Below are 55,216 nucleotides of genomic sequence, written 5' to 3'. Positions count from 1 at the left end.
TCTTCGATCCGGCCCGGGTCGTCGCCTTCCCGTCGCTGTCGCTGGCCAGCGGCGCGATCCGCGGCTGGGACCGGCGCAACGGCTACTACTTCGCGCTGATCGAGAGCCTGGCCAGGCATTACGGCTTCGACGTCGACACCCCGTTCGAGGAACTGCCGCAGCCGGTGCGCGAGGCGATCCTGCGGGGCTCGGGCGAGGACGAGATCCGGTTCACCTACACGCTGGAGTCCGGCGCCTCGGCCGGCCGCAAGGTCACCAAGAAGCACCCGTTCGAGGGGGTGCTGCCGAACATGGAGCGCCGCTACCGCGAGACCGACTCGGCGATGGTGCGCGAGGAACTGGCCCGCTACCGCAGCCTGCAGCCGTGCCCCGAGTGCCAGGGCACGCGGCTGCGCAGCGAAGCGCGCCACGTCAAGGTGGGCGAAGGCGAGCAGGCCCGGGCGATCTTCGAGATCAGCCATGCCACGCTGCGCGAGAGCCTGGATTACTTTTCGCACCTGAAGCTGCACGGCGCCAAGGGCGAGATTGCCGACAAGGTGGTGCGCGAGATCGGCTTGCGGCTGAAGTTCCTCAACGACGTCGGCCTGAACTACCTCAGCCTGGACCGCAGCGCCGAGACGCTCTCCGGCGGCGAGGCGCAGCGCATCCGGCTGGCCTCGCAGATCGGCTCGGGCCTGACCGGCGTGATGTACGTGCTCGACGAGCCCAGCATCGGCCTGCACCAGCGCGACAACGACCGGCTGATCGAGACCCTCAAGCACCTGCGCGACATCGGCAACAGCGTCCTGGTGGTCGAGCACGACGAGGACATGATCCGCGCCGCCGACCATGTGATCGACCTCGGCCCCGGCGCCGGCATCCACGGCGGGCAGGTGATGGCGCAAGGCAGCTACCAGGAAGTGCAGGCCACGCCCGGCTCCCTGACCGGCCAGTACCTGTCCGGCGCCAGGTCGATCGCGGTGCCGCCGCGCCGCACCCCCTGGCTGCCGGCGGTGGCGGCGCCGGCGCGCGAGGCCCGGCCGGCCCCGCGCTTTCCGCCCAGCCCGGCGGCGAGCCGCCGCGCCGAGCGCGAGGCAGCGCATCGGGCGACGCAGGGCCCGCTGCAGGAAATCCGCGTGGTCGGCGCCACCGGCAACAACCTCAAGCGCGTGACCGTCGCGTTCCCGGTGGGGCTGCTGACCTGCGTCACCGGCGTCTCCGGGTCGGGCAAGTCCACGCTGGTCAACGACACCCTGTATGCGGCGGTGGCGCGCACCTTGTACCGGGCGCACGAGGAGCCGGCGCCGCACGAGGCGATCGAGGGCATCGAGTATTTCGACAAGGTGATCAACGTCGACCAGTCGCCGATCGGCCGCACGCCGCGCAGCAACCCGGCCACCTATACCGGGCTGTTCACGCCGATCCGCGAGCTGATGGCCGACACCACGACGGCCAAGGAGCGCGGCTACGGCCCCGGCCGCTTCAGCTTCAACGTGGCCGGCGGCCGCTGCGAGGCCTGCCAGGGCGACGGCGTGGTCAAGGTGGAGATGCATTTCCTGCCCGACGTCTACGTGCCCTGCGACGTCTGCCACGGCCAGCGCTACAACCGCGAAACCCTGGAAGTGCAGTGGAAGGGCCGCAACATCGCGCAGATCCTGGACATGACGGTGGAGGACGCGCACCTGTTCCTGAAGCCGGTGCCGGCCATTGCCCGCAAGCTGCAGACGCTGCTCGACGTGGGCCTGTCGTACGTCAAGCTGGGCCAGGCGGCGACGACGCTGTCGGGCGGCGAGGCGCAGCGCGTCAAGCTGGCGCTGGAGCTGTCCAAGCGCGACACCGGCCGCACGCTGTACATCCTGGACGAGCCCACCACCGGCCTGCACTTCGCCGACATCGACCTGCTGCTGAAGGTGCTGCACCAGTTGCGCGACGCCGGCAACACCATCGTCGTGATCGAACACAACCTCGACGTGATCAAGACCGCCGACTGGGTGATCGACATGGGGCCGGAAGGCGGCGCCGGCGGCGGCGAGCTGGTCGGCGTCGGCACGCCGGAAGCCATCGCCGCCAATGCCGCCAGCCACACCGGCCGCTACCTGAAACGCCTGCTCTGAGCGCAACGCGAGCGTGCCGTAACGCGGCGCTGCGGACACTTGCGTTCGGCAACCATGGTCGAGCTTCCCCGGCACGCCACCATCGGGCGATGCCGGACAACCTGCTGAGCCACACCAACGAACTGCGTCCCGAGGCCGCTGCTGCCGCCGGCGGCGTCCCTCATCCGCCGCGGGCATCGCAGCCGCTGGCGCGCCGGCTGGCGCGCGCCGGGCTCGCCGCGGCCGATGCCATCTGCGCGGCCCTGACGCCGGGCTGGGTCCGCGACACGCCGGGCTTGGTGGTGCTGGCGCTGCATTCGCTGTGCCGCAGCCGCGCCGAACTGCACGACCCCGCGCTGGCGCCCAACCAGAACGTCTGCGTCGAAGATTTCCGGGCGCTGGTCGAGGCGATGCTGGAGTGCGGCTATGTGGCCGTGACGCCCGAGCAGGTGGCGGCGGGGCTGGCCCCCGGCGGCAAGTACGTGCTGTTCACCTTCGACGACGGCTACTTCAACAACACGCTGGCGCTCGACGTGCTCGAGTCCTGCCGCGTGCCCGCGGCCTTCTTCATTTCGTCCAACCACGTGCTCGAAGGGCGCGGCTTCTGGTGGGATGTCGTCCACCGCGAACTGGCAGCAGCCGGGCTCTCGACCTCGGCGCGCAATGCGCAGGTGCGGCGGTTCAAGGCCTTGCTGCCCGGCCAGATCGAGCGGGTGCTGCGCGCCCGTCACGGCCCGGCGGCGCTGCGCCCGCGCGGCGACGGCGACCGCCCGTTCGCGCCGGCCGAGCTGGCGGACTTCGCGCGCAACCGCTGGGTGCACCTGGGCAACCACACGGCCGACCACGGCATCCTCACCCGCTGCACGCCCGACGAGGCGCGCCGGCAGATCGAGCAGTGCCAGGCGGCGCTGCGGTCGATCACCGGCACGGCGCCGGTGGCGATCGCCTATCCCAACGGCAACCACTCGCCGGCCGTGGCGGCGGCCGCGCGCGCGGCCGGTCTGCGCATCGGGCTGACGGTGCAGCCCGCCCGCAATCCGCTGGCGGCGGCCGACGACCAGCGGCTGATGCGGCTGGGCCGCTTCTACTTCCACGGCCGCCCGGACGTCGATCTCGAGTTCCGCGGCTACCGCGGCGGCTTCGTGCCCAGCCGGCTGGTGCACCGCATGCTGCAAGCCGCCTGACGACGCCGGCCGCCGGGCAGCGCGGTGCGGCGGCCGCAGGCGTATGCTGTCCAGGCGCGCCGTCCGGCGCCGCCCAGGAGTTCGTTCATGCGCCATGTCCCGCTCGGCCGCACCGGCCTGTTCGTTTCGCAGCTGTGCCTCGGCACGATGACGTTCGGCGGCAGCAGCGGCATGTGGGCCCAGATCGGCCAGCTGCAGCAGGCCGAGGCCGAGCGGCTGGTGGGCCAGGCGCTGGACGCCGGCATCAACTTCATCGACACCGCCGACATCTATGCCGAAGGGCGGTCCGAGCAGATCACCGGCCAGGCGCTGCGCAACCTGAAGGTGCCGCGCGAGCAGGTCGTGCTCGCCACCAAGGTCTTCGGCGAGACCGGCCCCGGCGCCAACATGCGCGGCAACTCGCGCGGCCACATCATGGACGGCGTGAAGGCCAGCCTGCGGCGGCTGCAGGTCGACCACATCGACCTGTACCAGATCCACGGCTTCGACCCGGCGACGCCGATCGAGGAGACCGTTCGGGCGCTCGACCAGCTGGTGCGGCAGGGGCACGTGCGCTACGTCGGCGTGTCCAACTGGGCCGCCTGGCAGATCATGAAGGCGCTCGGCATCTCCGAGCGGCTGGGCCTGGCGCGCTTCGAGTCGCTGCAGGCCTACTACACGGTGGCCGGGCGCGACCTGGAGCGCGAGCTGGTGCCGCTGCTGCGCAGCGAAGGGCTGGGCCTCATGGTGTGGAGCCCGCTGGCCGGCGGGCTGCTGAGCGGCAAGTACGACCGGCAGCAGCAGGCCGAGGCCGGCAGCCGCCGGATCGCCTTCGATTTTCCGCCGGTGGACAAGGACCGCGCCTGGGACTGCGTCGATGCGATGCGCGGCATCGCCCACGCGCACGGCGTCTCGGTGGCGCAGGTGGCGCTCGCGTGGCTGCTGCAGCAGCCGGCGGTGACGACGGTGATCGTCGGCGCGAAGCGGCAGGAGCAGCTCGCCGACAACATCGCCGCGACGCAGGTGCGGCTGGCGCCCGAGGAGCTGGCGCAGCTCGACGCGGTCAGCCGCCTGCCTTCGGAATACCCGGCCTGGATGCTCGAACGCCAGGGCGGGCACCGCCAGCAGCAGCTGGCCGACGCGCAACGGCCGTAGGGAGCCAACCAGGAGCCGCGGCGAACGCCATGCCGCGGCCCGAACGTCAGATGGAGGTGTCCATGTCCCACCTGGCAGCCGCCGGGACCCGGCGCCACGGCTTGGCCCGGTCCGGCCGCCCGCTGCTCGCCGCCTTGGCGATCGGCTCGGTCGCTGCGTTGTCCGCCTGCGACCAGTTCGACGACACGGCCGTGGCGAGCCGTTGCGTGGCGTCGGCGATGAAGTCGGCCGAGCCCTTCGGCAACGACCAGGAGCGGCGCGAGACCGAAGCGCAATTGCGCCGCTTCTGCCTGGTCGCCGCCCGCGGCCGATCGGCAAGCGCCGAGTAGATCGGGTCGCGCGCGGCTGGCGTGTCCGGCGCTTGCCTCCGCCTCAGGGGCGCGCCGCCGCCAGCAGGTCGCGCGTCTTCACGGCCTCGCGCCGCGCCGCGTCGGCAAAGTCGTCGCCGCCGGACGCATAGAGGATCGCGCGCGAGGAGTTGACGACGATCGGCGCATCCGCGCGCCAGCCCGCCTTCACGGTCGCGGCCGCGTCGCCGCCTTGCGCGCCGACGCCGGGAATCAGCAGCGGCACCGTCGGCGCGACCTGGCGCACGCGCTCGATTTCCGCCGGATAGGTCGCGCCGACCACCAGGCCGAGCTGGCCGTTGACGTTCCACGGCCCCTGCGCCAGCCTGGCCACGTGCTCGTACAGCAGCGGCTGGCCGTCCACGGACGCCAGCCGCTGGTTCTGCAGGTCGTCGCCGCCGGGATTGGAGGTGCGGCACAACAGGAACGCGCCCTTGCCCTCGTATTGCAGGTACGGCTGCACCGAGTCGAAGCCCATGAACGGCGACAGGGTGACGGCGTCGGCCCCATAGCGCTCGAACGCCTCGCGCGCGTACTGCTCCGCGGTCGAGCCGATGTCGCCGCGCTTGGCATCCAGGATCACCGGCACGTGCGGCGCCGCGCGGCGCATGTGGTGGATCAGGTGCTCCAGCTGGAGCTCGGCGCGATGGGCCGCGAAATACGCGATCTGCGGCTTGAACGCGATCGCCAGATCGGCGGTCGCATCGACGATCGCCGCGCAGAAGTCGTAGATGCGGCTGGCGTCGCCCTTGAGCGCGGCCGGGAAGCGCGCCGGATCCGGGTCCAGGCCGACGCACAGCATGGAGCCGTTGCGCTGCTGCGCGTCCTGGAGCATGTCGATGAAGGTCATGCGCCAAATTGTAGTGAGGGGGGGTGGCGAGCGATGGCGGACAATCGCGCTGCCATGCAGCGTCTCAGCCGACAACAGCTCGTCACCCTCGTCCTCCTCACCCTCACGTGGGGCCTGAACTGGCCGGTGATGAAGCTGGGCGTCAGCAACTTCCCGGCCCTGAGCTTTCGCGCCGTGACGGTGCTGGCCGGCCTGCCGGTGCTGGCCGCGGTGCTGCTGGCGCTGAAGGTGCCGTTCCGCGTGCCGCGCCGGTCGTGGGGCGAGCTGTTCTGGCTGGCGCTGACCAACATGGTGGTGTGGAACGTCTGCATGATCCTGGCGCTGCGCTCGCTCTCCAGCGGCCGCGCGGCGATCCTGGCCTACACCATGCCGATCTTCTCCGCGGTGTTCGGCGCGCTGCTGTTCCACACCAGGCTGGCCGCGCGCGGCTGGCTGGGCGTCGGGGCGGCGGCCGTGGGCGTGGCCTTGCTGCTCTGGCACGAGTTCACCGTGCTGGCCGGCCGCCCCTGGGGCGTCGCGCTGGCGCTGTTCTCGGCCGCCGTCTGGGCGCTGGGCACGCAGCTGCTGCGGCGCAGCCGCATCGAGGTGCCGACGCTGACGCTGTCGTTCTGGATGACGGCGCTGTCGGGCGTCGTCGCCACCGTGCTCGCCGTCGCTTTCGAGCGCCAGCAATGGCAGCTGCCGGGGCCGGCCGCTTGGGGCGCCATTGCCTACAACGCGATCCTGATCTTCGGCTTCTCGCAGGCGGCCTGGCTGTCGCTGGCGCGCAACCTGCCGCCGGTGGCGTCCACGCTCAGCGTGATGTTCATCCCGGTGCTGGGCGTGTTCGTCGGCGCGCTGTGGCTCGGCGAGGTGCTGCACTGGCAGGACTGGGCCGCCGTGCTGCTGATGGTGGTGGCGATCGCGTCGGTGCTGTGGCCGGGCCGGCCGGCGCCGGCCGCTGCCTAGCCCCCGGCGGCGCCGGCCAGGACCACCGTCAGGCTGCGGATGCCCTGGGCGCCGCGCACCAGCACCCCTTCGATGTCCGCCGTCGCCGACGGGCCCGTGAGCAGGGTGCCGTAGCGGACCTCGCGCCACCAGGGCTGCCGGTAGGCGGTCGCCAGGTCGGCCAGGATGGCGGCCGGATCGAGCAGCACCACCAGATGCTGCGACAGGAAGCCCAGCGCGTTGACCCCGAATTCCCGTTCGCTGAGCGCGACCGAGCCGGTTTCCGCCACCCCGAACGCGGCGCGCACCACGCCGACGTCGACGTCGCTCAGCTCGCGCGGGTCCTGCACCGAGGCGACGTCGCGGCTGCCGCGAACCTGCGGCGTGGCCGAACAGACGTTCGCGGCCCCCGGAAACAGGCTCGCCACGACCTCATCCAGCGACTGACCGCCGGCCGGGACCGCCAGCCGTCCGCCCATCGCCGCCAGCGCGTCGCCGAACGCGACCGGCAGGTCGACCGGCGGCCGCTCGAAGCGCGGCACCGCCGGCAGCGCGGCCGCCGGCGGCTGGCGCCGCCGGACGTTGGCCAGGATGAATTCGCGCGAGCTCATGGCGGACCGCCGCGGTGCTTCAGGTACCACTCGCGAAAGGTGAGCGGCGGCGTGGCCGGCAGTTCGCGCTGCTTGCCCCAGGCGTTGAACGGGTTGTAGATCATGAAGCGCGGCAGGTGGTCGAGTCCGGCCGCGGCGGCGCGCACCGCGGCGCGGTACAGGCGCGGGCTGCCGAGGATGCGCCCGGCGACCCGCATCGCCTCCTTCTTGGCCAGCGGCAGCTGGCGCCGCTCGGCGATCACCTGGCGCCAGCGGAAGATCTGCTCGTGGATGTTGATCTTCACGGGACAGACGTTGCTGCAGCTGCCGTTCATGGTGGACGCGTACGGCAGCGCGCTGTACTTGCGCAGGTTGAAGGTCGGGTCGACGATGACCCCGATCGGGCCCGAGTAGGTGGCGCCGTAGCTGAGCCCGCCGCTGCGCCGGTAGACCGGGCAGGTGTTCATGCAGGCGCCGCAGCGGATGCACTTGAGCGAGGTCCAGAAGTCGGCCATGCCGAGCCGCTCGGAGCGGCCGTTGTCGACCAGCACCACGTGCAGTTCCGTGCCGGGGCGCGGCGCGCGGAAGTGCGACGTGATCTGGGTGATCGGCGAGCCGAGCGCGCTGCGCGACAGCATGCGGATGAAGACGCCCAGGTGCTCCACGCTGGGAATCAGCTTCTCGATGCCGATCGACGCGATGTGCAGGCGCGGGACGTTGGCGCTGAGGTCGGCGTTGCCTTCGTTGGTGCACACCACGAACGAGCCGGTCTCGGCGATGGCGAAGTTGGCGCCGGTCATGCCGGCCACGTTGTCCTTCAGGTAGTACGGCCGCGTGTGCTGGCGCTGGCCCTCGGCCAGGTAGAACACGTCGCTGTTGGCCGGATCCGTGCCGATGGTGCGGCCGAACACTTCGGCCACGTCGCCGCGCAGCTTGTGCACGGCGGGCATGACGATGTGGCTGGGCGGCTCGTCGTCGAGCTGCTGGATCCGCTCGCCCAGGTCGGTCTCGACCACCTCGATCCCGCGGCGGGCGAGGAACGGCCGCAGCTCGCATTCGTCGGTGAGCATCGACTTGCTCTTGACCAGCGTGGTGATGCCGCGCAGGCCCAGCAGCTGATGCACGATCTGGTTGTGCTCGGCCGCGTCGCGCGCCCAGTGCACGGCGACGCCGTTGGCCGCGGCGTTGCGCTCGAACTGCTCCAGGTACTGCGACAGGTGCGTCAGCGTGTGCTCCTTGATCGCCGACGCGAGCGAGCGCAGCTGTTCCCACTCCGCGATCGCCTGGCACTGGGCGTCGCGCTTGCGGCGGATCTCCCACAGCCGCCGGTCGTGGAACTCGACATGCGGCGGCGAGGCGATGAAGGCCGACGAGGCCTGCGCATGGTCGATGCGGGGGCCGCTGGCGCCCGGCAGCGTCATTCGCGCGCTCCGTTGAGCACCTGGGCGATGTGCATGAACCTGATGCCCAGCCCCAGCCGCTGTGCGCAGCCCTGCTGGTGCATCAGGCACGACATGTCGGGCGAGACGATGTAGCGGGCGCCGGCCGCTGCGTGGTCGCGCACCTTGTCCTGGCCCATGCGCGCGGAAACCGGCTCCTCGAACACCGAGAAGGTGCCGCCGAAGCCGCAGCACTCGTCGACGCGCTGCGGCTGCACGAACTCGATGCCCTTCACCGCCGAGAGCAGCGCCCGCGGCTTGTTGAAGGCCGGACCGGCGATCTCCGAGGTGCTGGCCTGGTTCAGGCCGCGCAGCGTGGAGCAGCCGATGTGCAGGCCCACCTTGTGCGGGAACTCGGCCCACGGAAATTCGCGCACCTGCAGCACGTCGTGCAGGAACTCCACCAGCTCGTAGGTGTTGCGGCGCACCGCCCGCACCGCCGGCGTCTGCTCGATCGCGGTCAGGTGCTCGCGCACGTGGTGGCAGCAGCTGCCCGACGGCGTGACGATGTGCTCGTAGGGCGCGAAGTTCCTGGCGAACAGCGCCTCCGCCGCCAGCGCGTCGTCCTGGCAGCCGGCGTTGGCCATCGGCTGGCCGCAGCAGGTCTGCTCCAGCGGGTACACGACCTCGCAGCCGACGCGCTCCAGCAGCTCCAGGGTCGCGATTCCCACCGCCGGGAAGAACGCGTCCACATAGCAGGGTATGAAGAGCGCGACCTTCATGCGGCGCGGGCGTTCAGATCGACTCGGGCACCATCTCGATCGCGCCGCACGGGCATTCGGAGGCGCACACGCCGCAGCCCTTGCAGTAGTCGAGGTTGAACCGGAACCGGTTGCCGGGGCCCAGCTTGATCACGGCGTTGTCGGGGCACACGCCGTAGCAGTTGTCGCACTCGAAGCAGTTGCCGCACGACAGGCAGCGGCGCGCCTCGAACAGCGCGTTCTCCTCGGTCAGGCTGCCCTGCACCTCGTCGAAGCTGCTCGACCGGCGGCCGGCGTCGAGCTGCGGCCGCATGGTCTTGGGCGCATCGCTGTAGTACCAGGGGTTCAGCCGCTCGAAGGTGGCCAGCGGATGCTTGGGCGCCGGCTCCAGCGCGACGTCGCGCAGCCAGGCGTCGATCTGGCGCGCCGCCTTCTTGCCGTGGCCGACGGCCACGGTGACGTTGCGGTCCGCGGGCACCATGTCGCCGCCGGCGAACAGGCCGGGATAGCCGGTCATCATCGTCTTCGGGTCGACCTGCACCACGCCGTCCTTGACCTGCAGCCCGGGCACGCCCTCGAGCAGCGAGAGGTCGACGTCCTGGCCGAGCGCCAGCACCAGCGAATCGGCCTCCAGCGTCTCGAACTCGCCGGTCGGCTGCGGGTTGCCCTTGTCGTCGAGCTTCATTTTCTCGATCGTGAGCGCGCCCTCGCCGGCCTGCTTGATGGTGGAGAGCCACTTGACCATCACGCCCTCGGCCAGCGCTTCCTCGCACTCGAAGTCGTGCGCCGGCATCTTCTCGCGGTTGCGGCGGTAGACGATCACGGCCTCGGTCGCGCCCAGCCGCTTGGCGGTGCGCGCGACGTCGAACGCCGTGTTGCCGCCGCCGTAGACCACCACCCGGCGGCCCAGCATCGGCTTGTCCTCGCCTTCCATCGAGCGCAGCACCGCGACCGCGTCGAGGATGCGCGACGAATCCTTGGCCGGAATGAAGGCGCGCTTGGCGATGTGGGCGCCCACGGCCAGGAAGGCGGCATCGAACCTGCCGGCCTTCATCTCGTCCTCGATGCGGGCCACCTTCGCGTTCAGTTCGACCTGCACGCCCATGGCGACGATGCGCTGCATCTCGGCGTCGAGCACGTCGCGCGGCAACCGGTATTTCGGGATGCCGAAGCGCATCATGCCGCCCATCAGCGGGCCGGCCTCCTTGACGGTGACGCGGTGGCCCAGGCGCCGCAGGTGGTAGGCGGCCGACATGCCGGAGGGGCCGGCGCCGACGATCAGCACGTGCTTGCCCGATTCCTGCGCCGGCGGCTCGAACGCCCAGCCGCGCTTGAGCGCCTCGTCGCCCAGGAAGTGCTCCACCGAGTTGATGCCGACGGCCTGGTCGAGCTTGCCGCGGTTGCAGGCGCCTTCGCAGGTGTGGTAGCAGACGCGCCCCATGATCGCCGGGAACGGGTTCTCGCGCGTCAGGTGCCGCCAGGCTTGTTCGTAGTCGCCGCTTTCGGCGTGGAACAGCCAGCCCTGGATGTCCTCGCCGGCCGGGCACTGGGCGTTGCAGGGCGGCAGCCGGTCGACGTAGACCGGCCGTTCGGTGCGCCACGAGCCGGTCTTGTTGGCCAGGGACGAACCGACGTCGAGCGTGATGGCAAAAGGTTTCTGCATGGTCATTCCGCGGCCTCGTCGAGCAGGCCGAACCGGCGGATGTTGCGGTCGGCGTCGGCCTGGATCCGCGCGAGCATCTCGGGATGGCCGGGCGTGCCGAACAGGTGCGCAAACCGCTTCTGGGGCTTCAGGTACTCCTCCACCGGCACCCGGCGGCGGATCTTGGTGACCGCGGTGACTTCGCCGCGCTCGGCTTCGAACACCGGGAAGATGCCGGTCTCGCGCGCCAGCCGCGCCAGCTTGACGGAGCCGTTGCTGGCCGAGCCCCAGCCCAGCGGGCAGGGCACCAGCACGTGCAGGTAGCGGGCGCCGCGGATGGCCATCGCCCTGGTCACCTTGTCCTCCAGGTCGTGCAGGTCGGCCACGGTGGCGGTGGCGACATAGGGGATCTCGTGCGCCATCGCGATCAGCGGCACGTTCTTGCCCTGGCCGAAGTTCGCGCCGGGCTGCTCGCCGACGGCCATGGTGGTCGCGGTGCGCGCCCCCGGCGGGGTCGCCGAGCTGCGCTGCACGCCGGTGTTCATGTACGCCTCGTTGTCGTAGCAGATGTACAGCACGTCGTCGTTGCGCTCGAACATGCCCGACAGGCAGCCGAAGCCGATGTCGGTGGTGCCGCCGTCGCCGCCCTGGGCGATGACGCGGACGTTGTTCCTGCCCTTGACCTTGAGCGCCGCGGCGATGCCGGTGCCGACGGCGGCCGCGTTGCCGAACAGCGAATGGATCCACGGCAGTTGCCACGAGGTTTCCGGATAGGGCGTCGAGAACACCTCGAGGCAGCCGGTGGCGTTCGCGGCGATGAGCTGGTTGTCGGTCGCGCGCATCGCGGCGTCGACCGCATAGCGCGCGCCCAGCGCCTCGCCGCAGCCCTGGCAGGCGCGGTGGCCGGAGTTCAGCGAGTTGCTGCGTTCCAGCGAAGCCTGCACCGTGCGCTGCTCCGGCGCCAGCAGCCGGTTGCCGACGGTGAAGGTGCCGGTCTGGTAGAACTTGATCGGGGCGTTCATCACATCACCTTCGAGGCCACGGTGCCGACGTCGCGCAGCAGGTTTTCGGCGATCGGCCCGCTGCGCCGGGTGGCGGCTTCGCGTTCGAGCTGCCGGTTGACGATGCGCCAGTCGAGGTCCATGAACGTGAGCGGCGGCAGCGTGCCGTCCGCCGCCTCCTTGAAGGTGCGCGCCAGCGAGGCCTTGGTGATCGCGCGGCCGCCGAGGCCGGCGATCACGGTGAAGCACTGGGTCGGCAGGCCGGCCAGCGCCATGCGCACGTCGGTGGAGACCACCCCGCCGAGCCCGACCGAGAAGCTCTTTTCCAGCACCACCACCCGCTTGGCCTCGTGCAGGAAGGAGCGCACCGCGATCAGCGGGAACGGCCGGAACGACTGGATGCCCAGCACTCCGATCTTGATGCCCGCGTCGCGCAGTTCGTCGACCGTGTCCTTGATCGTGCCCAGCACCGAGCCGAGCGCCACCACGATGGTCTCGGCGTCGTTGCAGCGGTAGCAGCGGGCCAGTCCGCCGGCGTTGCGGCCGAAGCGGGCCTCGAACTCGTCAGCGATCTGCGGAATGCGCTCCAGCGCCATCGTCTGCTTGGCGTGGGCGAGGTAGCGCACTTCCATGAACGCCTCGGGCCCGACCATCGCGCCCATCGACACCGGGTCGGCCGGGTCGAGCACCTGGCGCGGCTCGTAGGGCGGCAGGAAGGCGTCGACGTCGGCCTGGCTGGGCAGGTTGACCCGCTCGTAGGCGTGGGTCAGGATGAAGCCGTCCATGCACACCATCACCGGCATCGAGAGCTCCTCGGCCAGCTTGAACGCCTGGATGTGCAGGTCCAGCGCCTCCTGGTTGCTCTCGGCGAACAGCTGGATCCAGCCGCAATCGCGCTGGCTCATCGAGTCGCTGTGGTCGTTCCAGATGTTGATCGGCGCGCCGATCGCGCGGTTGGCCACCGTCATCACGATCGGCAGCCCGAGCCCCGACGCGTTGTAGACCGCTTCCACCATGTACAGCAGCCCCTGGCTCGCGGTCGCCGTGTAGGTGCGGGCGCCGGCGGCGCTGGAGCCGATCGCCACGCTCATCGCGGCGAACTCGCTCTCCACGTTGATGAATTCGCACGGCTGCAGCGAGCCGTCCTTCACCAGTTCGCCGAGCCCCTCGACGATGTGGGTCTGCGGCGAGATCGGATAGGCGCAGATCACCTCGGGCCGGGCCAGTGCCACGGCTTCGGCGACCGCCTGGGAGCCTTCAATTTGCTTGAGCATGGGTGTTCAATTGCTCCAGTTCGCGCCGCACGGCGGCACCGGCCTCGGTCGCCGCGGCCACGTTGGCCTCGGCGATGCGGGTGGGAAACTTGCGCCGGATCGCGTGCGCCACCGCCTCCAGCGTGACCAGCCCCGACAGCGCGGCGAAGCCGCCGAGCAGCACGGCGTTGGGCAGCGGCCGGCCGAGGTGCTTCAGCGCGATCTCGGTCGCCGGCACGGTCAGCAGCCGCTCGCGCCGGAACCGCTGCGCGATCTCGCCCAAGCCCAGCTCGTCGAAGCTGCGCTTGCTGTTGATCAGCACGTAGCCGTCGGGCCTGAGGCCCTGGAACACGTCGACCTGGTACAGCAGCGTGGGGTCCTGCACGATCAGCACGTCGGGCTCGAGGATCGGCTCGCGCAGCCGGATCTCGCGGTCGTCGATCCGGCAGAACGCCACCACCGGCGCCCCGGTGCGCTCGGAACCGAAGCTCGGGAACGCCTGGGCGTGCCGCCCCTGCTCGAACGCGGCGATCGAGAGCATTTCAGCCGCGGTGACCACCCCCTGGCCGCCCCGTCCGTGAATGCGAATTTGCAGCATGTGAAATCACTTCCCACAATCTTGTATGGGCGATTCTTTGTGTTTCGCCGCCCGGCCCATTGACGTGGGTCAAGCGCGATTCACCACCGGCCCGCGGCCCCTGGCGGGGCGCTGCCGCGGCCGACTGCCCGGCTCGGCGCGGGGCGCGAATCGCCCAGCATCGCCCTCGGGAATGGGCGGCGCGGGGAAGCCCCCGCGAGCGCCAAGCGCCCCGGCCCCAGTGGTTGGGCCGGCGCTCCCGCTGCGCGTCGCTCAGCTCGGCGGACGGCGGGTCGCCGTCACGGCGCCTCGGGATCCTGCGCCGCGCCGAGCGTGAAGAAGAAGGTCGCGCCCTCGCCTTCGACGCTCTCCGCCCAGACCCGGCCGCCATGGCGGCCGATGATGCGCCGGACGTTGGCCAGGCCAATGCCCGTGCCGGGGAAGTCGGCGCCCGCATGCAGGCGCTGGAAGGTGCCGAACAGCCGGTGCGCCTGCCCCGCGTGGAAGCCGGCCCCGTTGTCCCGCACGAAGTACACGGTCTGGCCGCCGTCGGTGCGCGCGCCGAAGCTGATTTCGGCCACCGCGCGCCGGCTGGTGAACTTCCAGGCGTTCGCCAGCAGGTTCTCCAGCGCCATCTGCAGCAGCCGCGCGTCGCCGTCGACCAGCAGCCCCGGCTGCACCTGCCAGGCGACCGTGCGGCCGGGGTCGTGCTCCTGCAGGGCCGCCAGCACGCCCTGCGCCAGCGCCGCGAGATCGACACGGCCCCAGGCGAGCGGCGCCTGCGACACGCGGGCCAGCGAGAGCAGCGCCTGGGTGAAGTCCTCCATCTGCCGCGCCGCGGCCCGGATGCGCCTCAGGTACTCGCCGTCGCTGGCCGAGCCGCCACGTTCCAGCGAGCCGGCGAGGATGGCGGCGAACCGTTCCACGGTCGCGATCAGCGCCCGCAGATCGTGCGCCAGCGAATGGGCGAAGGCCTTGAGTTCGGTATTGGCCGATTCGAGCTGCGCGGTGCGCACCCGCACCCGGTCGGCCAGGTCCGCGTTGAGCGCCTCGATCTGCCGCCGCGCCCGCAGCCGTTCGGTCTGGTCGCGGATGATCACGTAGCTGCGGGTTTCGCCACCGCCGGTCTGGTAGTCGACGGCGGTGATCTCGGCCTCGAAGCGCGAACCGTCGCCGCGCACCATGGTGAGGTCGCCCTTGCAGACGCCGGTGCGGCGCCGCTGGGCGCGCAGCGCGTCGATGCGGCGGTCCTCGGCGGCGACCAGGCCGCTGCGGCCGACCCGGCGGAACTGCGCCTGCGTCATGCCGAACAGGGCGCAGGCCGCCGGATTGGCCTGCTCGACGGCGCCGTCGGGGCGGGCGTTCAGGATCGCGTCGATGCTGGTCTCGAACAGCATGCGGTGCTGGTCCTCGGTGTCGCTCAAGGCGCGCCGCATCCGGTGCTCCTGCGTGACGTCGCGCAGGTAGACCGCCAGCCCGAGTGGCGAGGGAAACGCCTTCACCTGCGCCCACAGGTCCAGCGGCGCGAAATGCGATTCGAATTCCACGGCGCGGTAGGTGGCCAGCGCGCGTTCGTACTCGCGGTGGAACGCCGACTCGAGCGCCTCCGGGAAGGCGTCCCACAGCACCTGGCCGACCAGTTGCTCGCGCGGCCGGCGCAGCAGCCGCTCGGCCTCGCGGTTGACGTACGTGAAGCGCCACTCGCGGTCGATCGTGAAGAACGCGTCGCTGATGCTCTCCAGCGTCGCGACCAGCCGCTCGCTGGTCTCGTGCGCCCGCTGCGCGGTCGCCTTCGGCTCGGTGATGTCCTGCACGGCGCCCCGGATGCGCACGATGTGGCCCTGGGCATCGCGCTCGGCCTCGCCGATCAGGCGCATCCAGACCGCCCGCTGTTGGCTGCGGGCCAGGGCTTCCACCTCGAACGCGGTGCCGTGGCTCAGGCAGGCCTGCAGGGCCTGCTCGACGCTCGAGCGGTACTGGGGATCGATCGCCGAGAGCAGCACTTCGATCGTGAGCGGCCCGTGCCGGCGGGCGTCGTAGCCGTGCATGGCCAGCGCCTCGCTGGACCAGTGCAGCCGCATCTGCGGAAGGTCGAGGGTCCAGGCGCTGAGGCGGCCAAGGCGCATCGCCATGCCCAGCACGGCGCCGTCGGCGGCCTCCGGCGCCGCCCCGCCGGCGCCCGGCCGGCTCGACAGGTAAGACTTCATGAGTGGCGCTCCCTGCGCAGCGCAGGGCGTCGCGCTTGGCCGCGCCGCGCCTTGAGCTGCTTCACGTCACAGTTGTTTGGAGCGCAGTCTCGCGCAGCCGGGCAGGGGCCGCCGTAAGTCGATTGCCTAACCAATTCGGGCCACCCCGAAGCCGCGGTCGTCGCTGAAGGCAGGCGCCGGGGCCCGCCGGTGCGCGCTCAGCGCCGCGCGATCGCCTGCTGGTACAGCCCGCGCACGCGCGGCACGTTTTCCTGCAGGCGGCGCATGCGTTCCGGGCCGCTCGGGTGGGTCGACAGGAAGGCCGGGCCGGCGTTGCCGCCCTGCGCCTGCGCCATCTTCTGCCACAGGCGCAGCGACGCATTGGGATCGAAGCCGGCGCGCGCCGCCAGCTCCAGCCCCACCAGGTCGGCGTCGATCTCGTCCTCGCGGCTGAAGCGCAAGGTCAGCAACTGGGTGCCGATGTTCGCCGCGATGTCGCCGATCTGGCCCAGGCCGAGGATCTGGGCGCCCAGCGACAGCAGCGTGCCGGTGCCCTGGCTCTTGGCGATGCGCTCGCGCGCATGTTCGCGCAGCGCATGGGCCATCTCGTGGCCCACCACCATCGCGGTTTCGTCCTCGCTCAAATGCAGCTGGTTCAGCAAGCCGGTGAACACCGCGATCTTGCCGCCGGGCATGCAGAAGGCGTTGATCTGCTTGCTGCCGATCAGGTTGACCTCCCAGCGCCAGGAGCGGGCCCGGTCATTCCAGCGCGCGCTCTGCTCGATCAGCCGCCCGGCGACCGAGCGCAGCGCCTGCAACTGGGGATGGCTCTCGGGCGCCAGCGCGCCCTGCTGGCGCGCCTGTGCCAGCAGCTTGGCGTATTCCTGGGTCGCCGCCAGTTCCAGTTCGTCCGCCGGCACCAGCGTGCGCAGGCGCGACGCCGGGCCGACCTGCACCTGCGCCAGCACCGGCGCAGCCGCGCCCGCGGCCAGCGCCGTCAGGAAGCCGCGGCGCGGCAGCGAGGACCTGGCGTAGCACTGGAGGCACATGCGGCCATGATAATGACGCACCATTGCAGCCATGTCGGACAACACCCCCACTGCCCCTCAGACCGAGCCACGTCCAAGCTGGGGCCAGACGCTGGCGGTGTACCTCGAGCCGGCCACCCTGCGCATGCTGTTTCTCGGCTTCTCCGCCGGGCTGCCGCTGCTGCTGGTGCTGGGCACCTTGAGCTTTCGCCTGCGCGAAGCCGGCGTCGATCGCGCCACCATCGGCTTCCTGAGCTGGGTGGGGCTGGCGTACGCCTTCAAGTGGCTGTGGGCGCCGCTGGTCGACCGGCTGCCGATCCCGCTGCTGTCGCGCGCCCTGGGACAGCGGCGCGCGTGGCTGCTGGTCGCGCAGGCGGTGGTGATGGCGGGACTGGTCGGCATGGCGGTGGCGGACCCGCGCGCCGGCCTGCAGACGATCATCTGGTGCGCGATCGCCGTCGCCTTCGGCTCGGCCACCCAGGACATCGCGCTCGACGCGTTCCGCATCGAGTCGGCCGGCAGCGACCGGCAGGCGGCGCTGGCGGCCACCTACCAGACCGGCTACCGGCTGGCAATGATCTGGGCCGGCGCCGGGGTGTTGTGGATCGCGGCGGGGGCCGAGGTCGCGGGCCTGCAGGCCTACCAGCAGGACGCCTGGCGCACCGCCTACCTGGCCATGGCCGGCTCGATGCTGGTGGGCGTGCTCACCGTGTTCGTCTCGCGCGAGCCGCGGCCGCGCGACGCCCGGGCCGACCGGTCGCTGCGGCGCGACCTCGCAGGGCAACTGGCGCGCGACGGGCTGTCGATCGGCTGGCCGCAGGCGCTGGTCGGCGCCGGACTGCTCGGGCTGATGACGGCGATGGTGCGCGCGCCGCTGGGCGCGATCGGCTGGCCCGAGGCCGTGCTGCACGCGCTGGCGCTGGCGCTGGGCGCGGTCGGACTGTGGGCCGGCTGGGGCGCCGGCCGCACGCTGAAGGTGCGGGTGCCGCCCGGGCTGGCCCCCGCCGCCGCATGGCTGCAGCTGGTGGTGGTCGAGCCGTTCGCCGAATTCCTGCGCCGCTACGGCTGGCAGGCGGTGCTGATCCTGATGCTGATCTCGGTGTACCGCATCAGCGACATCGTCATGGGGATCATGGCCAACCCGTTCTACGTCGACATGGGCTACACCAAGAGCGAAGTGGCCGCTGTCACCAAGGTGTTCGGCGTGATCATGACGCTGGCCGGGGCCTTCGTCGGCGGCGTGCTGTCGCTGCGCTACGGGGTGATGCGCATCCTGATGCTGGGCGCCGTGCTGAGCGCCGCCAGCAACCTGCTGTTCGCCTGGCTCGGCACCCGCGGCCACGATTTCGGCGCGCTGATCGCGATCGTGTCGGCCGACAACCTCTCCAGCGGGATCGCCTCGGCGGCGTTCGTGGCCTATCTCTCCAGCCTCACCAACGTCGGCTATTCGGCGACGCAGTACGCGCTGTTCTCCTCGGTCATGCTGCTGCTGCCGAAGTACCTCGCCGGCTTCTCCGGCGAATACGTGAACGCCTACGGCTACGTCAATTTCTTCACGTCGACGGCGCTGCTCGGCCTGCCGGTGCTGCTGCTGGTCTGGCTGGCCTCGCGCGTGACGACGGTCAAGGCCCGGTAGCGCGGCGCGTTGACTGGGCCGCGGCGCGGGCCGCTCGCATCGCATCGACGCGGCCATTTACCTAACTTTACCGCCGCTTCAAGCGGCGCGTCGGCTGCGCCGCCACCATGGCTGCTCGGCGTTTCCCGAGCGTGCAGCGATTCATTACCATCCGGCCATGCAGCAACTGTTGATCATCGAGGACGACGCCCGCCTGGCACAGATGGTGGGCGAGTACCTGGAGCGTTCCGGCTTCGGCATCACCCATGCGATCGACGCCAAGGCCGGCCTCGCCCTGTTGCAGGAACCGGGGGCCGGCGCCGCGCCCGACCTGGTGATCCTGGACCTGATGCTGCCGGACATGGACGGGCTGGAGGTGTGCCGCCGCATCCGCGCGCTGCCGGGCGACCGCGGCCAGGTGCCGGTGCTGATGCTCACCGCCAAGGGCGATCCGATGGACCGCATCGTCGGCCTCGAGCTGGGCGCCGACGACTACGTGCCCAAGCCCTTCGAGCCGCGCGAACTGCTGGCACGGATCCGCGCCATCCTGCGGCGGCGCAGCGGCGGCCCGGAGCCCGCCGCGAAGGTGATGCGCTTCGGCTCGCTGGAGATCGACCGCGACGCGCGCACCGTCACGGTCGGCGGCAAGCCCTGCGAGCTCACCTCGTACCAGTTCGACCTGCTGATCACGCTGGCCGAGCGCGCCGGCCGGGTCCTGACCCGCGACCAGATCATGGAAGCCGTGCGCGGCCGCGAACTGGAGGCGTTCGACCGCTCGATCGACGTCCACATGGGCCGCATCCGCGCGGCGATCGAAGCCGATCCCAAGAACCCGAAGCGCATCCTCACCGTGCGCGGCGTCGGCTACGTGTTCGCCAAGCAGCAGGACTGAAGGAGCCGCTCGCGATGGCGCCCTGGCGGGACCGGTTCCGTTTTCCCCTCTACCTGCGGCTGTGGCTGGCGGTCGTGCTGGCGGTGGTCGCCGTCACGCTGGCCTTCGGCTGGCTGTGGCGCGTCAACGCGCAGCAGGCGCCGGCGCGCGAAGTGATCATCCGCAACGAAGGCGGCGAGATCATCGGCCGCGTGACGCAGCGCGCGGCCTGGGTGCCGGGCCAGGGCCTGGAGTTCCAGGTGACCATGAATGACGGCAGCACCCAGTTCGTGCAGCTGCCGCCGCGCGCGCGCGGTCCCGGCGAGGGCCCCTCGACGCGGCCCTGGCTGCGCACCTCCAACAACCTGCTGTGGATCCTGGGCATCACCGCGCTGGCGGTGGCCATCGGCGCCTACCCGATCGTGCGGCGGCTGACGCAGCGGCTCGACGACATGCGGCGCGGCGTCGAGCGCTGGGGCGAGGGCGACCTGTCGGTGCGGATCAACGAGGCCGGCTCCGACGAGCTCGCCTTCGTCGCCCAGCGCTTCAACCACGCGGCCGAGCGGCTCGAGGCCCTGCTCAAGACCCACAAGTCGCTGCTGGCCAATGCGTCGCACGAGCTGCGCTCGCCGCTGGCGCGCATCCGCATGGGGCTGGAACTGATGGGGCCGGACGCCTCCGAGTCGTTCAAGGACGAGATCCGCCGCAACATCGCCGAGCTCGACCAGTTGATCGACGAGATCCTGCTGGCAAGCCGGCTCGATGCCCGGGAGACCGACATCGGCAGCTTCGAGGCGGTCGACCTCACCGGCCTGGCGGCCGAGGAATGCGCGCGCACCGCCGCCGAACTGCTGCCGGCGGCGGACGGGCAGGCGGTGGTGGCGCGCGGCGTGGTCAAGCTGCTGCGGCGCGCCATCCGCAACCTGCTGGAGAACGCCCGCCGCTACAGCAGCGGGCCGGTCACCACCGAGCTGGCGCGCGAAGGCCGCGAGGTCGTGCTGCGGGTGCGCGACCGCGGTCCCGGCGTGCCGCCCGCCGAGCGCGAGCGCATCTTCGAGCCGTTCTACCGGCTGCCGGGCGCCAGCGAAGTCCATGGCGGCGTCGGCCTGGGCCTGGCGCTGGTGCGCTCGATCGCGCAGCGCCACCACGGCAGCGTGGCCTGCGAAGACCAGGACGGCGGCGGCGCCTGCTTCGTGCTGCGGCTGCCCGCCGCGCCGGGCTGAGCGAGGCCGATTCCCCGCGGCCGGGTCCGGTCGTTGGGCGCCGGGCAGGCACGCCGCCGGGCGTTCGCCGCCACAATCCGGCCATGAACCTTGCCCTCGCCTCCCGCTTCAGCCGCCGCTTCGATCTGGCTTCTCCGATCGCGCTGGCGCCCATGGCCCTGGCTTCCGGCGGCGCCCTGGCCGCGGCCTGCGCGCGCGCCGGCACGCTCGGCCTGGTCGGCGGCGGCTACGGCGACCTGGCCTGGACCAGCCGCGAATACGGACTCGCCCAGGAACTGGCCGGCGGCACCGGCCGCATCGGCTGCGGCTTCATCGTGTGGAAGCTCGATCAGGACGCCTCCGCGCTCGACTGGGTGCTGGAGCGCCGGCCGCGCGCGATCATGCTGTCGTTCGGGGACCCGCAGCGCTACGCCGCGCGCATCCAGGCAAGCGGCGCCGAGCTGATCTTCCAGGTGCAGCGCCTGGAGGAGCTGCCGCGCGCGGTCGACGCGGGCGCCACGGTGGTCGCGGTGCAAGGCGGCGAGGCCGGCGGCCACTGCGTCGACTCGCTCAACAGCCGGGCCATCATCTCGTTCGTGCCGGAGGCGGCGGACTGGCTGGCAGCGCATGCGCCCGACACCATGCTGCTGGCCGCCGGCGGCATTGCCGACGGCCGCACGCTGGCGGCCGCCCGCGTGCTCGGCGCCGACGGCGCGCTGGTCGGCTCGCGGCTGTGGGCGTCGGCCGAAAGCCTCGCCGCCCCGGGCGCCAAGCAGCAGGCGCTGGCGACCACGGGGGACGGCACCGCGCGCAGCCGCATCTTCGACGTCCTGCGCGGCAAGGACTGGCCGCAGCCCTACGACTTCCGCTGCATCCGCAACGACCTGCACCGGCGCTGGGAGCACCGCCTGCCGGAGCTGCTGGCGGACCCCGGGCCGGCGCGGGCCGAATACGAAGCCGGTCTGCAGGCCGGCGATTTCACCCGGGCCCATGCGACCGTGGGCGAGGCGGTGGGGCTGATCAACGACCTGCCGACCGCGGCCGACATCGTCCAGCGGATGACGCGGCAGGCGCAGGCGATCCTGGGTTAGCGCGGCGCGCCGGCGGCTGCGGGCCTCGCGCCCGGCCCTTCAAGTGCCCGCCGAGCGCAGCAGTTCCAGCACCCGCTGCGGCGTGATGTCGAACAGGCAGCGCTGGTGGCCCAGCGGGCACTCGCGCTCGAAGCACGGCGCGCAGTCCAGCGGCGGCTGGTAGCCGGGATCCTGCTTCAGCCAGACGACCTGCGCGTGCTGGTTCAAGGGCGGCGTGTGCAGCGGACTGGACGAGCCGAACAGGGCCACCTGGGGCACGGCGAACGCCGCCGCCACGTGCATCAGCCCGGAGTCGTTGCTGACCACCGAACGGGCCGCCGCGATGATCGCGAAGGCCTCGACCAGCGAGGTCCGACCGGCCAGGTCGATGCAGCGGGCGGCGCCGGCCTCCCGCGCGATCTCGGCGCACAGCGGCGCCTCCTTGGCCGACCCGAGCAGCACGCTGGGCCGGTCCAGCGCGCGGGCCAGTTCGGCGAAGTGGATCGGCGGCCAGCGCTTGGCCGGTCCATACTCCGCGCCCGGCGCGAATACCACGTAGCCTTGCCGCTGCAGCCCGTGCGTGCCGAGCGCCGCCGTCACGGTGGCGGCGTCCAGCTGCAGCCGCGGCCGGTCGGCCTCGAGGCCCTCGGTCTCGCCGCTCAGGGCCGAGTAGAACGCCACCATCGGCGGCTTGTTCCTGGGATTCTTCAGGCGCTCGGTCAGCAGGCCGACGCGCGCCTCGCCGAGGTAGCCGACGCGCCTGGGGATGCCGCAGAGAAAGGGCAGCAGCGCGCTCTTGAGCGAGTTCGGCAGCACGTAGGCGACGTCGAAGCGGCCCGAGAGCTCGCGGGCGATGGCGCGCCGGGCCCGCAGCTGCAGGCCGCCGTGCTGGAACGGGAACTCGACGACGTGGTCGACCTCGGGCATGGCCCGGTACACCGGCGCCACCCATGGCAGCGCGCCGACGGTGAGCCGCTCGCCGCGGGCCCGCAGCCGCGCCAGCAGCGGCTGCGTCATCACGGCGTCACCGATCCACTGCGGGGCGACGATGAGGGTTTGGGTCACGTGTCGTCATCCCGGGCTGGACCGGGACGCCGCGGCGCCAGGCGCAGTCGCGGCGGGCGGATCGCAAGCCGCGGCCGCCGGCGACCGGCGCTCAGTGGCCGCCGCCGAAATGCTCGCCGGCCTTGAGCTTGTACACGGTGCCGCAATAGGCGCACATCGCCTGGCCGGTGCTGGCCACGTCGAGGTAGATCCGGGGATGGCTGTTCCAGAGCTTCATGTCGGCCTTGGGGCTGGGGCAGAACACCCCGCCGTTGGCGTTCAGGTCGGAAGTCAGGAGCTCCACGACCGCCTCTTTCTTCACTGCCTTGTCCATGATCAGACCTTGGTGAGCCAGTTGGCGTACTTCGGATTGCGGCCGTTGACGATCTCGAAGAAGGCGCTCTGGATCTTCTCGGTGATCGGGCCGCGCGAGCCGGCGCCGATCTCCAGGCGGTCGAGCTCGCGGATCGGCGTCACTTCGGCGGCGGTGCCGCTGAAGAAGGCCTCGTCGGCGATGTAGACCTCGTCGCGCGTGATGCGCTTCTGCACGATCTCGATGCCCAGGTCGCGGCAGATCGCGAACACGGTGTTGCGGGTGATGCCGTTCAGGGCGCCGGCCGACAGGTCGGGCGTGTAGATCACGCCGTTCTTGACGATGAAGACGTTCTCGCCAGCGCCCTCGCTGACGAAGCCCGAGCTGTCCAGCAGCAGCGCCTCGTCGTAGCCGTCGTCCAGCGCCTCCATGTTGGCCAGGATCGAGTTGCTGTAGTTGCTCACCGCCTTGGCCTGCGTCATCGTGATGTTGACGTGGTGGCGCGAGTAGCTGGAGGTCTTGACGCGGATGCCGCGCTTCATGCCTTCCTCGCCCAGGTAGGCGCCCCAGGCCCAGGCCGCGCACATGACGTGGATCTGGTTGCCCTTGGGGCTGACGCCCAGCTTCTGCGAGCCGATCCAGACCAGCGGCCGGATGTAGCAGGACTCCAGCTTGTTGGCGCGGACCACGGCGCGCTGCGCCTCGTTGACCTGCTCCTTGCTGAACGGGATCTGCATGCGCAGGATCTTGGCGCTGTTGAACAGGCGGTCGGTGTGCTCCTGCAGGCGGAACACGGCGGTGCCGTCGACGGTGTTGTAGGCCCGGACCCCCTCGAAGACGCCGCAACCGTAGTGCAGCGTGTGGGTCAGCACGTGGATCTTGGCGTCGCGCCAGTCCACCATCTCGCCGTCCATCCAGATCTTGCCGTCGCGGTCGGCCATCGAGGGAGCGATCATGAGCCTTGTCCTTTTTCCGTCAGGGGTAAAACCTGCAGATTTTAAGCGCCCCGTCCGGGCGCCGCCCGGCCGGCCACCAGGGCATCCACCTTGGTCACGGGCAGGCGGCGGCGCTCGGGCGTGACGGCGGCCAGCGGCGCCACTTCGCGCATCGAGGCCAGGCTGCGCACGGTGAGCTCCTGGTAGACCTCGGTGCCGGCGCGCTTGCCGGCCACTTCGTCGTCGCTGAGCTCCCGGCGCACCTTGGCCGGGATGCCCGCGACCAGGGTCCGCGGCGGCACCTTCATCGCCGCCGGAACGAAGGCGCAGGCCGCGACCATCGCTTCGGCGCCGATCTCGGCTTCGTCCAGCACCACCGCGTTCATGCCCACCAGCGCGTCGCGGCGCACGATGCAGCAATGCAGGACGGCGCCGTGGCCGATGTGCCCGTTCTCCTCGATCAGCGTGTCCTGCCTGGGAAAGCCGTGGACGACGCAGGTGTCCTGCACGTTCGCGCCGCGCCGCAGCACGATGCGGCCGAAATCGCCCCGCAGCACGGCGGCCGGCCCGACGAAGCAGTCGGGGCCGACGATCACGTCGCCGATCAGGACCGCCGTGGGATGGACGTAGGCGCTCGGGTCGACCACCGGCACCACGTCGTCGATCGCGTAGCAAGGCATTGCTGTCTCCTGGGGTTCTCGCGGGCCATTATGGGGTCGGCCGTATAGTGGATCCGAGGAGACCTTGACCATGACCGTCTCGCCCACCCCGGCCACCCTGGCGCCGACGGCGCTGATCGACAGCGACCACCCGGCGGTGCGCGAATTGGCCGCGCGCGCCCACGGCGCCACGCCCCGGGACCGGGCGGTCGACCTCTACTACCTGGTGCGCGACGAATTCCGCTACGACCCCTACCGCGTCGACCTGAGCGTGGCCGGCCTGCGGGCCAGCCGGGTGATCGAATGCGGCTACGGCTGGTGCGTGCCGAAGGCGGCGCTGCTGGCCGCGGCCGCCCGCGCCGCCGGCATTCCGGCGCGGGTCGGCTACGCCGACGTGCGCAACCATCTCTCCACCGAGCGGCTGCGCAAGATCCTGCAGACCGACCTGTACGTCTGGCACGGCTACACCGAGCTGTGGCTGGAGGGCGCCTGGGTGAAGGCGACGCCGGCGTTCAACCTGGCGCTGTGCGAGCGCTTCGGCATCCACCCGCTGGATTGGGACGGCCGCACCGATTCGCTGTACCACCCCTACGACAAGGAAGGACGGCGCCACATGGAGTACGTCAACCAGCGCGGCAGCTTCGACGACGTGCCGGCGGCGCGGATCGCCGCGGACTTCGCGGCGCTGTATCCCGGCTGGGCCAAGCCGCCCGAAGCGGAGGCGGACTTCGCCGCCGATGCGGCGCGGGAAGCGCGCTGAGTCCGTTTCGGCCGTGTGGTGTTCAGCGGCTCATGCCGGCGGCGCTGCTTCCGGCTGCTCGGGCCGCGACAGCGTCCACTTCGCCAGCCGGCCCTTGACGAACTCGCAGGTGACGCTGGACGCCGTGCCGTCGGTCCAGCGGTAGATCTCCGGCTCCTCGTGCTCCGCCGACAGCCGCTCGCCCATCGCCTCGGTCATTGCGATCACGTGCAGCAGGTTCACGCCCGGCTTGAGCTTGGCGTTGAGCATCACCGCGCTGCCGACGTACCCCATCGGCCGGTCGGCGGTCTTGCCGAGCACCCGCGTCAGGCGCGTGAAGTGCAGCAGCATCCACATCACGATGCCGCTGAGCACCAGCGCGACGCCGGCCCAGCCGTAGGCGCGCCAGGCGGCGGCAACCAGGACCACGCCCAGGATGGGCGCCAGGATCTTCTGCAGGTTCATGAGTCGATTGTCATTGGTTTGGCGGCCGCCGGCACTGCGGCCACTGCGTACCGGCTCAGTCGAGGCCGCGCACCACGTCCATCGCTTCCTCGATCCGGTCCACCGGGTGGATGGCGAGCCCTTCGATCTCGCGGCTGCCCTTGCGCGGCGCGTTCGCCTTCGGCACGACGGCCACCGAGAAGCCCAGTTTCGCCGCTTCGCGCAGCCGCTCCTGGCCGCGCGGCGCCGGCCGCACCTCGCCGGCCAGCCCGACCTCGCCGAAGGCGATGAAGCCCTTGGGCAGCGGCCGGCCGCGCAGGCTGGAGGTGATCGCCAGCATCACGGCCAGGTCGGCCGCCGGCTCGCTGATGCGCACGCCGCCGACGGCGTTGACGAACACGTCCTGGTCCATGCAGGCCACGCCCGCGTGCCGGTGCAGCACCGCCAGCAGCATCGCCAGCCGGTCGCGGTCCAGGCCGACCGACAGCCGGCGCGGGCTCGGGCCGCCGCTGTCCACCAGCGCCTGGATCTCCACCAGCATCGGCCGCGTGCCTTCCAGCGTCACCAGCACGCAGCTGCCCGGCACCGGCTCGCTGTGCTGCGACAGGAAGATCGCGCTCGGATTGGCCACGCCCTTCAGGCCCTTCTCGGTCATGGCGAAGACGCCGATCTCGTTGACGGCGCCGAAGCGGTTCTTGATCGCGCGCACCAGCCGGAAGCTGGAGTGGGTGTCGCCCTCGAAATAGAGCACCGTGTCGACCATGTGCTCCAGCACCCGCGGCCCGGCCAGGGCGCCCTCCTTGGTGACGTGGCCGACCAGCACGATGCTGGTGGCGCCGGCCTTGGCGGCGCGCGTCAGGTGGGCGGCGCACTCGCGCACCTGGGCCACCGAGCCGGGCGCGGAGGTGAGCTGGTCGGAATAGACGGTCTGGATCGAGTCGATCACCGCCACCGCCGGCTGCGTCGACGCGATCGTCGCCAGGATCTTCTCCAGCTGGATCTCGGCGAGCACCTTGACCTGCGAGTTGTCCAGGCCGAGCCGGCGCGAGCGCAGCGCCACCTGGGCACCGCTTTCCTCGCCCGTCACGTACAGCGTGGGCACCTCCGCCCGCTGCAGCGCGTCGAGCGCCTGCAGCAGCAGCGTCGACTTGCCGATGCCCGGGTCGCCGCCGATCAGCACGACGCCGCCCTCGACGATGCCGCCGCCCAGCACCCGGTCGAGTTCGCCGATCCCGGTCGGCGCCCGCTCGACGTCGCTGGCCTCGATGTCGGCCAGGGCGGTCACCGCCGCCGTCTTGGCCAGCGAGGCGAACCGGTTGCGGCCGGGGGCCGCCGACTCCGGCACCGTTTCGATCAGCGTGTTCCAGGCCTCGCAATGCGGGCACTTGCCCAGCCAGCGCGGGCTGGCGCCGCCGCACTCGGTGCAGGTGTAGCTGGTTTTTTCCTTCGCCATTGCCGCGCGACTATAGCCGCCTGGCCACCGGCGCCCGGGCGAGGAGGTATTCTGCGAACCGGGCCCCGTGACGGGGGGGCCATGGCGGGGCCGCAACCCGCCAGCGACCGAGACCCCGGCCCGCAGCCGCACGAGAGGAGCTTCGAATGAGCAGCACACTCACCGCCGCGGTGGCGCAGACCGCCACCGTCCTGCTGGACACGCCGGCCACGCTGGAACGCGCGCTGGCGCTCATGGCCGAAGCCGCGGCGCGCGGCGTGCAGCTGCTGGTGTTCCCCGAAGCCTTCCTCGGCGGCTACCCGAAGGGCGCCGACTTCCACATCTACCTGGGCGGGCGCACGCCGGAGGGCCGCGCCGAATTCCGGCGCTACCACGAGGCGGCGGTCACGGTGGACGGTCCGGAGATCGCGCAACTGGCCAAGGCGGCGGCGCGGCATCAGATGTATGCCGTGGTGGGCATCATCGAGCGCGACGGCGGCACGCTGTACTGCACCGCGGTGTACCTCGGCCCGGACGGTCGGGTGCTGGGCAAGCACCGCAAGCTGATGCCGACCGCGCTGGAACGGCTGGTCTGGGGCTTCGGCGACGGCTCGACGCTGGCGGCCGTGGACACGCCGTTCGGCCGGCTCGGCGCCGTGATCTGCTGGGAGAACTACATGCCGGCGCTGCGCATGGCGATGTACCAGCAGCGGGTGGCGCTCTATTGCGCGCCGACCGCCGACGACCGCGACACCTGGGCCGCCAGCATGCAGCACATCGCGCTGGAAGGCCGCTGCTTCGTGCTCTCGGCCTGCCAGCACCTGCGGCGCTCGCAGTTCCCCGACGCGATCGCCAACCGCCTGCCCGGCGCCGCCGACACCGTGCTGATGCGCGGCGGCAGCGTCATCGTCAACCCCCTGGGCCAGCTGCTCGCCGGCCCGGTGTTCAACGAGGACGCGCTGCTGACGGCGGAGCTGGACCTGGGGCTGATTCCGATGGCGCAGATGGACTTCGACGCGGTCGGCCACTACGCGCGGCCCGACGTGTTCTCGCTGCACGTGAACACGGCGCCGCAGCACGCCGTGTGCATGGACGGCGGCCCGTCCGGGGAATAATCGCAGGCCGACCGCCGTCACCGACCGCCCATGCCGCACCTCGTCGTCCTCTACACCCCCAACCTTGAACCGCAGGCCGACCTGACGGCACTGTGCCGCGCGCTGTGCGACACCATGCTCGCGGTGCGCGACGAAGCGGGCCGGCCGGTCTTTCCGACCGGCGGCACCCGGGTGCTGGCCTATCCGGCGGCCCACTGCGCCGTGGCGGACGGCCAGGGCGACTATGCCTTCATGTACCTCAACCTGCGGATGGCCGCCGGCCGCACCGACGCCGTGAAGCGGCAGGTCGGCGACAGCCTGCTCGAATGCGCCAGGGCCCGGCTCGCGCCGCTGTTCGCGCAGCGCCCGTTCGGCATGACGCTGCAGATCGACGAGAGCCCGGGGCAGGTCTACGACGGCAAGCACAGCACCTTGCATCCGCTGTTCAACACGTAGCCGCAGCCGCGATCGCCATCCCTTTCATCCAGGAAGCCGACATGCACTCTCCCGTCAATCCCTTCAAGCAGGCGCTGCGCGAGCGGCGCGCCCAGATCGGCCTGTGGCTCGGCCTGGCCGACCACTACACCACGGAGATCTGCGCCGGCGCCGGCTTCGACTGGCTGCTGATCGACGGCGAGCACTCGCCCAACGACCTGCGCAGCATCCTGCAGCAGGCGCAGGTGATCGCCGGCTACCCGGACAGCCATGCGATCGCGCGCGTGCCGGTGGGCCACGGCGTCGGCGGCACCGCGATCATCAAGCAGTTCCTCGACCTGGGCATCCAGACGCTCCTGGTGCCGATGGTCGACACGCCGCAGCAGGCGCAGGAGCTGGTGCGGGCGATGCGCTACCCGCCGCAGGGCATCCGCGGCGTGGGCGGCGCCCGCGCGTCGCGCTGGGGACGGTTCGCAGACTACCCGAACGAAGCCAACGAGCAGGTCTGCCTGCTGGTGCAGGCCGAGACCGGCGCCGCGCTGGACAACATCGAAGCCATGGCGGCCATCGACGGCGTCGACGGCATCTTCATCGGCCCGTCCGACCTCGCCGCATCGCTGGGACACCTGGGCCGTTCCGGCCATCCCGAGGTCCAGCGGGCGATCGAGGACGCGATCGTCCGCATCGTCAGGACCGGCAAGGCGGCGGGCATCCTGACGCCCGACGAGGCGCTGGCGCGGCGCTACCTCGAACTGGGCGCGACCTTCGTCGCCGTCGGCCTGGACAACAACCTGCTGGCCAGGGCGACCAGCCAGCTGGCGGCACAATTCAAGCCGGCCGCGCGCTGAGCCGGCGGCCGGCCGCCGCCGGCAGGGGCGGCCACGACAACCACCAATGCAGGAGACACCCCATGGCCCGCGGACCGCACCGAGCGCAACCGGCAGCAGCCAGGACGTGATGAAGATCGCGATCGTCGGCGCCGGCGCCATCGGCGGCTGGCTGGGGGCGAGGCTGGCGCAGGCCGGTTGCGACGTCAGCGTGCTCGCGCGCGGCGCCACGCTGGCCGCGCTGCGCGCGCACGGGCTGCGGCTGCACGAGCCGGACGGCACGACCACGGCGGCGGTGCGCGCCAGCGACGACGCGGCCCGGCTCGGCGCCCAGGACCTGGTGGTGATCGCCGTCAAGGCGCCGGCGCTGGCCGGCGTCGCCGCGCAGCTGGCGCCGCTGCTGGGCCCCTCGACCGTCGTGCTCACGGCGATGAACGGCGTGCCGTGGTGGTTCTTCCAGGGCTTCGGCGGCCGCTACGCCGGCACGCGGCTGCAGGCGGTCGACCGCGACGGCGCGATCGAACGCGCCATTCCCGCGCGCCATGTGGTCGGCTGCGTGGTCCATGCCAGCTGCTCGCTGGCCGGCCCCGGCGAGCCGCGCCGCCACTTCGGCGACAAGCTGATCGTCGGCGAGCCCTCGGGCGCGCGGTCCGAGCGGGTGCAGCAGCTGGCCGCCCTGCTCCAGCGCGCCGGCTTCGAGACGGTGCTGTCCGAGCGGATCCAGCAGGACATCTGGTTCAAGCTGTGGGGCAACATGACCATCAACCCGGTGAGCGCGCTGACCGGCGCCACCAGCGACCTGATCCTGCAGGACGAGCTGGTGCGCGGCTTCGTCAGCAGCGTGATGCTGGAAGCCAGGGAGATCGGCACGCGCATCGGGCTGCCGATCGAGCAGCGGCCCGAGGACCGGCACCAGGTCACGCGCAAGCTCGGCAAGTTCAAGACCTCGATGCTGCAGGACCTCGAGGCCGGCCGGCCGGTGGAACTGGACGCGCTGGTCACCGTGGTCAGGGAGCTGGGCGCGCTGACCGGCGTGGCCACGCCGTTCACCGACGCCCTGCTGGGACTGGCGCGGCTGCAGGCGCAGGTGCGCGGGCTCTACTGATGCAGGGCCGCGCCCTCAGCACGACGGCGTTCGCCACGCTCCTGCTCATCGCCCTGATGATGGGCGCCAACCACGTCGCCGCCCGCGTCGCTTTCAACAACGGCGTCGACGTCGCCACCGCGGTCGTGTTCCGCAGCACGATCACCGCGGCCGTGCTGATGGTGCTGATCGCGCTGCAGGGCGTGCCGGTGGCCTTCACGGCGCGCCACAAGCGGATGCTGCCGCTGATCGGCCTGCTGGTCGGCGTGCAGAGCCTGTGCCTGTATTCCGCGGTCGCGCGGCTGCCGGTGGCGCTGGCGCTGCTGGCGTTCAACACCTACCCGATCTGGACCGCGTTCTGGGCCGCCGTCATCTACCGCCACCCGGCCGAGCGGCCGCTGCTGATCGCGATGCCGGTGATCCTGGCCGGACTGGCGCTGGCGCTCGACGTGTTCGGCGCCGCCTCGGGCCTGGGCGCGGCCGGCCAGTGGGCGCGCATCGGCGCCGGGGTCGGCTTCGCGCTGGCCGCGGCCGGCACCTTCGGCCTGGCGCTGGTGATCACGCAGCACGAGGCGGCCGACGTCGACGGCCGCGTCCGCACCGCCGCCACCATGACGCTGGCCGGCGCGGTCGCCCTGGGCACCGTGGCGCTGCAAGGCGGCTTCCACCTGCCGACGGCCAGCCCCGGCTGGTGGGGCATCGCGACGCTGACCTTGCTCTACGGGACGGCGTTCACCATCATGTTCACCGTCCTGCCCAAGCTCGGCGTGGTCGGCAACTCCGCCATCATGAACGTCGAGCCGGTGTTCGCCCTGGTCCTCGGCTGGCTGCTGCTGGGGCAGGCGATCGCGCCGCAGCAGGTGGTCGGCGCGCTGATCGTGGTCGGCGCCGTGATGGCGCTGGGGATGCGCAAGCGGCCGTGAAAAGCCCGACAGCCGAACGCAGCGGACGCAAAGGCACGCCAAGGACGCAGAAGAATTCAGGAACTATGAACGCAAGAAAGAAAAAGAGGCGCGGGCTTCTTCATCCATCTTGCTGTCTGCTCTGCGTCCTCTGCGTCTCCTTCGCGTCCGCTGCGTTCGGCTGTTGGGTTTGGCCCTCGAGCGAATCCACCGCCACCGGCACCCGCTGCGCCAGCGCGCACATCAGCTCGTAGCCCAGCGTGCCGGCGGCCTGCGCCGGCTCGTCGATGGGCAGCAGGGCGCCGTTGCCGGCGCGGCCCCACAGCGTCACTTCGCTGCCGAAGCCGGCGTCCGGCACCGGCGACAGGTCCACCGACAGCATGTCCATGCTGACGCGGCCGATGATGCGGGTGCGCACGCCGTCGACCAGGACCGGCGTGCCGGTGCCGCAGTGGCGCGGGTAACCGTCGGCGTAGCCGCAGGCGACCACGCCGATGCGCAGCGGCCCGGCGGCCCGGAACGTGGAGCCGTAGCCCACCGCGTCGCCGGCCTGCAGCTGCTGGGTGCCGATCACACGGGAGGCCAGCGTCATCGTCGGCCGCAGCTCCCAGTGGCCGATGTCGTGCGTGGGGAAGTCGGGCGCGCTGCCGTACACGGCGATCCCCGGCCGGATCCAGTCGGCGCGCGCTGCCGGATCGCCGCCGCAGCGCAGCGCCGCGGCGCTGTTGGACAGGGTGCGTTCGCCGGGCAGGTCGCGCGTGGCCTGCGCGAACACCTGCAGCTGCCGCTCGATGCCGCCCTCGACGTCGGCGTCGCTGAAGTGGGTGACCATCGAGATCTCCTCCACCTGCGGCAGCGCCGCCAGCCGGGTCCAGGCGGCGCGATACCGCTGCGGCGTGAAGCCCAGCCGGTTCATGCCCGAATTGAGCTTCAGGAACACCCGGTGCGGCTGGTGGGTCTTGTGCATGGCCAGCATGTCGATCTGCTCGTCGCAATGCACCGCGTGCCAGAGGTTCAGGCGCGAGCAGGTCTCCAGGTCGCGCGGCTCGAACACGCCCTCCAGCAGCAGGATCGGGCCGCGCCAGCCCAGCGCCCGCACCCGCTCGGCTTCCTCGAGGTCCAGCAAGGCGAAGCCGTCGGCCCCGCGCAGCCCCTCGAACACGCGCTCGATGCCGTGGCCGTAGGCGTTGGCCTTGACCACGGCCCAGACCTTGGCGTCGGGCGCGGCCCGGCGCATGCGGGCGAGGTTGTGGCGCAGCGCGTCGGTGTGGATGGTGGCGTGGATGGGACGGGGCATGGAAAACGGTCGGCGGGCGGGTGGGAGTGGCGAGATTTTGGCACTCAGCCGCGTGATATAACCTTTGCCGGCTTCAACCCGACCACAAAGACTCGCCCCCCAATGCTCGCCCGCCACGCGGCCGCTGCGCGCCCATAGCCCGATGAAGCGCGGTTTCTACACGATCATGTCGGCGCAGTTCTTTTCGTCGTTGGCCGACAACGCGTTGTTCGTGGCCGCGGTGGAACTGCTGCGAACCGGCGGCGCGGCCGAGTGGCAACGGGCGGCGCTGGTGCCGATGTTCGCCCTGTTCTACGTGGTGCTGGCGCCCTTCGTCGGCGCCTTCGCGGATTCCATGCCCAAGGGCAAGGTGATGTTCATCAGCAATGCCATCAAGGTGATGGGCTGCGTGCTGATGCTGGTCGGGCTGCATCCGCTGATGGCCTATGCCGTGGTGGGGCTCGGGGCCGCGGCCTACTCGCCGGCCAAGTACGGCATCCTGACCGAACTGCTGCCGGCATCGCAGCTGGTCAAGGCCAACGGCTGGATCGAGGGCCTGACCATCGCCTCCATCATCCTGGGCATCCTGCTGGGTGGGCAGCTGGTCGGCCAGGCGGTGGCCAGCCGCATGCTGGCGTTCGACTTCCCGGTGCTGGACACCGGCATCGACACCGCGCCCGAGGCCGCCATCTTCATCATGATCTTCATCTACGCGCTGGCCGCCTGGTTCAACCTGCGCATCCCGCACACCGGCGTCGAGATGCGAGCCATGCCGGCCAATCCGCTGCAGCTGGTGCCGGACTTCTGGACCTGCAACTCCCGGCTGTGGCGCGACAAGCTGGGCCAGATCTCGCTGGCGACCACCACGCTGATCTGGGGCGTGAGCGGCAACCTGCGCTACATCATCCTGGCCTGGAGCGCCGCGGCGCTGAGCTACAGCACGACCCAGGCTTCCTCCCTCTCGGGCGTGGTGGCGCTGGGCACCGCGGTCGGCGCCGCCGTGGCCTCGATGCGGATGCGGCTGGACATGGCCACCAGCGTCATGCCGCTGGGCATCGCCATGGGCCTGCTGGTGATCCTGATGAACTTCATCGGCAACGTCTGGGTGGCCGCGCCGTTCCTGATCATGCTGGGCGCGATCGCCGGCTTCATGGTGGTGCCGATGAACGCGCTGCTGCAGCACCGCGGGCACAACCTGATGGGCGCCGGCCGCTCGATCGCCGTGCAGAACTTCAACGAGCAGGCCTGCATCCTCGGCCTGGGCGCCTTCTACAGCCTGTCGGCCGGCATGGGCCTGTCGGCGTTCGGCGCCATCACCGCCTTCGGGCTGGTGGTGGCCAGCGTGATGTGGCTGATCCAGCGCTGGCACCGCAGCAACTGCGTGCAGTACCGGGACGAGGTCGAACACCTGCTGAAGATCGCGCGCCACGACAATCCGCATGGCTGAGGCGGCGCCGCCGGCCGGCGAGCGCCCGCGCAGCGTGCTGCCGGCGCTGGCGCTGGTGCTCAACGGCTTCATCTGGGGCATCTCCTGGTGGCCGTTCCGCCAGCTGCAGGCGCAGGGGCTGCATCCGCTGCTCGCCACCGCGTTCGTCTACCTGCTGTCGGTGGTCTTGCTGATCGCGGCGCGGCCCGGCGCCGCCCGGACCATGGCCCGCCATCCGGCGCTGTGGCTGCTGGCCGCCGCCGCCGGCATGACCAACGTCGGCTTCAACTGGGCGGTCACCGTCGGCGACGTGGTCCGGGTGGTGCTGCTGTTCTACCTGATGCCCGCATGGACCGTGCTGCTGGCCTGGCTGGTGCTGGGCGAGCGGCCCACCGGGCCATCGCTGCTGCGGATGGCGCTGGCGATGGCCGGCGTGGCGATCGTGCTGAAGACCGGCGACGCCGCCTGGCCGGTGCCGCACAGCCTGGCCGACTGGCTGGCGCTGGCCGGCGGCATCAGCTTCGCCCTGAACAACGTGCTGCTGCGCAAGCTCAATCACGTCGATGCCGCCGGCCGGGTGCTGGCGATGTTCCTGGGTGGCGCGATCATGGCCGGGGGGGCGGCCGCGCTCGGGCTGGCCGGCGGCTTCGTGGCCGCGCCGGCCGTGCTCGACAGCGGTTGGGTGATCGGCCTGGCGCTGAGCCTGGGCTTTCTGGGCAGCAACATGGCGCTGCAGTACGGCGCCGCCCGCCTGACGGCCCACACCACGGCGCTGATCATGTTGTCCGAGGTGGTGTTCGCCAGCCTCTCGTCGGTGGTGCTCGGGGCGGCCGAGCTGACGGCCCGCACGGTGGCCGGCGGGGGCCTCATTCTGGTGGCCGCGGCCTGGTCGGCCTGGCCCGTGGGCGAGCCGCGCGGCGCACAATAGCCGCATGGCCGGCATCTACGACTTCGAAGCCCGGCGCATCGACGGCGAGCCGCTGCGGCTGGACCAGTTCCGCGGCCGGCCGCTGCTGATCGTGAACACCGCCAGCGCCTGCGGCTTCACGCCGCAGTTCGCGGGGCTGGAACAGCTGCACCAGACCTACGGCGGCCGCGGACTGGTGGTGCTCGGTTTTCCGTGCAACCAGTTCGGCGCCCAGGACCCGGGCAGCGACGGCGAGATCGCGCAGTTCTGCCAGCGCAATTACGGCGTCGGTTTTCCCATGATGTCGAAGATCGACGTCAACGGCGATGCCGCGCATCCGCTGTACCGGTGGTTGACGGCGCAGGCGCCGGGGCTGCTGGGCACCAAGGCGATCAAGTGGAACTTCACCAAGTTCCTGGTCGGCCGCGACGGCCGGGTGATCAAGCGCTATGCGCCGCAGGACAAGCCGGAGTCGCTGGCGCGGGACATCGAGGCCGCGCTGGCGACGTAAGGCGGCACAGCCAACAGCCGAACGCAGGGGGTTTCGCCCCTACGCAGGGGCCAACGCCGCGTCCAGCACCTCGACCCAATGCCGCACCGGCGTGGCGGTGCCGCTCTGCAGGTGGGTGATGCATCCCATGTTGGCCGAGATGATCGCCTGCGGGCGCAGCTCGCCGAGGTGGCCGAGCTTGCGATCGCGCAGCTCGGTGGCGAGCTTGGGTTGCAGCACCGAATAGGTCCCGGCCGATCCGCAGCACAGGTGCGATTCGGCGTTCGCCACCCGGACCTGGAAGCCCAGTTCGCCCAGGTGCTGCTCCACGCCGCCGCGCAGCTTCATCCCGTGCTGGAGGCTGCACGGCGGATGGAAGGCCAGCAGGCCGGCGGCCGGGCGTACCCGGCCGCGCAGCGCCGGCACCAGCTGCGGCAGCAGTTCGCTCAGGTCCCGGGTCAGCTCGCTGACGCGGCGCGCCTTGGCCGCGTACACCGGGTCGCGCTGCAGGTGATGGCCGTATTCGCGCACCGTCACGCCGCAGCCCGAGGCGTTCATCACGATCGCCTCGACCGCGCCGTTCTCGATCCACGGCCACCAGGCGTCGATGTTGGCGCGCATCTGCGCCAGTCCGCCGGCCTGGTCGTTGAGGTGGAACTTCACCGCGCCGCAGCAGCCGGCTTCGGGCGCGACGATGGTCTGGATGCCGGCGGCGTCCAGCACCCGTGCCGTGGCCGTGTTGATGTTGGGCGCCATCGACGGCTGCACGCAGCCGGCCAGCAGCAGCACCTTGCGCGGATGTTCGCGCGCCGGCCAGCGCCCGGCGTCGCGCGCCGCCGGCACCTTGGCCCGCAGCGCCTTGGGCAACAGCGGCCGCAGGGCCTGCCCCAGCTTCATCGCCGGCCCGAACAGCGGCGCGCTCAGGCCTTCCTTGAGCGCCCAGCGCAGCGCGTTGTCGCCGGGCTCGCGCGGCACCTTCTCTTCGACGATCCGGCGCCCGATGTCGACCAGGTGTCCATACTCGACGCCGCTCGGGCAGGTGCTCTCGCAGTTGCGGCAGGTCAGGCAGCGATCCAGGTGCAGCTGGGTGCGGCGGGTCGGCGCCTGGCCCTCCAGCACCTGCTTGATCAGGTAGATGCGGCCGCGCGGGCCATCGAGCTCGTCGCCCAGCAGCTGGTAGGTCGGGCAGGTGGCCGTGCAGAAGCCGCAGTGCACGCAGCGGCGCAGGATGGCTTCGGCCGCGCGCCCGTCGGGCGTGTCGGCGTATTCGGGGCTGAGGTGGGTCTGCATGCGAGCTCAGAGATCGGGGTACAGGCGGCCGCGGTTGAAGATCCCCGCCGGATCGAACTGGCGCTTGAGTTCCCGATGAATCTGTTGCAGCGGCGACGACAATGGCGCCAACCGGCCGCGGGCCGGCTCGGTCCGCCCCGCGGCCGGCCGGAACAGCGTCGCGTGACCGCCGGCCGCCGCCGCGGCCCGCCGCAGCGGCTCGTCCTGGCCCGGCGCCGCGCCGACCCAGCGCAGGCCGCCGTGCCATTCGACCAGCGGCGGCTCGGGCAGATCGAGCACCGGCGCCGTCTGCGGCAGCGACAGCCGCCACAGGTCGCGGTCGCGGCGGGCCTCGAACCAGGGCAGGCGCTGGTCGCGGCACAGCTGCCAGTCGCCGCGCACCTGCGCATTGTCCTGCCGCTCGCCGCCCAACGAGCGGCAGGCCGCTTCGACGGCGGCCACCGCGCCGCGCAGCCGCAGGTACAGGGTGCCGACACCGTCGTCCTCGACCCAGCAGCTGGCGTTCAGCGGCAACGGTTGGCCGCCCCAGGTGTTCAGGCGCCGCAGCGCCTCGTCCTGCCCCAGCTCGAACCTGAGCGTCGCCTCGCCGGGCGGCACCGGCAGCACCTTGAGGCTCGCTTCGACGATCAGCCCCAGCGTGCCGAGCGAGCCGGCCAGCAGGCGCGAGACGTCGTAGCCGGCCACGTTCTTCATCACCTGGCCACCAAAAGTGAGAACCTCGCCGCGGCCGTTCACCATGGTCAGGCCCAGCACGTAATCGCGCACCGCGCCGGCGCTGGCGCGCGCCGGGCCGCTCAGCCCGGCGGCCACCATGCCGCCCACCGTGGCGCCGCCGCCGAAGTGCGGCGGCTCGAACGGCAGGCACTGGCCGCGTTCGGCCAGCGCCGCCTCGAGCTGCGCCAGCGGCGTGCCGGCGAGCGCCGTCACCACCAGTTCGGTCGGCTCGTAGCTGGTGATGCCGGCCAGCGGCGCCGTCTCCAGCAGCTCGCCCTCGAGGCGCTCGCCGTAGAAATCCTTGCTGCCGCCGCCGCGGATGCGCAGCGGCGTGCCGTGCCCGGCGGCGGCGCGAATGCGGGCGACGAGCGGATCGAGGAGGCTCTCCATGCCCGGATGGTAGCGGGGCGGTCAGTCCCGCACGAAATCGACCGGCCGGCCGGGCACCTCGACCCGGCGCGCGAAGACGCAGCCGGCCTGCGGCTGCTCGCGCAGCTCCTGCGCCGGCCGCGAATGGCGGGCGCTGGTGACGTACAGGGTCTGGAGGTCGGCGCCGCCGAAGCACGGCATCGTCGGGCAGCGCACCGGCAGCGGCAGTTCGCGCAGCAGCTCGCCGCTGGCGGCGAACTGCAGCACCCGCCCCCCTTCGAACATCGCCACCCAGTAGTTGCCGGCCGCATCGACCGCCGCGCCGTCGGGCCGGCCGCCGTAACCGGGCTGCCCGGGCTGCCAGCCCGCGGGCTTGCGCGGGAACTGCCGGAACACCCGGCGGTGGCGCATCGCGTTGGTCGCCGCGTCCCAGTCCCAGGCCCACACCGTGTGGCTGGTGGTGTCGGCCCAGTACAGCGTGCTGGCGTCGGGCGACCAGGCGAGGCCGTTGGCGACCGTCGCCCGATCGGCTTTCACTTCCGGCGCGGCCGGCGCGCCGCGCAGGTCGAAGCAGTACAGATGCGCGTTCGGCGGGTCGCGCGGCTCGTACAGGCTGCCGGCCCAGAAGCGGCCGGCCGGGTCGGCCTTGCCGTCGTTGAAGCGCGCGGTGGCGGGATCGTAGGGCGCGCGCGCCAGCAGCCGCAGCGGGCCGCCCCAGGCATCGGCGCGATAGACCCCGTCGCGCAGGGCGATGACCAGGCCGCCGCGCTCGCGCGGCGCGATGCAGCCGGGATGCGTCGGCATGGCCCACGACTCCAGCGTGCCGTCGCGCGGATCGAGCCGGCGCAGCTGCCGCTGCTCGATGTCGACCCAGTAGAGCCGTTGCTCGCGCGGATGCCAGAACGGCGATTCGCCCAGCTGGTCCGGCTGCGGCGTGGCGAGGTCCCAGCCGCTCATCATGCGCGCTCGACTTCGATCGTCATCTGCGCACTGCACGACTCGCCCGGCTGCAGGATGACCAGGCCCAGCTGCTGCGCATCGGCGCCGGCCGCGACCAGGTTCATCGCGTTGTTGACGTGGCTCACCGGCTCGATCGCGACGAACTCGCGGGCGCCATTGGTGAACACCACCAGCCGGCGCAGGCTGGAGGTGAGCGTCACGCGCAGCAGCGGGTCGCGCAGCTGCGCGATGCCGGACCAGCCGTCGAAGCAGTGGTCGACCTCCAGCGAGGCGCAATCGGCGTCGAGGCCGGCATCCGCCCGGCGCTCGGTCGGCAACTTGTCGGCGCTCATCTCCCAGCGGCCGGTGGCCTCGAAGCGGATGCGGCTGCCGGGACGCTTGACGAAGTACGGATGCCAGCCGAGGCCGGCGGGCGCCGGCTGCCGCGACTGGTTGGTGACCGACAGCGTGAGCGAAAGCGCGCCGTCGCGCAGCTGCATCGTCTGCGAGCTGTCGAAGGCGAACGGCCACGCCGAGTCGGGCCGGTGCTCGTACGCGAGCAGCGCCGACTGCGCGTCGCTTTCCAGCACCGCCCATGGCCGCTGCCAGCCGACACCGTGGATCGCATGGGGCTCGGCGCCGTTGTTGCGCACCAGCGGATGCTGCGTGCCCTGCCATTGCAGGCGGGCCCCGCCGATGCGATTGGAAAACGGCACCAGCGGGTAGCTGCCGGCCTGCCGCGACGAGGTGAGCTGCGCCGCCGGCGTCGAGCGCAGCACCGGCAGCTCGCCCAGCCACAGCCCGGCAATGCAGCCACCCAGCCTGGGTTCGATCTCGCACGCGAGCGCGCCTGCCTGGAGTCGGATCATGGAGTCGATTGTGCCCGGCCGGACCGCCGGCCGGGGGCGGAAAAAAGCCCGCCGCGCACGAGCGGGCGGGCCAAGTCCACGCGGAGACACTGGCGGAAACCGGCGGCGGCCGCCGGGGCCGCCCCCTCAGCGGCTGTAGGCCGCCTCGCCGTGCGAGGTGATGTCCAGGCCCTCGCGCTCCGCCTCTTCCGTGACGCGCAGGCCGAGCACCAGGTCGACGATCTTGTAGGCGACGAACGCCACCACCGCCGACCACACGATGGTGGTCAGCACCGCCTGGAACTGGACCCAGACCTGGTTGGCGATCGAGTAGTCGGCCGCCACCTTGTTGGCGACGTAGTCGTAGATGCCGGTGCCGCCCAGGGCCGGCGAGGCGAACACGCCGGTGAGCAGGGCGCCGGCGATGCCGCCGACGCCGTGGACGCCGAAGACGTCGAGCGCGTCGTCGGCGCCCAGCAGCCGCTTCAGGCCGTTGACGCCCCACAGGCACAGCAGCCCGGCGAGCAGGCCGATCACGATCGCGCCGAAGGGGCCGACGAAGCCGCAGGCCGGCGTGATCGCCACCAGCCCGGACACGGCGCCCGAGGCGGCGCCCAGCATCGAGGCCTTGCCCTTGCTCAGCGCTTCGCCGCCGATCCAGGCCAGCGTCGCCGCCGCCGTCGCCACCAGCGTGTTCATGAAGGCCAGGGCGGCCGTGCCGTTGGCTTCCAGGTTGGAGCCGGCGTTGAAACCGAACCAGCCGACCCACAGCAGCGAGGCGCCGACCATGGTGAGCGTCAGGTTGTGCGGCGCCAGCGATTCGCGGCCGTAGCCGATGCGCTTGCCCAGCACGTAGGCGCCGACCAGGCCGGCGACGCCGGCGTTGATGTGCACCACGGTGCCGCCGGCGAAGTCGAGCGCGCCCTTGGCCCACAGCCAGCCGGCGGCGGCCGTGACCTTCTCGAGCGAGGCGGCGTCGGTGATGGCGTCCGGGCCGTCCCAGTACCAGACCATGTGGGCGATCGGCAGGTAGCTGAAGGTGAACCACAGCGCCATGAACAGCAGCACCGAGGCAAAGCGGATGCGCTCGGCGAAGGCGCCGACGATCAGGGCGCAGGTGATGGCGGCGAAGGTGGCCTGGAAGCCGGCGAACGTGAGCTCCGGAATCACCACGCCCTTGCTGAAGGTGGCGGCCACCGAATCCGGCGTGATGCCCTTGAGCATGGCCTTGCCCAGGCCGCCGATGAAGGGACTGCCGCCGCTGAAGGCCGCGCTGTAGCCATAGAGCACCCACAGCACGTAGATCAGCGCCGTCACCACGAACACCTGCATCAGCACCGACAGCATGTTCTTGCTGCGCACCAGGCCGCCGTAGAAGAGCGCCAGTCCCGGCAGCGTCATCAGGATCACCAGCAGCGTCGCCACCGTCATCCAGGCCGTGTCGCCCTTGTTCGGCGCCGGCGCAGCGACAGCGGCTGCGGTGGCGGCTGGGGCGGCGGCTGGGGCGGCGGCTGGGGCGGCGGCTGGCGTGGCAGGAGCTGCCGGCGGCGCGCTGGCGGCCGGGGCGGCGGCCGCCGCGTCCGGCGCCCCGGGTGCCTGGGCCCGGGCGGCGCCGGCGAACAAGGCCAGGCCCAGGGCCAGCGAGGCGACGAGGATCTTGATCATGCGGTCTCCCGAAAATGCAGTGGCGTGCTTCACAGGGCCTCCTTGCCGGTCTCGCCGGTGCGGATGCGGATCACCTGCTCGAGGTCGTACACGAAGATCTTGCCGTCGCCGATCTTGCCGGTGCGGGCCGCGCCTTCGATCGCGTCGATCACCTGTTCGACCAGGGCGTCGTCGACGGCCGCTTCGATCTTGACCTTGGGCAGGAAGTCGACGACGTATTCGGCGCCGCGATAGAGCTCGGTGTGGCCCTTCTGCCGGCCGAAGCCCTTGACCTCGGTGACCGTGATGCCCTGCACGCCGATCGCCGACAGCGCCTCACGCGCTTCGTCCAGCTTGAACGGCTTGATGATGGCCGTGACCAGTTTCATGGGGGTTCTCCTTGCGGGTGGCGGGTCAGAACGAGTACTTGACGCCCGCGACCAGCCCGCGCTTGCCGGTGAACTTGCCGGCCGGCGTGACGTACAACGTGCGGGCGGCGTCGGTGCCGACGGCGGCCAGGCTCACGGCCAGGCCGTTGCCGAAGTCCTTGGCCAGCGTCAGCGCGTAGTCGGTGTACGAATACGCCGAGTTGTGCTTGACCTTCTGGTGGCCGACGTGCGGCGCCAGCGACCAGCCGTTGCCGATGTCGAAGCTGGCGCCGAGCTCGAGGTAGCCGCTGTTCTTGCTGTCGGCGAATCCGAACAGGTTGGTGACGGCATGCGAGTACTTCAGCGTCGCCGGCCCCACCGTGCCGGCGAGATACAGCTCGCTGGTGTTGGGGCTGACCGCGAGGTCGTGGCCCGGGTACTGGTAGCGCAGCGCCCCGACGTCGTAGCCGACCGCCCCGGCGGTGCCCTTGTAGCCGCCGTAGAAGTCGAGCTCGACCGGCGCGTCGCCGCCGGCGTCCTTGATCCACTTGATCGTCGAGCCCCAGGTGCCGAGGTAGAAGCCGCTCTTGTGGGCGACGTCGATGCCGCCCTGCAGCGCCGGCTTCAGCCGCGACTGCGAGATGCCGCGATAGCGGTAGTCGGTGACCGCTCCCACGTTGTACGAGAAGCTGTAGTCGGGCTCGGCCTTGGCCTGCGCCCAGGCGCCGCCGGCGGCGGCGAGGAGGGCGAGGACGATGGTCGTTTGCGATGTGACGCGCACTGGGTGGCTCCTGAAGTGACTGGAAACGGACTCCGCAACCTCAAAGCAGGGACCGTGCCAGCGTTTGCCGCCGCCCATCGTGCACGGGGCCGGCCACTGGAGCGTTATCCGGGAGCAGGACAGCGCCGCGTCGCACTCCGATGGTGCGACGCGGTTTTCGCCACCCGCCATCCGCACCTGGATGGGGAGCCTTGAAGATGAGCTTGTCGCTGGTGCAAAGCCGCGCCTTGGTCGGCCTGCATGCCGCCGCGGTCGCCGTCGAAGTGCACCTGGCCAATGGCCTGCCGAGCTTCACGCTGGTCGGTCTGGCCGAGGTCGAAGTGAAGGAGGCGCGCGAGCGGGTGCGCTGCGCCATCCTCAATTGCGGCCTCGAATTTCCGCACAACAGGCGGATCACCGTGAACCTCGCGCCGGCCGACCTGCCGAAGGACTCGGGCCGCTTCGACCTGGCCATCGCCCTGGGGATCCTGGCCGCCAGCGGGCAGGTCGACGCGGCCGGGCTGGCCGGCTACGAGTTCGCCGGCGAGCTGTCGCTGTCGGGCGAGTTGCGGCCCGTGCGCGGTGCGCTGGCGCTGAGCCTGGCGCTGCACGCCGCTGGTGCAAGCGCCCGGCTGGTGCTGCCGCCGGGCAGCGCCGAGGAGGCCGCACTGGTGCCGCAGGCGCAGGTCTACCGGGCCGGGCATCTGCTCGACGTCGTGCGCCAGTTCGCCGCCCGGGCCGGCGGCGCGCCCGCCGCGCCCGAGTGGTCGCCGCTGGTGGTGCAGCCGGCCGGCCCGCCGGCGGCCTACGCCGACCTCGCCGACGTCAAGGGGCAGGCCGCGGCCAAACGGGCGCTCGAAATCGCCGCGGCCGGCGGGCACGGCGTGCTGATGCAGGGCCCGCCGGGCTCGGGCAAGTCGATGCTGGCGCAACGCTTCGCCGGCCTGCTGCCGGCGATGACCGTGCAGGAAGCGCTGCAGAGCGCCGCGATCGCCAGCCTGGCCGGCCGCTTCTCGCTGGAACGCTGGGCGCTGCGGCCGACCTGCAGCCCCCACCACACGGCCAGCGCCGTGGCCCTGGTGGGCGGGGGCTCGCCGCCGCGGCCCGGCGAAATCTCGCTGGCGCATCACGGGGTGCTGTTTCTCGATGAGCTGCCGGAGTTCCCCCGGAGTGCCCTGGAGGCCCTGCGCGAGCCGCTGGAGACCGGCCGCATCACGATCTCGCGGGCGGCGCAGCGGGCCGAATTCCCGGCGCGCTTCCAGTTCGTCGGCGCGATGAACCCCTGCCCCTGCGGCTGGCTGGGCGCCGCCCACCGGGCCTGCCGCTGCACGCCCGACCAGGTGGCCCGCTACCAGGGCCGGCTCAGCGGCCCCTTGCTCGATCGCATCGACCTGCACGTGGAGGTGCCGGCGCTCGCGGCGCAGGAGCTGCTCACCGCGCCCGCCGGCGAATCGACCGCCGCGATCCGGGCGCGCGCCAGCGCGGCGCGCCAGCGGGCCCAGGCCCGCCAGGGCAAGCCCAACCAGGACCTGCAGGGCCAGGAGATCGACCGGCACGCCGGCCTCGACGACAGCGCCGCGCGCTTCCTGCACGTCGCCGCGGCGCGCCTGGGTTGGAGCGCGCGCTCGACCCACCGCGCGCTGAAGGTCGCCCGCACGATCGCCGACCTGGCGGGCGCCGCCTCGACGCAGGTGGAGCATGTCGCCGAGGCGGTGCAGTACCGCCGCGGGCTGAGCCTGGCCTGAGCCGCCTACTGGAGCGCTTCGCGCGCGCCGATGGCTGGCGTCCTGACGCCGGCGGGGCGGCGCAGGCGGATCGCCAGCACGGCGCCGCCGACGATCCCGGCCACCGCCAACAGCGCGCCGGCCGACAGCAGCGCCAGGCCCGTCAGCCCCTGGCCGACCGAGCAGCCCAGCGCCGTCACCCCGCCGAAGCCCATCAGAACCGAACCGGCGAGGTAGCGGGCCAGCTCGCGCGGATCCTGGAACGACTGCAGCCGGAAGTCGCCGCGCAGCCTGGCACTGGCGAAGCTGCCGGCCAGCACACCGACGACCAGCAGCACGCCGAAGGTGGCGACCGTCGCCTTGTCGGTCCACATGGTGAGCAGGTCGAGCGAATTGGCCAGCGGCGCCACGAAGCTCAGGCCCTCCGGACGGTGCGACTGCGTGCCCAGCCAGGCGGGCTCCAGCGTCTCCGGATGTTCGGGAACGAAGCCGAGCGCGCCGGTGAGCAGGAATGCCGCCGGCACCAGCAGGCCGACGGCCAGGCCGCCGAGCCAGTGCCCGCGGTCCATCTGCGCCCGCTGGCGCCACGCGGCGGCGCCGGCCAGCGCCAGCACCGCCACCACCAGCACCCAGCGCAGCGTCGACGGGGCCAGCGGCAGCGCCGTCGCCGCGATCGAGCCGAGGTCCTGCGGCGTCGCCAGCGGCAGGCTCCAGCGATCGAGCAGGTCGACGCGCCAGGGAGCGAAGGCGCCGCGCAGCGTCATCAGCGCCGCGACCGCGGTCACCACCAGCGTGACGACCGACTTCAGGTCACCGCTGCCGGCCTTCACCAGGCTGCGTTGCGGGCAGCCGCCGGCCAGGATCATGCCGAAGCCGAAGATCGCCCCGCCCACCAGGTAGGAAGCCCAGACGAAGTTGGCGCTCCAGGCGATCGTCTTGCGCGCGTCGAACAGGTGCAGCGAAACCAGGGCCTGCACGAACAGCGCGGCGATGGCCACGGCGAGCAGCCACGACAGCAGCCGGCCAGGGCGGCGCAGCGTCAGCAGGTCGTCGATCGCCCCGCGCACGCAAAAGCGCGATGCCTGTCCGGCGGCGCCGAGCACCAGCCCGAGCAACAGGCCTCCCCAGGTCACGTAGTGCACGGCGGTGGCCGGATCCAGAGGCGTCTTCATGGTGTGGTACTGCGGCGCGAAAAACCTGCGATTGTCTCCGATCGGCCACGCCGGCCGCGCCCCGCGCCCAAGCTTCCCCACCCGCCATGAGGCTTCGCCCACCGGCGCTTGGCGGCAGCGCGGCCGGTCCAGGCCACAATCGGCGCCATGCCCACCGGCCCGTCCTCGCCGTCGCCCTACGACCGCCGCCTGGTCGGCTGGCTGTCGCTGGCGCAGCTGATCGCCTGGGGCAGCGTGTTCTACACCTTCGCCCTGTTCGTCGAACCGGTGGAGCGGGAGCTGGGGCTGACCCGGGCCCAGTCCTCGCTCGCCTTCAGCCTGGCGCTGCTGGCCGAGGGGCTGCTGGCCTACCCGGTGGGGCGGCTGATCGACCGCGGCCATGAGCGGGCGGTGATGACCGGCGGCTCGCTGCTGGTGGCGGCCTGCCTGTGGTGGCACAGCACGATCCAGGGGCTCGCCGGCTTCTACCTGGTGTGGGCGGCGCTCGGGGCGGGCCTGGCCGCCACCTTGTACAACCCGGTCTTCGCCGTCGTCACGCGCCGCTTTCCGCTGGATTTCCGGCGGGCGATCATCACCCTGACCTTTCTCGGCGGGCTGGCCAGCACCGTCTTCATCCCGTTCACCGCCTGGCTGATCCACGCGCTCGGCTGGCGCCACGCGCTGTGGGTGCTGGCCGCGATCAACCTGCTGGTCTGCGCGCCGCTGCATGCGATCCAGCTGCGCGGCGCGCCGCCGCCGACAGCGCCCGCGCCGGGTGGGCCCACCCGCTCGCCGGCGGTCTACCTGCGCAGCGCGCCGTTCCTGCTGATCGCCGTGTTCGTGGTGTGCACGATGGCCGTCGCCGCCGCCCTGCCGGCGCACATGATCGCGCTGCTGCGCGGCAACGGCCTGGCCGAGGCGTGGGTGATCGCGATCCCGGCGAGCATCGGCGTGATCCAGGTCGCCGGCCGGCTGCTGCTGTTCTTCTTCGAGCATCGCTTCGACCAGCACGCCGCCAACCGGCTGATTCCGGTGCTGATTCCGCTGGGGCTGGTCGCGCTGATCGCCGGCGCCGGCCATCCGGCCGCCGCGCTGCTGTTCGTCCTGCTGTACGGCCTGGGCAACGGCATGCTCACCATCGTCAAGGGCACGGCGATCGCGCAATACGTCAATCGCGACCATGTGGCCTCGCTCAACGGCGCGCTGGGCCTGCCCACCGCGCTGGCGCGGGCCCTGGCGCCGCTGCTGCTCGGCCTGCTGTGGCGCGAGGATTCGGGCTACGCGCCCGGGCTGTGGGTGCTGCTGGTGATCAGCGCCACGGCGGTGGTCGCGCTGCTGCTGGCGCAGCGGCGCTCACTGGTGCCGCTCACGCCAGCGGCGTAGGCCCGGCCCGGGCGCCGCGCGCGGTGGGCAGCCCTCGTGCTCGTGCCGCAGCCGCGTCTCCTCCACCGCCTTGGCGCAGCCGGCGCCGAACAGCAGCACGGCGGCCGAGAAATAGATCCACATCAGCAGCACCACCAGCGAGCCGGCCGCGCCATAGGCCGACACCACGGCCGCGCCGGAGAGATAGGCCGCCAGCACCTGCCGGCCGGCGGTGAACAGCGTCGCGCCGACCACCGCGCCGAACCACAGGCTGCGGGTGCGCGGCTTGGGCCCCGAGGACAGGCGCATGAAGCCGTAGAACAGCGCGGCGCAGATGGCGAAGGCGATCACCTCGCTCAGCACCCGCACCCCCTGTTCCAGCGCGAACCAGCGGCCGGCCCAGCCCGCCGCGATGTTCAGGAACGTGGAGATCAGCAGCGACACCAGCAGCAGGAACCCGAACGCCAGCACATAGGCGATGCCGCGCAGCCGCAGCGACACGCCGTGCCACCAATGCTGGTGCGGCGCGCGGCCCGTGCCGCTGAGCCACAGCCGCTCGAACGCCGACTGCAGCTCGCCGAAGACGCCGGTGGCGCCGGACACCAGCACCACGAAGCCGGCCGCCGAGGCGATCAGTCCCTCCGCGGGGGCCTTGGCGCTGTCCAGGGCATGCCGGATCAGCGCGCTGCCCTGCTCGCCGACGATCGCGCCGACCTGCGTGATCAGCCCGCGCTCCAGCAGCGCCCGGTCGACCCACCACCCGAGCAGTCCGACCAGCAGCAACAGCAGCGGCGCCAGGCTGAGCATCCCGTAGAACGAGATCGCGGCGCTCATGCGGGCGCCCTCGACTTCGCTCCACAGCCGCATGGCCCGCTCGAACGGCGCGAACGGCCGGGCGGCATGGCGCAGCCAGGCGGGGATCGGGACGCTCCAGGACCTCATGCGGCCAGCGTACGGTCCGGCGCCGGCGGCGCTATCGGCGCGCTGAGCTGGCCGCCGTAGGAGCCAGCCGACGGTGGGCGGGCGGTGCCAGCGTTCCCGCCCGGGCGCGAGCGGCCCGCGGCGCCGCCGTGCTTCCAGTGGTCCTAGAGGCTGGAGGCCAGCAGCCGCTGCACCTGGGCCAGGTCGGCGCCGCGCCGGCGCGCGAGGTCGGCCAGCTGGTCCTCGCCGACCCGCCCGACGTTGAAGTAGGTGCTGGCCGGATGGCTGAAATAGAAGCCGCTGACGCTCGCCGGCGGCGTCATCGCCATGCTCTCGGTCAGCTCGATGCCGGCCTCGCCGGCCTGCAGCAGGCGGAACAGGTCGCGCTTGACGCTGTGGTCGGGGCAGGCGGGATAGCCCGGCGCCGGCCGGATGCCGCGGTACTGCTCGGCGATCTCGTCGTCCAGCGACAGCGTCTCGCCGGCGGCATACCCCCACAGGTCACGCCGCACGCGCTCGTGCAGGGCCTCGGCGAAGGCCTCGGCCAGGCGGTCGGCCAGCGCCTTCAGCGTGATCGCCGAGTAGTCGTCGTGGTCGTCGAGAAAGTAGCGCTCCTTCTTGTCGGAGCCGATGCCGGCCGTCACCGCGAACATGCCGATGTAGTCGGGCGCCACGCCGCGGGGCGCGATGAAATCGGCCAGGCAGCGGCTGGGGCGCTGCTGGCCCTGCACCACCTCCTTGACGGTCTGCTGGCGCAGCCCGTACCAGGTCATCGCCACCTGGCTGCGCGACTCGTCGGTGTACAGCTCGATGTCGTCGTCGTTCACCGTGTTGGCCGGCCAGAAGCCCACCACGGCGTTCGCCGTGAGCCAGCGGCCCTCGATCAGGCGCTTGAGCATCCGCTGGCCGTCGGCGTAGACGCGCACCGCCTCGGCCCCGACCACCTCGTCCTTCAGGATGGCGGGGAAACGGCCGGCCAGGTCCCAGGTCTGGAAGAACGGCCCCCAGTCGATGTACTTCGCCAGTTCCGCCAGGTCGAAATTGCGGAACAGGCGGCGGCCGATGAATTTCGGCCGCGGCGGCGCGTAGCCGGACCAGTCGATCGCGGTCTTGTTGGCGCGCGCCTGCGCCAGCGGCCACAGCGGCACCTGCTTCTTGTTCGCGTGCTGGGTGCGCACCTTGTCGTAGTCGGCCTCGATCTCGGCGATGTATTTCGCGGCCTGGTCCGACAGCAGCCCCTGCGCGGCGTTCACGCTGCGCGAGGCATCGGGCACGTACACCACCGGCCCCTCGTAGTGGGGCGCGATCTTGACGGCCGTGTGCACCCGGCTGGTGGTGGCGCCGCCGATCAGCAGCGGGATCTTGCGGACGCGGAAATGGTCGTCCTTCTGCATCTCCCCGGCGACGTACTGCATCTCTTCGAGCGAGGGCGTGATCAGGCCGGACAGGCCGACGATGTCCGCGCCTTCGACCTTGGCCCGCGCCAGGATCTCGTGGCACGGCACCATCACCCCCATGTTCACCACCTCGAAGTTGTTGCACTGGAGCACGACGGTGACGATGTTCTTGCCGATGTCGTGCACGTCGCCCTTGACGGTCGCGATGACGATCTTGCCCTTGGTGCGCACTTCCTCGCCGGCCGCCGCCTGCTGCTTTTTTTCTTCCTCGATGTAGGGAATCAGGTGCGCGACCGCCTGCTTCATCACCCGGGCCGACTTCACCACCTGCGGCAGGAACATCTTGCCCTGTCCGAACAGGTCGCCGACGACGTTCATGCCGTCCATCAGCGGGCCTTCGATCACCTCCAGCGCGCGGCCGCCGCGGCCGATCACGGCCCGGTAGGCCTCCTCGGTGTCGGGCACGATGAAGTCGGTGATGCCCGAGACCAGCGCGTGCGACAGCCGCTGCTGCACGCTGCCGGCGCGCCACTCGTTCTTCCTGGCATCGTCCTTGGACGCGCCCTTGGCCGACTCGGCGATCTCCACCAGCCGCTCGCCGGCGTCGGCGCGGCGATTGAGCACCACGTCCTCGACCCGCTCGCGCAGCTGCGGGTCGAGCTCGTCGTAGACGCCGACCATGCCGGCGTTGACGATGCCCATGTCCAGCCCCGCCTTGATCGCGTGGTACAGGAACACGGTGTGGATCGCCTCGCGCACCGGATCGTTGCCGCGGAACGAGAAGCTGACGTTGGAGACCCCGCCCGACACCTTGGCGCCCGGCAGGTGCGCCTTGATCCAGCGGGTGGCGTCGATGAAATCGACGGCGTAGTTGTTGTGCTCCTCGATGCCGGTGGCGATCGCGAAGATGTTGGGATCGAAGATGATGTCCTCGGGCGGGAAGTCGAGTTCCTCGGTGAGGATCCGGTAGGCCCGCTCGCAGATCTCGATCTTGCGCTGGAAGGTGTCGGCCTGGCCCTGCTCGTCGAAGGCCATCACGACGGCGGCCGCGCCGTAGCGGCGCACCAGCTTGGCCTGCTGCTTGAAGGCTTCGACGCCTTCCTTCATCGAGATCGAATTGACGATCGCCTTGCCCTGGATGCAGCGCAGCCCGGCCTCGACCACCTCCCATTTGGACGAGTCGACCATGATCGGCACCCGCGCGATGTCGGGCTCGCTGGCGATCAGGTTGAGGAAGCGGACCATCGCGGCCTTGCTGTCCAGCATGGCCTCGTCCATGTTGATGTCGATGACCTGGGCGCCGTTTTCGACCTGCTGGCGCGCGACGGCCAGCGCTTCCTCGAAGCGGCCGTTCAGGATCATGCGGGCGAACGCCTTGGAACCGGTGACGTTGGTGCGCTCGCCGACGTTGACGAACAGGCTGCCGGGGCCGATCGTGACCGGCTCCAGGCCGGCCAGCTTCATGGGGGGAACGGGTGGGGCCAGCGTCATGGCTCATCCTGCAAAAAGACCGGCCGCGGCCGGGGTTGATGGAGGTGAGCGCCGTTGAGATCTCAAGCCTGGCGACGCCGGCTGCCGCCACGCCGCTGCAACGCTCCTTGAGCAGGCGTCGATTCTAGCGGCGGCGGCATGCCCGGGCCGCCCGCAGGCCCGAATCCCTGCTGCTCGTGGCCGGCTGCCTTTTGCCACAATGGCGCCTTTCGTTTTTTGCCCGCCCAACTTCAGGAGTGCGACCCATGGTCTTTCCCCGCTGGATCCGCGCGTTGCGCGCCGTCGGCCTCAGCCTCGCGCTGGGCGCCTCGCTGCTGGGCGGGACGGCGCACGCGCAAGGCAGCAGCCCGGTCCGCATCCTGGTCGGCTTCCCGCCCGGCGGCGGCACCGACGCGATCGCCCGCTTGCTCGGCGAGAAGCTGAAGGACCAGCTGGGGCAGAACGTCGTCGTCGACAACAAGGCCGGCGCCGGCGGCCAGATCGCGGCCCAGGCGCTCAAGGCCGCCGCGCCCGACGGCCACACCTTCTTCATCAGCCACGACCACACGATCTCGATCCTGCCGCTGGTGACCAGGAATCCCGGCTTCGACCCGGCGCGCGACTTCGTGCCGGTGGCCGGGTTCGCCACTTTCGTCAATGCCTTCGCCGTGTCCGGCGGCACCCCGGCGCGGTCGATGTCCGAATACATCACCTGGGTGCGCCAGCACGGCGGCAAAGGCAACGTCGGGGTGCCGGCGCCGGCGTCGGTGCCCGAGTTCCTGGTCAAGCTGATCGGCCAGAAGTACGGGCTGGACCTGGCCGCCGCGCCGTACCGCGGCAGCGCGCCGATGATGGCCGACATGCTGGGCAACCAGATCGGCGCCGGCGTCGGCTCGATCCCGGACTTCATCGAGAACCACAAGGCCGGCAAGATCCGCGTCGTCGCCGTGATGGGCAGCCAGCGGCAGGCGGCCGTGCCCGAGGCCCCGACTTTCGCCGAGCTGGGCCTCGCGGGGTTCGAGGACGTGCCCTACTACGGCTTCTTCGCGCCGGCCGGCACGCCGCAGGCCGCCGTCGACCGGTTCTCCGCCGCCCTGCAGAAGGTGCTGGCCGAGCCCGAAGTGCGCCAGCAGCTGACCGGCCTGGGACTCACCGTGGGCTTCATGCCGCAGCAGCAGCTCGCCAGCCGCGAGCGCGCCTATTCGGCGACCTGGGCCAGGCTGATCAGGAACCTCGGGTTCCAGCCGCAATAAGGCCGGCATCATCCACGCAGGAACGTCCCTGGCGGGGCGTGTTCACTGGGGCGCGCCGTTCGCGTCAGGCGGCTTCGCGATAGAAGAATTCGCGCTGCACGGCCCGCGCCGGCAGCGGGCCGAGCGCCTGGTGGATCGCGCCGATGTGCTCGGGCGTCGTGCCGCAGCAGCCGCCCACGATGTTGACCAGGCCCTCGGCCGCGAACTCGCGCAGCAGCCGCGAGGTGACTTCCGGCGTCTCGTCGAAGCCGGTCTCGCTCATCGGATTGGGCAGGCCGGCGTTGGGGTAGCAGCTGATGTAGGTGTCGGGGGCGGCGCGCGCCAGCTCCTGCAGATAGGGACGCATCAGCGCCGCACCCAGCGCGCAATTCAGGCCCACCGCCAGCGGCCGGGCATGGCGCACGCTGTACCAGAACGCCGTGACGGTCTGGCCGCTCAGGATGCGGCCGGAGGCATCGGTGACGGTGCCGCTGATGATCAGCGGCAGCCGCTGGCCCGACTGCTCGAAGTACTCGTCGATCGCGAACAGCGCCGCCTTGGCATTGAGCGTGTCGAAGATGGTCTCGATCAGCAGCAGGTCGACGCCGCCCTGCACCAGCGCTTCCGTCTGCTCGTAGTACGAAGCGCGCAGGTGCTCGAAATCGACGTTGCGCGCGCCCGGATCGTTCACGTCCGGGCTGATGCTGGCCGTGCGCGGGGTGGGGCCCAGCGCGCCGGCGACGAACTTGGGCGCACCGGGCCGGGCGTACTTGTCGGCCGCCTCGCGGGCGAGGCGGGCCGACGCGAGGTTCATTTCGGCGGCCAGCCCGCCCAGGCCGTAGTCGTCCTGCGCGATCCGGGTGGCGCCGAAGGTGTTGGTCTCCACGATGTCGGCGCCGGCGGCGAAATAGGCCTCGTGGATGTCGCGGATCAGCTCCGGCCGCGTCAGGCTCAGCAGATCGCCGTCGTTCTTCAGGTCCTTGGGATGGTCCTTGAAGCGCTCGCCGCGGTAGTCGGCCTCGGTCAGTCGCAGCCGCTGCGTCATCGTGCCCATGGCGCCGTCGAGGATGACGATGCGCTGCGCCAGCAGGTCGGCCAGCGCTTGACCACGGGTGTACACGAGGGGTTTCATGCCGGCGATTGTAGAAACTGCGCCTTTTCCCCGGACAATACCGGCCATCTTGCCGGCTTCCACCGCGGCGCCTGCCGCCATCCTCCACGACATCTTCGGCTACGAGCGCTTCCGCGGCGCGCAGGCGGCCGTCGTCGACCATGTGATCGGCGGCGGCGACGCGCTGGTGCTGATGCCCACCGGCGGCGGCAAGTCGCTGTGCTATCAGATCCCCGCCATCGCCCGCCAGCGCGCCGGCCAGGGCGTCACCATCGTGGTGTCGCCGCTGATCGCCCTGATGCACGACCAGGTCGGCGCGCTGCACGAGGCCGGCGTCGAGGCCGAGTTCCTGAACTCGACCCTCACCGGCGAGCAGGCCGGCGCGATCGAGCAGCGCCTGCTGCGCGGCGAGATCACGCTGCTGTACGCCGCGCCGGAGCGGGTGACCAACCCGCGCTTCCTGGCGCAGCTCGACGCGCTGCACGGGCGCGGCCAGCTCGGCCTGTTCGCCATCGACGAGGCGCACTGCGTGAGCCAGTGGGGGCACGACTTCCGGCCGGAGTACCGGGCGCTCTCCATCCTGCATGAACGCTATGCGTCGGTGCCGCGGATCGCCCTGACGGCCACCGCCGACGCGATCACGCGCGAGGACATCGTCGAGCGGCTGCAGCTGCAGCAGGCGCGGCAGTTCATCAGCAGCTTCGACCGCCCCAACATCCGCTACACGATCGTCGAGAAGAAGGACGCCACCACCCAGCTGCTGCGCTTCATCGAAGGCGAGCACGCCGGCGACGCCGGCATCGTCTACTGCCAGTCGCGCAAGCGGGTCGAGGAGATCGCCCGGACGCTGCAGGACCAGGGCATCGAGGCGCTGCCGTACCACGCCGGGCTCGACGCCGCGGTGCGCCAGCGCAACCAGGACCGGTTCCTGCGCGAGGACGGCATCGTGATGGTGGCGACGATCGCCTTCGGCATGGGCATCGACAAGCCCGACGTGCGCTTCGTCGCCCACCTGGACCTGCCCAAGAACATCGAAGGCTATTACCAGGAGACCGGCCGCGCCGGCCGCGACGGGCTGCCGGCGCAGGCCTGGATGGCGTACGGCCTGCAGGACGTGGTGAACCAGCGCCGGATGATCGACGAGAGTCCGGCCGGCGAGGATTTCAAGCAGGTGATGCGCGGCAAGCTCGACGCCCTGCTGGCGCTGGCCGAGGCGACCGACTGCCGCCGGGTGCGGCTGCTGGCGTACTTCGGTGAGGACGACGCAGCGGCCCCGCCCGCCGCCAGGCTGCTCCAAGGCGGGCGGCGCCCCCTCGGGGGGCAGGGCGCAGCACCGGCTCCGGCCGTGGGGGCCGCCTGCGGCAACTGCGACAACTGCCTGCAGCCGCCGGCGGTCTGGGACGGCACCGACGCGGCGCGCAAGCTGCTCTCCACGATCTACCGTGTGCAGCAGGCCAGCGGCATCGCCTTCGGCGCCGGCCACGTCATGGACATCGTGCGCGGCAAGAAGACCGAGAAGGTCGCGCAGTTCGGCCATGACGCGCTCAGCACGTTCGGCATCGCCGCCGACCTCGGCGAGGCGCAGTTGCGCGGCGTGCTGCGGCAGCTGATCGCCACCGGCGCGCTGGCGGTGGACACCCAGGCCTACAACACCCTGCAGCTGACGCCGGCTTCGCGCGCGGTGCTGCGCGGCGAGACGCCGGTGCGGCTGCGCGAGTCGGTGTCGCTGCCGGCGGCCCGCTCGCGGCGGCGGGGCGCGGGCGACAAGGCGCCGCCGGCGGTCGCGGCGGGGCTCAGCGCGGACGGCCAGGCCCGTTTCGCCGCGCTCAAGGCCTGGCGGGCGGAAGTCGCGCGCGAGCACAACCTGCCGGCCTACGTGATCTTCCACGACGCCACGCTGGCCGCGATCGCGGCGCTGGCGCCTTCCTCCCTGTCGCAACTGCAGGGCGTGAGCGGCATCGGCGCCCGCAAGCTGGAGGCGTACGGCCCCGACGTGCTGCGCGTCGTGGCCGGCGCCTGAGCAGCGAGCGCCGGCTGCAGCGTGCGCGACCGCCCGATGCCAACCGACCTGCCCGCGGACGACGGGGCGCTGCGCGAGCGCTTCCTGCGCGACGTGTTGGCCAATCCCGCCAATGCGGCCATCCTCGGCCGCTGGAACGAACTGGCGCTGCCCGACGGCTGGCTGGTCGCCGGCTGCCTGTTCCAGACCGTGTGGAACCT

The 55,216-nt window shown here is 71.5% G+C and carries 50 protein-coding genes and 1 riboswitch (1 of these 51 cut by a window edge); of the genes, 22 read left to right on the top strand and 28 right to left on the bottom strand.

What is annotated here, in order from left to right; all coding sequences use genetic code 11:
- The 4 genes from uvrA to VNT59_RS09250 all read left to right on the top strand — a co-directional run.
- Positions 1-2,093, top strand: the 3' portion of a protein-coding gene (gene uvrA, locus VNT59_RS09265) for an excinuclease ABC subunit UvrA (protein WP_325498046.1). The gene continues 997 nt to the left of window position 1, outside the view; only the last 2,093 of its 3,090 coding nucleotides appear in the window; its start codon lies off the left edge, out of view; the stop codon is at positions 2,091-2,093.
- Between the two features lie 89 nt (positions 2,094-2,182).
- Positions 2,183-3,256, top strand: a complete 1,074-nt coding sequence (locus tag VNT59_RS09260; RefSeq protein ID WP_325498045.1) for a polysaccharide deacetylase family protein — start codon at positions 2,183-2,185, stop codon at positions 3,254-3,256.
- 87 nt (positions 3,257-3,343) lie between these two features.
- Positions 3,344-4,390 (top strand): aldo/keto reductase, encoded by a 1,047-nt coding sequence (locus VNT59_RS09255; RefSeq protein ID WP_325498044.1) that lies wholly within the window; start codon positions 3,344-3,346, stop codon positions 4,388-4,390.
- Between the two features lie 62 nt (positions 4,391-4,452).
- Positions 4,453-4,719 (top strand): hypothetical protein, encoded by a 267-nt coding sequence (locus tag VNT59_RS09250; protein WP_325498043.1) that lies wholly within the window; start codon positions 4,453-4,455, stop codon positions 4,717-4,719.
- Positions 4,720-4,762: 43 nt separating this feature from the next.
- Here VNT59_RS09250 and pyrF read toward each other — a convergent pair whose 3' ends face one another.
- Positions 4,763-5,587, bottom strand: a complete 825-nt coding sequence (gene pyrF, locus VNT59_RS09245; RefSeq protein ID WP_325498042.1) for an orotidine-5'-phosphate decarboxylase — start codon at positions 5,585-5,587, stop codon at positions 4,763-4,765.
- 54 nt (positions 5,588-5,641) lie between these two features.
- On the opposite strand from pyrF, the gene VNT59_RS09240 reads away from it, so the two are divergent.
- The gene (locus tag VNT59_RS09240) at positions 5,642-6,535 is read left to right on the top strand and encodes a DMT family transporter (protein ID WP_325498041.1); all 894 of its coding nucleotides are present in this window, start codon (positions 5,642-5,644) and stop codon (positions 6,533-6,535) included.
- Here VNT59_RS09240 and VNT59_RS09235 read toward each other — a convergent pair.
- From VNT59_RS09235 to VNT59_RS09195, 9 genes are all read right to left on the bottom strand, one after another.
- The gene (locus tag VNT59_RS09235) at positions 6,532-7,125 is read right to left on the bottom strand and encodes a LutC/YkgG family protein (RefSeq protein WP_325498040.1); all 594 of its coding nucleotides are present in this window, start codon (positions 7,123-7,125) and stop codon (positions 6,532-6,534) included. The two genes, VNT59_RS09240 and VNT59_RS09235, sit on opposite strands and share 4 nt — an antisense overlap.
- The gene (locus tag VNT59_RS09230) at positions 7,122-8,525 is read right to left on the bottom strand and encodes a lactate utilization protein B (protein ID WP_325498039.1); all 1,404 of its coding nucleotides are present in this window, start codon (positions 8,523-8,525) and stop codon (positions 7,122-7,124) included. The genes VNT59_RS09235 and VNT59_RS09230 overlap by 4 nt, the downstream gene beginning before the upstream one ends.
- The gene (locus tag VNT59_RS09225) at positions 8,522-9,265 is read right to left on the bottom strand and encodes a (Fe-S)-binding protein (protein ID WP_325498038.1); all 744 of its coding nucleotides are present in this window, start codon (positions 9,263-9,265) and stop codon (positions 8,522-8,524) included. Before VNT59_RS09225 ends, VNT59_RS09230 begins: the two co-directional genes overlap by 4 nt.
- Positions 9,266-9,278: 13 nt before the next feature.
- The gene (locus VNT59_RS09220) at positions 9,279-10,907 is read right to left on the bottom strand and encodes an NAD(P)-binding protein (protein ID WP_325498037.1); all 1,629 of its coding nucleotides are present in this window, start codon (positions 10,905-10,907) and stop codon (positions 9,279-9,281) included.
- A gap of 2 nt (positions 10,908-10,909) precedes the next feature.
- Positions 10,910-11,908, bottom strand: coding sequence for a thiamine pyrophosphate-dependent enzyme (locus tag VNT59_RS09215; protein ID WP_325498036.1), 999 nt, complete (start codon positions 11,906-11,908; stop codon positions 10,910-10,912).
- Positions 11,908-13,161 carry a pyruvate ferredoxin oxidoreductase gene (gene porA, locus VNT59_RS09210; protein WP_325498035.1) on the bottom strand — a complete coding sequence of 418 codons (1,254 nt, stop codon included), beginning with the start codon at positions 13,159-13,161 and terminating at the stop codon, positions 11,908-11,910. Before porA ends, VNT59_RS09215 begins: the two co-directional genes overlap by 1 nt.
- Positions 13,145-13,738 carry a 2-oxoacid:acceptor oxidoreductase family protein gene (locus VNT59_RS09205; RefSeq protein WP_325498034.1) on the bottom strand — a complete coding sequence of 198 codons (594 nt, stop codon included), beginning with the start codon at positions 13,736-13,738 and terminating at the stop codon, positions 13,145-13,147. Before VNT59_RS09205 ends, porA begins: the two co-directional genes overlap by 17 nt.
- 278 nt (positions 13,739-14,016) lie before the next feature.
- Positions 14,017-15,924 (bottom strand): PAS domain S-box protein, encoded by a 1,908-nt coding sequence (locus VNT59_RS09200; protein WP_325498033.1) that lies wholly within the window; start codon positions 15,922-15,924, stop codon positions 14,017-14,019.
- Between the two features lie 197 nt (positions 15,925-16,121).
- Positions 16,122-16,952, bottom strand: coding sequence for a M48 family metallopeptidase (locus VNT59_RS09195; RefSeq protein WP_325498032.1), 831 nt, complete (start codon positions 16,950-16,952; stop codon positions 16,122-16,124).
- 31 nt (positions 16,953-16,983) lie between these two features.
- On the opposite strand from VNT59_RS09195, the gene VNT59_RS09190 reads away from it, so the two are divergent.
- From VNT59_RS09190 to VNT59_RS09175, 4 genes are all read left to right on the top strand, one after another.
- Positions 16,984-18,567, top strand: a complete 1,584-nt coding sequence (locus VNT59_RS09190; protein WP_414708371.1) for an AmpG family muropeptide MFS transporter — start codon at positions 16,984-16,986, stop codon at positions 18,565-18,567.
- A gap of 157 nt (positions 18,568-18,724) precedes the next feature.
- Entirely contained in the window at positions 18,725-19,438 is a 714-nt protein-coding gene (locus VNT59_RS09185; protein ID WP_325498031.1) for a response regulator transcription factor, read from the top strand.
- 14 nt (positions 19,439-19,452) lie between these two features.
- Positions 19,453-20,640 carry a sensor histidine kinase gene (locus tag VNT59_RS09180; protein WP_325498030.1) on the top strand — a complete coding sequence of 396 codons (1,188 nt, stop codon included), beginning with the start codon at positions 19,453-19,455 and terminating at the stop codon, positions 20,638-20,640.
- An 83-nt stretch (positions 20,641-20,723) separates the two neighbouring features.
- Positions 20,724-21,710 (top strand): nitronate monooxygenase, encoded by a 987-nt coding sequence (locus VNT59_RS09175; protein ID WP_325498029.1) that lies wholly within the window; start codon positions 20,724-20,726, stop codon positions 21,708-21,710.
- Positions 21,711-21,749: 39 nt separating this feature from the next.
- Here VNT59_RS09175 and waaF read toward each other — a convergent pair whose 3' ends face one another.
- The 4 genes from waaF to VNT59_RS09155 all read right to left on the bottom strand — a co-directional run bounded on the left by waaF (position 21,750) and on the right by VNT59_RS09155 (position 24,661).
- Complete coding sequence (waaF, locus tag VNT59_RS09170) at positions 21,750-22,754, bottom strand: lipopolysaccharide heptosyltransferase II (protein WP_325498028.1); 1,005 nt, start codon at positions 22,752-22,754, stop codon at positions 21,750-21,752.
- Between the two features lie 91 nt (positions 22,755-22,845).
- Positions 22,846-23,067 (bottom strand): zinc-finger domain-containing protein, encoded by a 222-nt coding sequence (locus VNT59_RS09165; protein ID WP_325498027.1) that lies wholly within the window; start codon positions 23,065-23,067, stop codon positions 22,846-22,848.
- A gap of 2 nt (positions 23,068-23,069) precedes the next feature.
- Complete coding sequence (locus VNT59_RS09160; protein ID WP_325498026.1) at positions 23,070-24,002, bottom strand: branched-chain amino acid transaminase; 933 nt, start codon at positions 24,000-24,002, stop codon at positions 23,070-23,072.
- A gap of 41 nt (positions 24,003-24,043) precedes the next feature.
- Complete coding sequence (locus tag VNT59_RS09155) at positions 24,044-24,661, bottom strand: transferase hexapeptide repeat family protein (RefSeq protein WP_325498025.1); 618 nt, start codon at positions 24,659-24,661, stop codon at positions 24,044-24,046.
- Positions 24,662-24,731: 70 nt separating this feature from the next.
- On the opposite strand from VNT59_RS09155, the gene VNT59_RS09150 reads away from it, so the two are divergent.
- Complete coding sequence (locus VNT59_RS09150; protein ID WP_325498024.1) at positions 24,732-25,400, top strand: transglutaminase family protein; 669 nt, start codon at positions 24,732-24,734, stop codon at positions 25,398-25,400.
- Positions 25,401-25,430: 30 nt separating this feature from the next.
- Here the strand turns inward: VNT59_RS09150 and VNT59_RS09145 are convergent, their stop codons facing one another.
- The gene (locus VNT59_RS09145; protein ID WP_325498023.1) at positions 25,431-25,844 is read right to left on the bottom strand and encodes a glycerate kinase; all 414 of its coding nucleotides are present in this window, start codon (positions 25,842-25,844) and stop codon (positions 25,431-25,433) included.
- A gap of 55 nt (positions 25,845-25,899) precedes the next feature.
- Positions 25,900-27,276, bottom strand: coding sequence for a DNA repair protein RadA (gene radA, locus VNT59_RS09140; RefSeq protein WP_325498022.1), 1,377 nt, complete (start codon positions 27,274-27,276; stop codon positions 25,900-25,902).
- A gap of 146 nt (positions 27,277-27,422) precedes the next feature.
- Between radA and VNT59_RS09135 the strand changes: the two genes are divergently transcribed.
- The 5 genes from VNT59_RS09135 to VNT59_RS09115 all read left to right on the top strand — a co-directional run bounded on the left by VNT59_RS09135 (position 27,423) and on the right by VNT59_RS09115 (position 31,618).
- The gene (locus VNT59_RS09135; RefSeq protein ID WP_325498021.1) at positions 27,423-28,370 is read left to right on the top strand and encodes a carbon-nitrogen hydrolase family protein; all 948 of its coding nucleotides are present in this window, start codon (positions 27,423-27,425) and stop codon (positions 28,368-28,370) included.
- Between the two features lie 30 nt (positions 28,371-28,400).
- Positions 28,401-28,805, top strand: a complete 405-nt coding sequence (locus tag VNT59_RS09130; protein WP_325498020.1) for a 5-carboxymethyl-2-hydroxymuconate Delta-isomerase — start codon at positions 28,401-28,403, stop codon at positions 28,803-28,805.
- A gap of 41 nt (positions 28,806-28,846) precedes the next feature.
- Positions 28,847-29,632 (top strand): HpcH/HpaI aldolase/citrate lyase family protein, encoded by a 786-nt coding sequence (locus VNT59_RS09125; protein ID WP_325498019.1) that lies wholly within the window; start codon positions 28,847-28,849, stop codon positions 29,630-29,632.
- 109 nt (positions 29,633-29,741) lie between these two features.
- A complete protein-coding gene (locus tag VNT59_RS09120) occupies positions 29,742-30,716 on the top strand; it encodes a 2-dehydropantoate 2-reductase (RefSeq protein ID WP_325498018.1) in 975 nt (324 codons plus the stop codon).
- Positions 30,716-31,618: a DMT family transporter gene (locus tag VNT59_RS09115; RefSeq protein ID WP_325498017.1), complete on the top strand. Its 903-nt coding sequence runs from the start codon at positions 30,716-30,718 to the stop codon at positions 31,616-31,618. Before VNT59_RS09120 ends, VNT59_RS09115 begins: the two co-directional genes overlap by 1 nt.
- A gap of 100 nt (positions 31,619-31,718) precedes the next feature.
- On the opposite strand, the gene alr is transcribed toward VNT59_RS09115, so the two are convergent.
- The gene (gene alr / locus VNT59_RS09110) at positions 31,719-32,894 is read right to left on the bottom strand and encodes an alanine racemase (RefSeq protein ID WP_325498016.1); all 1,176 of its coding nucleotides are present in this window, start codon (positions 32,892-32,894) and stop codon (positions 31,719-31,721) included.
- Positions 32,895-33,036: 142 nt separating this feature from the next.
- Here alr and lplT point away from each other — a divergent pair, with 142 nt between their 5' ends.
- Genes lplT through VNT59_RS09095 form a run of 3 tightly spaced genes read left to right on the top strand, consistent with a single transcriptional unit; the run spans position 33,037 to position 35,717 of the window.
- Entirely contained in the window at positions 33,037-34,320 is a 1,284-nt protein-coding gene (gene lplT / locus VNT59_RS09105; RefSeq protein ID WP_325498015.1) for a lysophospholipid transporter LplT, read from the top strand.
- Positions 34,313-35,227: a DMT family transporter gene (locus VNT59_RS09100; protein WP_325498014.1), complete on the top strand. Its 915-nt coding sequence runs from the start codon at positions 34,313-34,315 to the stop codon at positions 35,225-35,227. The genes lplT and VNT59_RS09100 overlap by 8 nt, the downstream gene beginning before the upstream one ends.
- A 4-nt stretch (positions 35,228-35,231) precedes the next feature.
- Positions 35,232-35,717, top strand: coding sequence for a glutathione peroxidase (locus VNT59_RS09095; RefSeq protein ID WP_325498013.1), 486 nt, complete (start codon positions 35,232-35,234; stop codon positions 35,715-35,717).
- Positions 35,718-35,756: 39 nt separating this feature from the next.
- On the opposite strand, the gene glcF is transcribed toward VNT59_RS09095, so the two are convergent.
- The 7 genes from glcF to VNT59_RS09060 form a co-directional block, all read right to left on the bottom strand.
- Complete coding sequence (glcF, locus tag VNT59_RS09090) at positions 35,757-36,986, bottom strand: glycolate oxidase subunit GlcF (protein ID WP_325498012.1); 1,230 nt, start codon at positions 36,984-36,986, stop codon at positions 35,757-35,759.
- Between the two features lie 6 nt (positions 36,987-36,992).
- The gene (glcE, locus tag VNT59_RS09085; RefSeq protein WP_325498011.1) at positions 36,993-38,090 is read right to left on the bottom strand and encodes a glycolate oxidase subunit GlcE; all 1,098 of its coding nucleotides are present in this window, start codon (positions 38,088-38,090) and stop codon (positions 36,993-36,995) included.
- Positions 38,091-38,111: 21 nt separating this feature from the next.
- Positions 38,112-39,029 carry an SMP-30/gluconolactonase/LRE family protein gene (locus VNT59_RS09080; protein ID WP_325498010.1) on the bottom strand — a complete coding sequence of 306 codons (918 nt, stop codon included), beginning with the start codon at positions 39,027-39,029 and terminating at the stop codon, positions 38,112-38,114.
- Positions 39,026-39,877, bottom strand: coding sequence for an aldose 1-epimerase (locus tag VNT59_RS09075; protein ID WP_325498009.1), 852 nt, complete (start codon positions 39,875-39,877; stop codon positions 39,026-39,028). Before VNT59_RS09075 ends, VNT59_RS09080 begins: the two co-directional genes overlap by 4 nt.
- A 126-nt stretch (positions 39,878-40,003) precedes the next feature.
- A complete protein-coding gene (locus VNT59_RS09070) occupies positions 40,004-41,521 on the bottom strand; it encodes an ammonium transporter (protein WP_325498008.1) in 1,518 nt (505 codons plus the stop codon).
- A 29-nt stretch (positions 41,522-41,550) separates the two neighbouring features.
- Positions 41,551-41,889 (bottom strand): P-II family nitrogen regulator, encoded by a 339-nt coding sequence (gene glnK / locus VNT59_RS09065; protein WP_325498007.1) that lies wholly within the window; start codon positions 41,887-41,889, stop codon positions 41,551-41,553.
- A 25-nt stretch (positions 41,890-41,914) separates the two neighbouring features.
- Positions 41,915-42,649: a TorF family putative porin gene (locus VNT59_RS09060; RefSeq protein WP_325498006.1), complete on the bottom strand. Its 735-nt coding sequence runs from the start codon at positions 42,647-42,649 to the stop codon at positions 41,915-41,917.
- 197 nt (positions 42,650-42,846) lie between these two features.
- Between VNT59_RS09060 and VNT59_RS09055 the strand changes: the two genes are divergently transcribed.
- Positions 42,847-44,373: a YifB family Mg chelatase-like AAA ATPase gene (locus VNT59_RS09055; RefSeq protein ID WP_325498005.1), complete on the top strand. Its 1,527-nt coding sequence runs from the start codon at positions 42,847-42,849 to the stop codon at positions 44,371-44,373.
- 5 nt (positions 44,374-44,378) lie between these two features.
- On the opposite strand, the gene VNT59_RS09050 is transcribed toward VNT59_RS09055, so the two are convergent.
- A complete protein-coding gene (locus VNT59_RS09050) occupies positions 44,379-45,524 on the bottom strand; it encodes a YeeE/YedE family protein (RefSeq protein WP_325498004.1) in 1,146 nt (381 codons plus the stop codon).
- A 147-nt stretch (positions 45,525-45,671) separates the two neighbouring features.
- Here VNT59_RS09050 and VNT59_RS09045 point away from each other — a divergent pair, with 147 nt between their 5' ends.
- Positions 45,672-46,886, top strand: a complete 1,215-nt coding sequence (locus VNT59_RS09045; protein ID WP_325498003.1) for an MFS transporter — start codon at positions 45,672-45,674, stop codon at positions 46,884-46,886.
- Here the strand turns inward: VNT59_RS09045 and VNT59_RS09040 are convergent.
- Together VNT59_RS09040 and metH are read right to left on the bottom strand one after the other, a co-directional pair.
- Positions 46,857-47,807: a YihY/virulence factor BrkB family protein gene (locus VNT59_RS09040; RefSeq protein WP_325498002.1), complete on the bottom strand. Its 951-nt coding sequence runs from the start codon at positions 47,805-47,807 to the stop codon at positions 46,857-46,859. The genes VNT59_RS09045 and VNT59_RS09040 overlap by 30 nt on opposite strands.
- Positions 47,808-47,950: 143 nt before the next feature.
- Positions 47,951-50,674 carry a methionine synthase gene (gene metH, locus VNT59_RS09035; protein WP_325498001.1) on the bottom strand — a complete coding sequence of 908 codons (2,724 nt, stop codon included), beginning with the start codon at positions 50,672-50,674 and terminating at the stop codon, positions 47,951-47,953.
- A 39-nt stretch (positions 50,675-50,713) separates the two neighbouring features.
- Positions 50,714-50,789, bottom strand: a riboswitch (S-adenosyl-L-homocysteine riboswitch).
- Between the two features lie 130 nt (positions 50,790-50,919).
- Between metH and VNT59_RS09030 the strand changes: the two genes are divergently transcribed.
- Positions 50,920-51,906: a Bug family tripartite tricarboxylate transporter substrate binding protein gene (locus VNT59_RS09030; protein WP_325498000.1), complete on the top strand. Its 987-nt coding sequence runs from the start codon at positions 50,920-50,922 to the stop codon at positions 51,904-51,906.
- A 64-nt stretch (positions 51,907-51,970) separates the two neighbouring features.
- Here VNT59_RS09030 and VNT59_RS09025 read toward each other — a convergent pair whose 3' ends face one another.
- Positions 51,971-53,017, bottom strand: a complete 1,047-nt coding sequence (locus tag VNT59_RS09025; protein WP_325497999.1) for a homocysteine S-methyltransferase family protein — start codon at positions 53,015-53,017, stop codon at positions 51,971-51,973.
- Here VNT59_RS09025 and VNT59_RS09020 point away from each other — a divergent pair.
- Positions 53,016-55,016 carry a RecQ family ATP-dependent DNA helicase gene (locus VNT59_RS09020; protein WP_414708369.1) on the top strand — a complete coding sequence of 667 codons (2,001 nt, stop codon included), beginning with the start codon at positions 53,016-53,018 and terminating at the stop codon, positions 55,014-55,016. The two genes, VNT59_RS09025 and VNT59_RS09020, sit on opposite strands and share 2 nt — an antisense overlap.
- Positions 55,017-55,216 lie beyond the last annotated feature (200 nt).

Source organism: Ramlibacter sp. (assembly GCF_035554825.1).
GTDB lineage: Bacteria > Pseudomonadota > Gammaproteobacteria > Burkholderiales > Burkholderiaceae_C > Ramlibacter.
Note: the sequence above shows the minus strand (reverse complement) of the source record. Positions and strands in the feature narration are given on the sequence as shown.

Excerpts from the sequence above, each read along its gene's own strand:
- VNT59_RS09160 (WP_325498026.1), bottom strand. The coding sequence starts at position 24,002 with ATGATCGCTCCCTCGATGGCCGACCGCGACGGCAAGATCTGGATGGAC.
- VNT59_RS09220 (WP_325498037.1), bottom strand. The coding sequence starts at position 10,907 with ATGCAGAAACCTTTTGCCATCACGCTCGACGTCGGTTCGTCCCTGGCC.
- VNT59_RS09070 (WP_325498008.1), bottom strand. The coding sequence starts at position 41,521 with ATGATCAAGATCCTCGTCGCCTCGCTGGCCCTGGGCCTGGCCTTGTTC.
- VNT59_RS09200 (WP_325498033.1), bottom strand. The coding sequence starts at position 15,924 with ATGAAGTCTTACCTGTCGAGCCGGCCGGGCGCCGGCGGGGCGGCGCCG.
- VNT59_RS09205 (WP_325498034.1), bottom strand. The coding sequence starts at position 13,738 with ATGCTGCAAATTCGCATTCACGGACGGGGCGGCCAGGGGGTGGTCACC.
- lplT (WP_325498015.1), top strand. The coding sequence starts at position 33,037 with ATGAAGCGCGGTTTCTACACGATCATGTCGGCGCAGTTCTTTTCGTCG.
- glcF (WP_325498012.1), bottom strand. The coding sequence starts at position 36,986 with ATGCAGACCCACCTCAGCCCCGAATACGCCGACACGCCCGACGGGCGC.
- radA (WP_325498022.1), bottom strand. The coding sequence starts at position 27,276 with ATGGCGAAGGAAAAAACCAGCTACACCTGCACCGAGTGCGGCGGCGCC.
- VNT59_RS09100 (WP_325498014.1), top strand. The coding sequence starts at position 34,313 with ATGGCTGAGGCGGCGCCGCCGGCCGGCGAGCGCCCGCGCAGCGTGCTG.
- VNT59_RS09240 (WP_325498041.1), top strand. The coding sequence starts at position 5,642 with ATGCAGCGTCTCAGCCGACAACAGCTCGTCACCCTCGTCCTCCTCACC.
- VNT59_RS09025 (WP_325497999.1), bottom strand. The coding sequence starts at position 53,017 with ATGAAACCCCTCGTGTACACCCGTGGTCAAGCGCTGGCCGACCTGCTG.
- VNT59_RS09135 (WP_325498021.1), top strand. The coding sequence starts at position 27,423 with ATGAGCAGCACACTCACCGCCGCGGTGGCGCAGACCGCCACCGTCCTG.
- VNT59_RS09125 (WP_325498019.1), top strand. The coding sequence starts at position 28,847 with ATGCACTCTCCCGTCAATCCCTTCAAGCAGGCGCTGCGCGAGCGGCGC.
- VNT59_RS09040 (WP_325498002.1), bottom strand. The coding sequence starts at position 47,807 with ATGAGGTCCTGGAGCGTCCCGATCCCCGCCTGGCTGCGCCATGCCGCC.
- VNT59_RS09020 (WP_414708369.1), top strand. The coding sequence starts at position 53,016 with ATGCCGGCGATTGTAGAAACTGCGCCTTTTCCCCGGACAATACCGGCC.
- VNT59_RS09095 (WP_325498013.1), top strand. The coding sequence starts at position 35,232 with ATGGCCGGCATCTACGACTTCGAAGCCCGGCGCATCGACGGCGAGCCG.
- metH (WP_325498001.1), bottom strand. The coding sequence starts at position 50,674 with ATGACGCTGGCCCCACCCGTTCCCCCCATGAAGCTGGCCGGCCTGGAG.
- pyrF (WP_325498042.1), bottom strand. The coding sequence starts at position 5,587 with ATGACCTTCATCGACATGCTCCAGGACGCGCAGCAGCGCAACGGCTCC.
- porA (WP_325498035.1), bottom strand. The coding sequence starts at position 13,161 with ATGCTCAAGCAAATTGAAGGCTCCCAGGCGGTCGCCGAAGCCGTGGCA.
- VNT59_RS09145 (WP_325498023.1), bottom strand. The coding sequence starts at position 25,844 with ATGAACCTGCAGAAGATCCTGGCGCCCATCCTGGGCGTGGTCCTGGTT.
- VNT59_RS09155 (WP_325498025.1), bottom strand. The coding sequence starts at position 24,661 with ATGCCTTGCTACGCGATCGACGACGTGGTGCCGGTGGTCGACCCGAGC.
- VNT59_RS09165 (WP_325498027.1), bottom strand. The coding sequence starts at position 23,067 with ATGGACAAGGCAGTGAAGAAAGAGGCGGTCGTGGAGCTCCTGACTTCC.
- VNT59_RS09185 (WP_325498031.1), top strand. The coding sequence starts at position 18,725 with ATGCAGCAACTGTTGATCATCGAGGACGACGCCCGCCTGGCACAGATG.
- VNT59_RS09175 (WP_325498029.1), top strand. The coding sequence starts at position 20,724 with ATGAACCTTGCCCTCGCCTCCCGCTTCAGCCGCCGCTTCGATCTGGCT.
- VNT59_RS09230 (WP_325498039.1), bottom strand. The coding sequence starts at position 8,525 with ATGACGCTGCCGGGCGCCAGCGGCCCCCGCATCGACCATGCGCAGGCC.
- VNT59_RS09120 (WP_325498018.1), top strand. The coding sequence starts at position 29,742 with ATGAAGATCGCGATCGTCGGCGCCGGCGCCATCGGCGGCTGGCTGGGG.
- glnK (WP_325498007.1), bottom strand. The coding sequence starts at position 41,889 with ATGAAACTGGTCACGGCCATCATCAAGCCGTTCAAGCTGGACGAAGCG.
- VNT59_RS09215 (WP_325498036.1), bottom strand. The coding sequence starts at position 11,908 with ATGAACGCCCCGATCAAGTTCTACCAGACCGGCACCTTCACCGTCGGC.
- VNT59_RS09030 (WP_325498000.1), top strand. The coding sequence starts at position 50,920 with ATGGTCTTTCCCCGCTGGATCCGCGCGTTGCGCGCCGTCGGCCTCAGC.
- VNT59_RS09075 (WP_325498009.1), bottom strand. The coding sequence starts at position 39,877 with ATGATCCGACTCCAGGCAGGCGCGCTCGCGTGCGAGATCGAACCCAGG.
- VNT59_RS09180 (WP_325498030.1), top strand. The coding sequence starts at position 19,453 with ATGGCGCCCTGGCGGGACCGGTTCCGTTTTCCCCTCTACCTGCGGCTG.
- VNT59_RS09260 (WP_325498045.1), top strand. The coding sequence starts at position 2,183 with ATGCCGGACAACCTGCTGAGCCACACCAACGAACTGCGTCCCGAGGCC.
- VNT59_RS09195 (WP_325498032.1), bottom strand. The coding sequence starts at position 16,952 with ATGTGCCTCCAGTGCTACGCCAGGTCCTCGCTGCCGCGCCGCGGCTTC.
- VNT59_RS09225 (WP_325498038.1), bottom strand. The coding sequence starts at position 9,265 with ATGAAGGTCGCGCTCTTCATACCCTGCTATGTGGACGCGTTCTTCCCG.
- glcE (WP_325498011.1), bottom strand. The coding sequence starts at position 38,090 with ATGGAGAGCCTCCTCGATCCGCTCGTCGCCCGCATTCGCGCCGCCGCC.
- VNT59_RS09130 (WP_325498020.1), top strand. The coding sequence starts at position 28,401 with ATGCCGCACCTCGTCGTCCTCTACACCCCCAACCTTGAACCGCAGGCC.
- alr (WP_325498016.1), bottom strand. The coding sequence starts at position 32,894 with ATGCCCCGTCCCATCCACGCCACCATCCACACCGACGCGCTGCGCCAC.
- VNT59_RS09045 (WP_325498003.1), top strand. The coding sequence starts at position 45,672 with ATGCCCACCGGCCCGTCCTCGCCGTCGCCCTACGACCGCCGCCTGGTC.
- VNT59_RS09150 (WP_325498024.1), top strand. The coding sequence starts at position 24,732 with ATGACCGTCTCGCCCACCCCGGCCACCCTGGCGCCGACGGCGCTGATC.
- VNT59_RS09255 (WP_325498044.1), top strand. The coding sequence starts at position 3,344 with ATGCGCCATGTCCCGCTCGGCCGCACCGGCCTGTTCGTTTCGCAGCTG.
- VNT59_RS09115 (WP_325498017.1), top strand. The coding sequence starts at position 30,716 with ATGCAGGGCCGCGCCCTCAGCACGACGGCGTTCGCCACGCTCCTGCTC.
- VNT59_RS09190 (WP_414708371.1), top strand. The coding sequence starts at position 16,984 with ATGTCGGACAACACCCCCACTGCCCCTCAGACCGAGCCACGTCCAAGC.
- VNT59_RS09055 (WP_325498005.1), top strand. The coding sequence starts at position 42,847 with ATGAGCTTGTCGCTGGTGCAAAGCCGCGCCTTGGTCGGCCTGCATGCC.
- VNT59_RS09250 (WP_325498043.1), top strand. The coding sequence starts at position 4,453 with ATGTCCCACCTGGCAGCCGCCGGGACCCGGCGCCACGGCTTGGCCCGG.
- VNT59_RS09080 (WP_325498010.1), bottom strand. The coding sequence starts at position 39,029 with ATGATGAGCGGCTGGGACCTCGCCACGCCGCAGCCGGACCAGCTGGGC.
- VNT59_RS09235 (WP_325498040.1), bottom strand. The coding sequence starts at position 7,125 with ATGAGCTCGCGCGAATTCATCCTGGCCAACGTCCGGCGGCGCCAGCCG.
- VNT59_RS09050 (WP_325498004.1), bottom strand. The coding sequence starts at position 45,524 with ATGAAGACGCCTCTGGATCCGGCCACCGCCGTGCACTACGTGACCTGG.